At 27.7% G+C, this 53,866-nt stretch carries 51 protein-coding genes, 2 riboswitches and 1 other annotated feature; of the genes, 39 read left to right on the forward strand and 12 right to left on the reverse strand.

Features of this window, described 5'->3' with window-relative positions:
* Positions 1 to 424: 424 nt before the first annotated feature.
* From KGF42_RS09755 to KGF42_RS09770, 4 genes are all read left to right on the forward strand, one after another.
* Positions 425 to 1,504, forward strand: coding sequence for a M24 family metallopeptidase (locus tag KGF42_RS09755; protein WP_227826219.1), 1,080 nt, complete (start codon positions 425 to 427; stop codon positions 1,502 to 1,504).
* Positions 1,505 to 1,735: 231 nt separating this feature from the next.
* Positions 1,736 to 2,347: a hypothetical protein gene (locus KGF42_RS20455; RefSeq protein ID WP_413927006.1), complete on the forward strand. Its 612-nt coding sequence runs from the start codon at positions 1,736 to 1,738 to the stop codon at positions 2,345 to 2,347.
* Positions 2,348 to 2,631: 284 nt separating this feature from the next.
* Positions 2,632 to 3,552: a 5-bromo-4-chloroindolyl phosphate hydrolysis family protein gene (locus tag KGF42_RS09765; RefSeq protein WP_227822506.1), complete on the forward strand. Its 921-nt coding sequence runs from the start codon at positions 2,632 to 2,634 to the stop codon at positions 3,550 to 3,552.
* A 108-nt stretch (positions 3,553 to 3,660) separates the two neighbouring features.
* Positions 3,661 to 4,818 (forward strand): toxic anion resistance protein, encoded by a 1,158-nt coding sequence (locus KGF42_RS09770; protein ID WP_227822505.1) that lies wholly within the window; start codon positions 3,661 to 3,663, stop codon positions 4,816 to 4,818.
* A 60-nt stretch (positions 4,819 to 4,878) separates the two neighbouring features.
* Here KGF42_RS09770 and KGF42_RS09775 read toward each other — a convergent pair whose 3' ends face one another.
* Positions 4,879 to 6,378: an IMP dehydrogenase gene (locus tag KGF42_RS09775; RefSeq protein ID WP_227822504.1), complete on the reverse strand. Its 1,500-nt coding sequence runs from the start codon at positions 6,376 to 6,378 to the stop codon at positions 4,879 to 4,881.
* Positions 6,379 to 6,955: 577 nt separating this feature from the next.
* Here KGF42_RS09775 and KGF42_RS09780 point away from each other — a divergent pair.
* The 18 genes from KGF42_RS09780 (at position 6,956) to KGF42_RS09865 (ending at position 26,878) form a co-directional block, all read left to right on the forward strand.
* Complete coding sequence (locus KGF42_RS09780; RefSeq protein WP_227822503.1) at positions 6,956 to 8,377, forward strand: PTS mannitol transporter subunit IICBA; 1,422 nt, start codon at positions 6,956 to 6,958, stop codon at positions 8,375 to 8,377.
* A gap of 19 nt (positions 8,378 to 8,396) precedes the next feature.
* On the forward strand, positions 8,397 to 10,535 hold the full coding sequence (locus KGF42_RS09785; RefSeq protein ID WP_227822502.1) for a BglG family transcription antiterminator: 2,139 nt from the start codon (positions 8,397 to 8,399) through the stop codon (positions 10,533 to 10,535).
* A gap of 29 nt (positions 10,536 to 10,564) precedes the next feature.
* On the forward strand, positions 10,565 to 10,987 hold the full coding sequence (locus KGF42_RS09790) for a PTS sugar transporter subunit IIA (protein ID WP_227826220.1): 423 nt from the start codon (positions 10,565 to 10,567) through the stop codon (positions 10,985 to 10,987).
* A gap of 18 nt (positions 10,988 to 11,005) precedes the next feature.
* Positions 11,006 to 12,154, forward strand: coding sequence for a mannitol-1-phosphate 5-dehydrogenase (locus tag KGF42_RS09795; protein ID WP_227826221.1), 1,149 nt, complete (start codon positions 11,006 to 11,008; stop codon positions 12,152 to 12,154).
* A gap of 105 nt (positions 12,155 to 12,259) precedes the next feature.
* Positions 12,260 to 12,361, forward strand: a riboswitch (purine riboswitch).
* Between the two features lie 181 nt (positions 12,362 to 12,542).
* Positions 12,543 to 13,115: a xanthine phosphoribosyltransferase gene (locus KGF42_RS09800; RefSeq protein ID WP_054274336.1), complete on the forward strand. Its 573-nt coding sequence runs from the start codon at positions 12,543 to 12,545 to the stop codon at positions 13,113 to 13,115.
* Between the two features lie 63 nt (positions 13,116 to 13,178).
* Positions 13,179 to 13,829 carry a fructose-6-phosphate aldolase gene (gene fsa, locus KGF42_RS09805; RefSeq protein ID WP_054274335.1) on the forward strand — a complete coding sequence of 217 codons (651 nt, stop codon included), beginning with the start codon at positions 13,179 to 13,181 and terminating at the stop codon, positions 13,827 to 13,829.
* Between the two features lie 151 nt (positions 13,830 to 13,980).
* On the forward strand, positions 13,981 to 16,905 hold the full coding sequence (locus KGF42_RS09810; protein ID WP_227826222.1) for a sigma 54-interacting transcriptional regulator: 2,925 nt from the start codon (positions 13,981 to 13,983) through the stop codon (positions 16,903 to 16,905).
* 285 nt (positions 16,906 to 17,190) lie between these two features.
* Positions 17,191 to 17,442, forward strand: a complete 252-nt coding sequence (locus KGF42_RS09815; RefSeq protein ID WP_227826223.1) for a hypothetical protein — start codon at positions 17,191 to 17,193, stop codon at positions 17,440 to 17,442.
* Positions 17,443 to 17,783: 341 nt separating this feature from the next.
* Positions 17,784 to 18,242 carry a PTS sugar transporter subunit IIA gene (locus KGF42_RS09820; RefSeq protein WP_054274332.1) on the forward strand — a complete coding sequence of 153 codons (459 nt, stop codon included), beginning with the start codon at positions 17,784 to 17,786 and terminating at the stop codon, positions 18,240 to 18,242.
* Between the two features lie 58 nt (positions 18,243 to 18,300).
* Complete coding sequence (locus KGF42_RS09825) at positions 18,301 to 18,576, forward strand: PTS sugar transporter subunit IIB (RefSeq protein ID WP_003430711.1); 276 nt, start codon at positions 18,301 to 18,303, stop codon at positions 18,574 to 18,576.
* A 58-nt stretch (positions 18,577 to 18,634) separates the two neighbouring features.
* A complete protein-coding gene (locus KGF42_RS09830; protein WP_011861525.1) occupies positions 18,635 to 19,909 on the forward strand; it encodes a PTS galactitol transporter subunit IIC in 1,275 nt (424 codons plus the stop codon).
* Between the two features lie 129 nt (positions 19,910 to 20,038).
* Positions 20,039 to 21,091 carry a galactitol-1-phosphate 5-dehydrogenase gene (locus KGF42_RS09835; protein WP_054274331.1) on the forward strand — a complete coding sequence of 351 codons (1,053 nt, stop codon included), beginning with the start codon at positions 20,039 to 20,041 and terminating at the stop codon, positions 21,089 to 21,091.
* A complete protein-coding gene (locus tag KGF42_RS09840; RefSeq protein ID WP_054274330.1) occupies positions 21,091 to 22,122 on the forward strand; it encodes a zinc-binding dehydrogenase in 1,032 nt (343 codons plus the stop codon). The genes KGF42_RS09835 and KGF42_RS09840 overlap by 1 nt, the downstream gene beginning before the upstream one ends.
* Positions 22,123 to 22,212: 90 nt before the next feature.
* Positions 22,213 to 23,025 carry a transketolase gene (locus KGF42_RS09845; protein WP_227826224.1) on the forward strand — a complete coding sequence of 271 codons (813 nt, stop codon included), beginning with the start codon at positions 22,213 to 22,215 and terminating at the stop codon, positions 23,023 to 23,025.
* Positions 23,026 to 23,027: 2 nt separating this feature from the next.
* Positions 23,028 to 23,948 carry a transketolase family protein gene (locus KGF42_RS09850; RefSeq protein WP_054274328.1) on the forward strand — a complete coding sequence of 307 codons (921 nt, stop codon included), beginning with the start codon at positions 23,028 to 23,030 and terminating at the stop codon, positions 23,946 to 23,948.
* A gap of 173 nt (positions 23,949 to 24,121) precedes the next feature.
* A complete protein-coding gene (gene rpiB, locus KGF42_RS09855; protein WP_227822493.1) occupies positions 24,122 to 24,568 on the forward strand; it encodes a ribose 5-phosphate isomerase B in 447 nt (148 codons plus the stop codon).
* A 31-nt stretch (positions 24,569 to 24,599) separates the two neighbouring features.
* Positions 24,600 to 25,265, forward strand: coding sequence for a ribulose-phosphate 3-epimerase (locus KGF42_RS09860; RefSeq protein WP_227822492.1), 666 nt, complete (start codon positions 24,600 to 24,602; stop codon positions 25,263 to 25,265).
* Positions 25,266 to 25,375: 110 nt separating this feature from the next.
* On the forward strand, positions 25,376 to 26,878 hold the full coding sequence (locus tag KGF42_RS09865; RefSeq protein WP_227826225.1) for a phosphomannomutase/phosphoglucomutase: 1,503 nt from the start codon (positions 25,376 to 25,378) through the stop codon (positions 26,876 to 26,878).
* A gap of 686 nt (positions 26,879 to 27,564) precedes the next feature.
* Here the strand turns inward: KGF42_RS09865 and KGF42_RS09870 are convergent.
* From KGF42_RS09870 to KGF42_RS09875, 3 genes are all read right to left on the reverse strand, one after another.
* On the reverse strand, positions 27,565 to 28,365 hold the full coding sequence (locus KGF42_RS09870; RefSeq protein WP_227822490.1) for a PIG-L family deacetylase: 801 nt from the start codon (positions 28,363 to 28,365) through the stop codon (positions 27,565 to 27,567).
* Positions 28,366 to 28,859: 494 nt separating this feature from the next.
* Entirely contained in the window at positions 28,860 to 29,042 is a 183-nt protein-coding gene (locus tag KGF42_RS20460) for an ATP-binding cassette domain-containing protein (RefSeq protein ID WP_227822489.1), read from the reverse strand.
* A gap of 1 nt (position 29,043) precedes the next feature.
* Positions 29,044 to 29,469: a hypothetical protein gene (locus tag KGF42_RS09875; protein ID WP_227826226.1), complete on the reverse strand. Its 426-nt coding sequence runs from the start codon at positions 29,467 to 29,469 to the stop codon at positions 29,044 to 29,046.
* 526 nt (positions 29,470 to 29,995) lie between these two features.
* Positions 29,996 to 30,091: riboswitch (cyclic di-GMP riboswitch) on the reverse strand.
* 260 nt (positions 30,092 to 30,351) lie between these two features.
* Here KGF42_RS09875 and KGF42_RS09880 point away from each other — a divergent pair.
* The 9 genes from KGF42_RS09880 (at position 30,352) to KGF42_RS09920 (ending at position 39,061) form a co-directional block, all read left to right on the forward strand.
* Positions 30,352 to 30,531 carry an ArsR family transcriptional regulator gene (locus KGF42_RS09880; RefSeq protein ID WP_285891576.1) on the forward strand — a complete coding sequence of 60 codons (180 nt, stop codon included), beginning with the start codon at positions 30,352 to 30,354 and terminating at the stop codon, positions 30,529 to 30,531.
* 214 nt (positions 30,532 to 30,745) lie between these two features.
* Positions 30,746 to 31,651, forward strand: a complete 906-nt coding sequence (locus tag KGF42_RS09885) for a permease (protein ID WP_227826227.1) — start codon at positions 30,746 to 30,748, stop codon at positions 31,649 to 31,651.
* Between the two features lie 349 nt (positions 31,652 to 32,000).
* Positions 32,001 to 32,228: a GNAT family N-acetyltransferase gene (locus KGF42_RS09890; RefSeq protein ID WP_227826228.1), complete on the forward strand. Its 228-nt coding sequence runs from the start codon at positions 32,001 to 32,003 to the stop codon at positions 32,226 to 32,228.
* Between the two features lie 80 nt (positions 32,229 to 32,308).
* Positions 32,309 to 32,522: a binding site (T-box leader), on the forward strand.
* A gap of 256 nt (positions 32,523 to 32,778) precedes the next feature.
* Positions 32,779 to 33,810 carry an N-acetyl-gamma-glutamyl-phosphate reductase gene (argC, locus tag KGF42_RS09895; RefSeq protein WP_227826229.1) on the forward strand — a complete coding sequence of 344 codons (1,032 nt, stop codon included), beginning with the start codon at positions 32,779 to 32,781 and terminating at the stop codon, positions 33,808 to 33,810.
* A 41-nt stretch (positions 33,811 to 33,851) separates the two neighbouring features.
* The gene (gene argJ, locus KGF42_RS09900) at positions 33,852 to 35,069 is read left to right on the forward strand and encodes a bifunctional glutamate N-acetyltransferase/amino-acid acetyltransferase ArgJ (RefSeq protein ID WP_227826230.1); all 1,218 of its coding nucleotides are present in this window, start codon (positions 33,852 to 33,854) and stop codon (positions 35,067 to 35,069) included.
* Positions 35,070 to 35,083: 14 nt separating this feature from the next.
* Positions 35,084 to 35,935: an acetylglutamate kinase gene (argB, locus tag KGF42_RS09905; RefSeq protein ID WP_227826231.1), complete on the forward strand. Its 852-nt coding sequence runs from the start codon at positions 35,084 to 35,086 to the stop codon at positions 35,933 to 35,935.
* Positions 35,936 to 35,990: 55 nt separating this feature from the next.
* Positions 35,991 to 37,178: an aspartate aminotransferase family protein gene (locus tag KGF42_RS09910; RefSeq protein WP_227826232.1), complete on the forward strand. Its 1,188-nt coding sequence runs from the start codon at positions 35,991 to 35,993 to the stop codon at positions 37,176 to 37,178.
* A 106-nt stretch (positions 37,179 to 37,284) separates the two neighbouring features.
* The gene (argF, locus tag KGF42_RS09915; protein WP_054273990.1) at positions 37,285 to 38,307 is read left to right on the forward strand and encodes an ornithine carbamoyltransferase; all 1,023 of its coding nucleotides are present in this window, start codon (positions 37,285 to 37,287) and stop codon (positions 38,305 to 38,307) included.
* A gap of 136 nt (positions 38,308 to 38,443) precedes the next feature.
* Entirely contained in the window at positions 38,444 to 39,061 is a 618-nt protein-coding gene (locus KGF42_RS09920) for a DUF4878 domain-containing protein (RefSeq protein WP_227826233.1), read from the forward strand.
* A 218-nt stretch (positions 39,062 to 39,279) separates the two neighbouring features.
* Here the strand turns inward: KGF42_RS09920 and KGF42_RS09925 are convergent, their stop codons facing one another.
* The 6 genes from KGF42_RS09925 to KGF42_RS09950 form a co-directional block, all read right to left on the reverse strand.
* Positions 39,280 to 39,978 carry an aspartate/glutamate racemase family protein gene (locus KGF42_RS09925; RefSeq protein ID WP_054273988.1) on the reverse strand — a complete coding sequence of 233 codons (699 nt, stop codon included), beginning with the start codon at positions 39,976 to 39,978 and terminating at the stop codon, positions 39,280 to 39,282.
* 137 nt (positions 39,979 to 40,115) lie between these two features.
* Entirely contained in the window at positions 40,116 to 41,333 is a 1,218-nt protein-coding gene (locus KGF42_RS09930; protein ID WP_227826234.1) for a M20 family metallo-hydrolase, read from the reverse strand.
* Between the two features lie 191 nt (positions 41,334 to 41,524).
* Positions 41,525 to 41,938, reverse strand: coding sequence for a GNAT family N-acetyltransferase (locus KGF42_RS09935; RefSeq protein WP_054273986.1), 414 nt, complete (start codon positions 41,936 to 41,938; stop codon positions 41,525 to 41,527).
* A gap of 234 nt (positions 41,939 to 42,172) precedes the next feature.
* The gene (locus KGF42_RS09940; protein ID WP_227826235.1) at positions 42,173 to 42,811 is read right to left on the reverse strand and encodes an ABC-2 transporter permease; all 639 of its coding nucleotides are present in this window, start codon (positions 42,809 to 42,811) and stop codon (positions 42,173 to 42,175) included.
* Complete coding sequence (locus KGF42_RS09945) at positions 42,811 to 43,674, reverse strand: ABC transporter ATP-binding protein (RefSeq protein WP_413927007.1); 864 nt, start codon at positions 43,672 to 43,674, stop codon at positions 42,811 to 42,813. The genes KGF42_RS09940 and KGF42_RS09945 overlap by 1 nt, the downstream gene beginning before the upstream one ends.
* Positions 43,671 to 44,045: a GntR family transcriptional regulator gene (locus tag KGF42_RS09950; protein WP_227826237.1), complete on the reverse strand. Its 375-nt coding sequence runs from the start codon at positions 44,043 to 44,045 to the stop codon at positions 43,671 to 43,673. The genes KGF42_RS09945 and KGF42_RS09950 overlap by 4 nt, the downstream gene beginning before the upstream one ends.
* Positions 44,046 to 44,452: 407 nt before the next feature.
* On the opposite strand from KGF42_RS09950, the gene KGF42_RS09955 reads away from it, so the two are divergent.
* The 5 genes from KGF42_RS09955 to KGF42_RS09975 all read left to right on the forward strand — a co-directional run bounded on the left by KGF42_RS09955 (position 44,453) and on the right by KGF42_RS09975 (position 49,235).
* The gene (locus KGF42_RS09955; protein WP_227821414.1) at positions 44,453 to 44,797 is read left to right on the forward strand and encodes a replication/maintenance protein RepL; all 345 of its coding nucleotides are present in this window, start codon (positions 44,453 to 44,455) and stop codon (positions 44,795 to 44,797) included.
* A gap of 16 nt (positions 44,798 to 44,813) precedes the next feature.
* Positions 44,814 to 45,410: a hypothetical protein gene (locus KGF42_RS09960; protein WP_107594860.1), complete on the forward strand. Its 597-nt coding sequence runs from the start codon at positions 44,814 to 44,816 to the stop codon at positions 45,408 to 45,410.
* Positions 45,411 to 45,446: 36 nt separating this feature from the next.
* Positions 45,447 to 48,041 (forward strand): ATP-dependent chaperone ClpB, encoded by a 2,595-nt coding sequence (gene clpB / locus KGF42_RS09965; protein WP_227821416.1) that lies wholly within the window; start codon positions 45,447 to 45,449, stop codon positions 48,039 to 48,041.
* A gap of 192 nt (positions 48,042 to 48,233) precedes the next feature.
* The gene (locus tag KGF42_RS09970; RefSeq protein WP_227826238.1) at positions 48,234 to 48,704 is read left to right on the forward strand and encodes a methylated-DNA--[protein]-cysteine S-methyltransferase; all 471 of its coding nucleotides are present in this window, start codon (positions 48,234 to 48,236) and stop codon (positions 48,702 to 48,704) included.
* Between the two features lie 390 nt (positions 48,705 to 49,094).
* A complete protein-coding gene (locus KGF42_RS09975) occupies positions 49,095 to 49,235 on the forward strand; it encodes a hypothetical protein (protein ID WP_065388308.1) in 141 nt (46 codons plus the stop codon).
* Here KGF42_RS09975 and KGF42_RS09980 read toward each other — a convergent pair.
* Positions 49,232 to 49,603: a helix-turn-helix domain-containing protein gene (locus KGF42_RS09980; protein WP_227821418.1), complete on the reverse strand. Its 372-nt coding sequence runs from the start codon at positions 49,601 to 49,603 to the stop codon at positions 49,232 to 49,234. The genes KGF42_RS09975 and KGF42_RS09980 overlap by 4 nt on opposite strands.
* Before the next feature lie 544 nt (positions 49,604 to 50,147).
* Between KGF42_RS09980 and KGF42_RS09985 the strand changes: the two genes are divergently transcribed.
* Positions 50,148 to 50,405 (forward strand): hypothetical protein, encoded by a 258-nt coding sequence (locus tag KGF42_RS09985; protein WP_227821419.1) that lies wholly within the window; start codon positions 50,148 to 50,150, stop codon positions 50,403 to 50,405.
* 109 nt (positions 50,406 to 50,514) lie between these two features.
* Here the strand turns inward: KGF42_RS09985 and KGF42_RS09990 are convergent, their stop codons facing one another.
* On the reverse strand, positions 50,515 to 51,195 hold the full coding sequence (locus KGF42_RS09990) for a VanZ family protein (protein WP_227826239.1): 681 nt from the start codon (positions 51,193 to 51,195) through the stop codon (positions 50,515 to 50,517).
* A 238-nt stretch (positions 51,196 to 51,433) separates the two neighbouring features.
* Between KGF42_RS09990 and KGF42_RS09995 the strand changes: the two genes are divergently transcribed.
* Both KGF42_RS09995 and ilvD read left to right on the forward strand, forming a co-directional pair.
* Positions 51,434 to 51,733 (forward strand): hypothetical protein, encoded by a 300-nt coding sequence (locus KGF42_RS09995; protein ID WP_227821421.1) that lies wholly within the window; start codon positions 51,434 to 51,436, stop codon positions 51,731 to 51,733.
* 305 nt (positions 51,734 to 52,038) lie between these two features.
* Positions 52,039 to 53,694, forward strand: a complete 1,656-nt coding sequence (gene ilvD, locus KGF42_RS10000; RefSeq protein ID WP_227821422.1) for a dihydroxy-acid dehydratase — start codon at positions 52,039 to 52,041, stop codon at positions 53,692 to 53,694.
* Positions 53,695 to 53,866: the final 172 nt, after the last annotated feature.

Below are 53,866 nucleotides of genomic sequence, written 5' to 3' on the forward strand. Positions count from 1 at the left end.
ATAAGTTTTTTTAATATTTCGTTTTTGTTAAACATAAAAAGTGTGCACCTTCCTTTATATAGTGATATTTAATATTTTAATTATCACCACTTTTTAGAAGAATACACACTTTATTTTAAAGACCCGTTCTTTTTGTTACTCAATTTATATTATTTTTGTTACTCAAATAATTGTTATAAAGACAATTAGATATTTACAACTTATAATTAGTAAAATCGAAATGTAATGAATTTTTATGATAATAACGATATTTTTCTTATTTATTTTATGTTACTTACACTGAATAAAAAATTATTATAAATATTTAAATGAGATTAATAACATGTGAAAAAATTTTATAAATAAGGCATCTGATAAAATAAAAAATAATATTATTAATGATATAATATAATTAAAGTAAAATTTATTTTTTGGAGGCAAAATCATGAGCAAATTGGAAAAAGTAGTAGAATTGTTAGAAGCTAAGGGGCTTGATGCATTATACTTAACAAAAAAGACAAATGTAAATTACATAAGTGGATTTCCTGATGAAGAAGCATATGCAGTGATTTGTAAAGATGGAAATTTTTTAGTTACTGATAGTAGATATATGGAACTTGCAGAAAATGTTTGTGAAGGTTTTGAGATTATAAACTGGCATAATTTTGACAGAAGTGTGGCAAAGGCAGTTAAGAGTGTGTGTGACAAAATAGGTATAAAGAAACTTGGATTTGAAAGAACAAATATAGTATTTGATAAATATGAAGAACTTAAAAATCTAGTTGAAAAAAATGGAGGAGAATTAATACCTACAGAAAATATCATAGAGACACTTAGATATGTGAAGGATAAAGAAGAAATTAAAAATACAAGAAAAGCTTGTGAAATAGCAGATAAGTCACTAGAAGAATTGATTCCACATATAAAAGCTGGTGTTACTGAAATTGAATTAGCTACAAAATTAGAATACTTTATGAAAATGAATGGAGCTCAAAATATAGGATTTGAAACTATATTGATATCAGGAGCAAAAACTTCATTACTTCATGGTAAACCAAGTGATAAGGTTATAGAAAAAGGTGATTTTGTGCTTGTAGATTATGGAGCTATGTATAATGGATATATTTCTGATACAACTAGAACTTTTATAGTTGGAGAAGCATCTGAAAAACAATTAGAAATTTATAATTTAGTTAAGGAAGCACAAGATGTTGGAGTTGAAAACATGAAGATTGGTGTACATGCTACAATTCCAGATATAGAAATAAGAAAGATTGTTAAGAAATATGAAGATTACTATTATCAAGGTATAGGGCATGGTGTTGGTAGAGATGTTCATGAAGAGCCTTTCATTGGTAATTATGGAGATAAGATAATACAAGAAGGTTGTATAATAACAATGGAGCCAGGTATTTATTTTCCAGGATGGGGAGGCGTTAGAATAGAAGATACTGTTTTAATTACAAAAAATGGTCCTGAAAGACTAACTAAATTCCCTAAAAATTTGATGATTTTAGACAAATAATTTTATTTTACAATAATACTTTATATAAAATATTATTGTAATTTTACCATTAAGCCCTATTTACATACTTTGGTAAAAAGGGCTTAAATTTATCAATATTAAAATACCTCTAATACTGTATTTACAGAATATATATCAATATTAATTTTATGAGTACAGGTACAATGAAAAAGTCTGAAACTTTTAAAAGTGTATTATAAAAATATTTAATAAATTGGAGGTAGATTTAAAATGGAAAAAGCAATAGAAAACTTTGAAGATTTAAGTAAGGAATACATTAATGATTATATTGAAAGAGCTAGAAAAGCTCAAAGAGAGTTTGAATGTTATACTCAAGAACAAGTGGATAAAATAGTAAAAATAGTTGGAAAAGTAGTGTATTATAATGCTGAATACTTAGCTAAACTTGCTGTAGAAGAAACTGGAATAACAAAGGTAGCTAAACCAGTTGGAGTAGTAGCGGCAATAACTCCTTGTACAAATCCAATTGTTACGCCTATGAGTAATGCAATGTTTGCACTTAATGGTGAAGCAAATTATCAGTTCTTTACTGAAATATTTAAGATGTACTCTAGAAAAAATCCTAATGGAAAAATTACAAAGTGTACAAAAATTCTAGCAGATGCTCTTGAATGTGACCCTAATTGTGATGTTTATGGAGAATTAGAAAAGTTTTTAAATAAATTAATTTCTAAAAAAGCTTTAAGAGAGTATGTAATGGTAGAAAGTCAGATAGATGAATTTACAGATAGTAAAATAGCCAATCAACAAAGATTACTTGCTAATAATTATGTAGACCTTAGTAGAGAAGAAATAAGAGAGATATTTGCAAATCTTTATTAATACAATTTTTCATTTATATGTATAGCTAACATAAACAATGCTAATTATATTTATGTACAAATAAAAATGAGGGAACTTAAATTTAATTAAAGTTAAGTTCTCTTATTTTTATATGGAGTTAAATATAAGTATATTTTTGATTTAAAATATACTTATATTTAAGTCTATTACTTTATTTGAAATAATTTGTAGAATTTCAAATTCCTTGACAGTAATAAGTAAGTAATTGTATAATCAAACTGCAATATATTAATAATATTAGTGAAAATGAAAGGATATAAACTATGTATAAATCAGAAAATTTTTCCAAAAAATCTGTCTTAATAAATTCATTTTTAAGTAAATTTTTTAAAATAGTTGGATGGGGTTTGGTAGGCTTATTTACGTTATCAGCTCTAGTACTTTCAACTATTTCCATTATAATTGGATGGGCTGTAATACTTCCTATTCAAGTATGTGCAGTGTTTTTAATTATAGGTGGAGTTTGTATTTTTAAGGGTAAGAGATTAGGAGACCAAATTTCTCGTTATAAAAGATATTGTACAATCATAAATAATAGAAATATTATTCCAGTAGAGCTTATTGCAGAAAGTACATCTAAATCATTAAATTTTATAATAAAAGATGTACAAAAGATGATAGACAAAAATTACTTTATAAATACTTATATTGATAAAAGAAATAATCAGATTGTGTTGACAAATGAAGATTTCATTACACCAACATATGAAGATATAGCATACGAAGTTAAAGAAGAAGAGAAAAATGATGAAGCCAGTGAAGTTGATACGATTATAAATAAAGGAATGAATTATCTAGCACAAATAAAAGAAGCTAATAAAAATATTCAGTCAGAATCAATGTGCAATAAAATTGTACAAGTAGAAGATGTTACAAGTAAAATATTTGATGTTGTAAAACATGACCCATCAAAACTTACTCAAATACAAAAATTTATGGACTATTATCTTCCAACTACTTTGAAGCTCTTAAATTCATATCATACATTGGAAGGGCAAGGAATAGATAGAGAAAATATAACAACAACTATGGAAAGTATTGAAAATACAATGAGTACGATTGTAGTAGCTTTTGAAAATCAATTAGACTATTTGTTTGAAGATGAAGCAATTGACATATCTACAGATATTACTGTTTTAGAGAATATGTTAGTTCAAGAGGGATTAACGAGTGGTAAATTTTAACTTTAATAGAAAAAATATTCTGTTATTTTAAAAAAATTAATTAGTCATAAAGTATAAAACTTTGTATTATAATCAGTACTTTATGAATAAAGAGGAGAGAAATATATAATGAATAATCTAGATGATATACCAGTTATGCCAACTTTAACACTTGACCCATTTGGAGAAGAATCAAATACAAGTGATATAAATAATTCTGACTTATTAATGAAAAAGGCTGAAAAAGACCCAGAAGAAGAAAAGCTATCTGAATCTGAACGTAAGATGGTAAAGGAATTTGCAGAAAAGATAGATATTACAAACACAAATATGATTTTACAATATGGAGCTGGTGCCCAAAAAAAGGTAGCAGGTTTTTCTGAAACAGCTTTAAAGAGTGTTAAAACTAGAGATTTAGGAGAAGTTGGAGATATGCTTACAAATCTAGTTACTGATTTGAAAGCATTTTCAGCAGAGGAAAAAGAACAAAGTGGTTTTTTAGGAATTTTTAAAAAGGCAAATAATAAAATTTCAAATTTAAAAACTAAGTATGATAGTGCAGAAGTAAATGTAGACAAAGTGAGTAAAGAACTTCAAAAACATCAAGTTAAAATATTAAAAGATATAGCAATGCTTGATAAGATGTATGAGTTGAATTTAGCTTATTCAAAAGAACTTACTATGTATATTATAGCAGGAAAACAAAAATTAAAAGATATGAAAGAATATGAGATGCCAAAATTAAGAGAAAAAGCCAGTTTGTCTGGTTCAACAGAAGATGCTCAATCTGTAAATGATATGGTTTCACTTTGTGACCGATTTGAAAAGAAGATTCATGACCTAGAATTAACTAGAATGGTATCACTTCAAATGGCTCCACAGATAAGATTGGTTCAAAATAGTAATAATCTAATGGCAGAAAAGATTCAATCAACTATAGTAAATACCATTCCATTATGGAAAAATCAAATAGTACTTGCTCTTGGAATTTCTCACTTAAACCAAGCTATGAAAGCACAGCGTGAGGTTAGTAATATGACAAATGAGCTTTTATTAAAGAATGCAGAAACTTTAAAGATGGGAACAATAGAAACAGCAAAAGAATCAGAAAGAGGAATTGTAGATATAGATACAATTAAGAAAACTAATCAATCTTTAATATCTACTATTGATGAGGTCGTTAAGATACAACATGATGGTAGAATAAAGAGACAAGAGGCAGAAGTTGAATTATCAAAAATAGAAAATGAACTTAAAAGTAAGCTTCTTGAATTTACAGTTAAATAAAAAATTATATAAAATAAAAAAGTGTAGTTGATTTTAAAATCAGCTACACTTTTATTTATATTATAAATTTCTATTATCTTTTAACATTACATCATGAGCTCCACCTTCAACTATACTAGTAGAAGATACAAGTGTAAGCTTAGCATTTTTTTGAAGTTCGGGTATACTAAGTGCTCCACAGTTACACATAGTAGAACGAACTTTACTTAAAGAAAGAGTTACGTTGTCCTTTAAAGAACCAGCATAAGGGACATAAGAGTCAACACCTTCCTCAAAAGAAAGTTTCTTATCTCCACCAAGGTCATATCTTTGCCAGTTTCTAGCACGAGCAGAACCTTCTCCCCAATATTCTTTCATATAACTACCATTTATATTAACTTTGTTAGTTGGACTCTCATCAAAACGAGAGAAGTATCTACCAAGCATTATAAAATCTGCACCCATAGCTAAAGCTAAAGTTATATGATGGTCATAAACGATACCACCATCAGAACAAATTGGGACATAAATACCTGTTTTTTCAAAGTACTCATCTCTAGCTTGAGCAACTTCAATTATAGAAGTAGCTTGTCCACGTCCTATACCTTTTTGTTCACGAGTGATACATATAGAACCACCACCAATACCAACTTTAACGAAGTCAGCACCAGCTTCAGCTAGGTAAAGGAATCCTTCACGGTCAACTACATTTCCAGCTCCAACCTTAACTGTATCACCATATTTTTCACGAATGAAATCAAGAGTTATTTTTTGCCACTCAGAAAAACCTTCTGAAGAATCTATACATAAAACATCAGCACCAGCTTCAACTAAAGCAGGAACACGTTCAGCAAAGTCTCTAGTATTAATACCAGCTCCAACTACATATCTTTTAGAAGAATCTAAAAGTTCAAGTGGATTTTCTTTATGAGAAGAGTAATCTTTACGGAATACCATATACATAAGATTACCATTGTCATCAAGTACAGGAAGAGAATTAAGCTTGTGGTCCCATATAATGTTGTTTGCCTCTTTTAAAGTAACATCCTTGTTAGCATAAACTATGGATGACATAGGAGTCATAAATTCACTAACCTTAGTATCTAAATCCATACGACTTATACGATAATCACGACTTGCAACAATACCTAATAATTTTCCAGTTGAAGTTCCATCTTCAGTAACAGCAACTGTAGAATGTCCAGTTTTTTCTTTTAATTCAAGTATGTCTCTTAATGTGTTATCAGGTTTAATATTTGAATCACTTACAACAAAACCAGCCTTGTGAGATTTAACACGTGCTACCATAGCAGCTTCGTTTTCAATAGTTTGAGAACCATATATAAATGAAATACCACCTTCTTTAGCAAGTGCAATAGCCATCTTGTCATCGGAAACGGATTGCATAATAGCAGAAGTCAAAGGTATATTCATATAAATATCTGCTTCCTCGCCCTTTTTAAATTTAGTAACAGGTGTTTTTAAACTTACATTAGCAGGTATACAGTCAGTAGAAGAGAATCCTGGTACAAGAAGGTATTCACTGAAAGTATGTGATGGTGTATCAAAATAAAACGCCATTTTTTAATCACTCCTTATATTTTTATACTTTTTATAATTGATAGTATTAATTATAACTTATTCCTTAATTTTATTAAAGTATTTTGTCAAATATTGAGATTTTTGAAAAATTTAAACTATTTTAATTGAATTTGTTTAATATATATTGCCTTATAAGGTAAAATTGTATATTAAATAATGTTTAATATTGGATAGTAGCTAATTTGAAATTAATCTTTAAATATCTATTCATTATACATGTAAAACTTTATGTCGATAATATTGTCATAGAGTGTATAAATACCAAAAGTACAAGCAAATTAAGTCTATATTAGTATATCCAAAATTACATCTAATAAATTTATTTAATTGAATTATTGTTGGATTTTCTATTAAATTTAAATATTTTATAAAAATAGATACCTTAAAATACTACATAAATAAAATTAAACAAAAACTAAAGTGACAAATGTCATTATCTAAAGTGACATAGAAACGGTTTCTTAAAGTTGTTACTATAAAATATAAACTCTATAATAAAAGTATAACAAAAGGGAATCATATCGATATAGAATATAATTCAAATGGAGGTAAAATTATGAGCAGTTCTAATCAATCGACAATAAAGACATCTATACAGCGAATAGGAAAATTTTTAAGTGGTATGGTAATGCCAAATATAGGAGCTTTTATAGCATGGGGGCTTATAACAGCCTTATTTATACCAACAGGTTGGATGCCTAATGAAAAATTGAGTACTATAGGAGATCCAATGATAAAATACCTTTTACCACTATTAATAGCCTATACTGGTGGTAAAGCAATAGCAGGGCAACGAGGTGGAGTAATAGGAGCAGCAGCGGCTATGGGAGTAATCGTTGGAGCAGATATACCAATGTTTATTGGAGCAATGATAATGGGACCATTTGCAGGATGGGTAATCAAGAAATTTGATAAATTTGTAGATGGCAAAATACCAACAGGATTTGAAATGTTAGTAAATAACTTTTCAATAGGTATAATAGGTATGCTTCTTGCAATATTAGGATTCTATGCAATTGGACCAGCTATAGTAGCAGGTACAGCTCTTATAGAATCTGGAGTTCAGTTTATAGTTAGCAAAAGTTTATTACCTTTAGTTTCAGCATTTATAGAGCCTGGAAAAGTATTATTCTTAAACAATGCAATAAATCATGGTATATTAGGACCTATAGGTATAGCTGAAGCAAAAGAAGCAGGTAAATCTATAATGTTCTTATTAGAAAGTAATCCTGGACCAGGTTTAGGAGTTTTATTAGCATATTGGATGTTTAGTAGAGGAAGTGTGAAGCAATCAGCACCAGGAGCTGTGATAATACATTTCTTTGGTGGTATTCATGAAATCTACTTCCCATATATTTTAATGAATCCAGTTTTAATATTAGCTACAATGGCAGGTGGAGCAGCAGGAATATTAACTTTCTCAATATTAGGAGCTGGACTTGTAGCAGCACCATCACCAGGAAGTATATTTGCACTTATGGCACTAGCTCCAAAGGGAGGATTACTTCCAGTATTAGCGGGAGTTGCAGTGGCAACAGTTGTATCATTCTTAGTAGCAGCACCATTCGTTAAGAGAGCTTCTGTAAACCAAAGCGAAGAAGATAGTACTTTAGAGGAAGCTAAAGTAAAAATGAGTGATATGAAATCTGCTAGTAAAAATTCTGATAAAAATGTTGAGGAAAAGCAATTTGGAGTAAATGAAATTAAAAAGATTGTATTTGCATGTGATGCAGGAATGGGTTCTAGTGCAATGGGAGCTTCTAGATTTAAAAATAGAATAAAAAACTTAGACTTAAATATAGAAATTACAAATTCATCTGTTGATAATCTTCCAGATGATACGCAAATAGTAGTAACTCATAATACGCTAGTTGAAAGAGTTGCTAAGAATAATTCAAGTGTAGAGATAGTTTCAATAAACAACTTTTTAAATGACCCAAATTTAGATACATTGTTTAAAAGATTAGAATCTAAATAAAAAGTACCACTGATTAGGAGTGGATAATTTGAAAAAAAAGAAGATTACATCTAGACAAAAAAAGATAATATTGATGATAGTAGAAAATTCAAAGAAAAACGTCCCAATAACTATTTCTGAGATTGCAGGAGAGTTGGAGCTAAGTTCAAGAACTGTGCTTAGAGATATGTCTGGAATTGAAAAATGGTTTGATGAAAATGATTTTAATTTTGTAAAAAAACCAGGAGTGGGATTGATTTTAGAAGAAAATGTAGAGAATCAAAACTTTATAGTTGAGTTGTTAGAAGAAGAAAAAATAGAAAAAGAATATAGTAAAGAAGAAAGAAATTTAATTATATTATCAAAGTTACTAGTTTCTAATGAGCCAGTAAAATCTTATTATTTTGCAAAAATATTAAAGGTATCTGAAGGAGTACTGAATAATGATTTTGCTTTAGCAAGTAAATGGCTAGAAAGATTTGGTATTGAGCTTGTTAGAAAACCAGGACTTGGTGTGTACCTAAAAGGTCAAGAAAAAAGTTTTAGAGAGGCATATGTGAACCTTATATATGATTCATTCAATGAAAAAGAAATACTAGATATGGTCAGAAATATAAGTGAGAATATACAGACAGATAAAACAATAGAAATTTTAAGTGAAAATAGACTTTTAAATTTGATGGATAGGTGCATAATAAGAAAAGTTGAAAGTACACTAACAAAGAAGCTTTCAGATTTAGATGTAAATTTAGCTGATAGTGCATATATAGGGCTTGTAGTTCATATTTCATTGGCATTACAGAGGATAAAAAATGGTGAAAATATAACTATGGATAAAGAGTTTCTAAAAGAATTATCTATGACAGAAGAGTTTAAACTAGCCCAAGAAATCGTAAAAGGTATGGAAGTAGATTTTAGTATGGATATACCACTGGATGAGGTTGGATATATAACTATGCACATAAGAGGTGCAAAGCAAAGGTCATCTTCAAATCATAAGGCATTAAACTTAGATGATATAGAAGTAATGGACATTACAAATAAGATGATAGATTTAGCTGAAGATGAATTTAAAATAAGCCTAAAAAATGACGAGAGATTATTTAGAGACCTCGCAAATCACTTAGGACCTTCTATAAATAGGTTGAATATGGGTTTAGAAATAAGAAATCCTCTTTTAGATGAAATAAAAAGCAAGTATTTATATGCTTATGATGGCGTTGAAAAAATTTCTAGAATTATAAAAGATAAGCTAAATATAAATTCAATACCTGAATCTGAAATAGGATATATTGCAATGCACTTTGCATCAGCAATAGAAAAAAATTTAATGATGTATACTAATATAAATATTGTTGTAGCATGTCCCACTGGAATAGGTACTTCAAGATTTCTATCAACTAAGATTGAAAATAAATTTCCTAATCTAAATATACTTGAAACCATATCAGCTATAAATATAGATGAAGATTATTTAAAGGAAAAAGAGGTTGATTTAATTGTATCTACAGTGGAGTTAAATACAGACTTAGATTATATATGTGTAGGTCCATTTATGAGTTTAGATGATGAACAGATAATCAAAGAAAAAATAAAATCTATAGCTCAAAATAAATTAATCAATTTAAATGTAGAAACTGATACTAAAAGTAAAAATAAAGTGCATGAACAGATAACAGAAAGCATGAATATAGGAAAAGATATTCTTCAATTTTTAGAGGAAATTCAATTTGAACAATTTAAAAGTAAAGATTTAAGTGAGCTTATTATGGACTCATCAAAAATATTTGCAAAATCTAGTGAAGATATAATATCTATAAAAGAATCTTTAGAAGAAAGATTAAAAATTTCAATTCCATATGTAGAAGAATCCAAAATTCTATTGTTACATTGTATGAGTGAAAGAATAGATATTATGAAGTTAGCAATAATAAAACTAGATAATGGAATAATGCTAGATTCAAATGAAGAAATCGACAGTGTAGTTTTTATGTTACTTCCTAAAAATTCACCAAGTTATCAAAGACAAATAATGAGTGAAATAAGTGGTTCACTAATAGATAATATAATTTTTACTAAAAAAATAAATAAATTTTCTATAGAAGAGATGTCATTAGAAATAAAAGATATAGTTTTTAATTTTTATACAAACAAATTGAAAACATTTATAGATAAATAAAATTAATATTAAAAAGGAAGGTTGATATTATGAGTAAAGTGTTGAATGAGAATAATATATTTTTAGGATTAGATAGTGTTTCAAAGGAAGAAGCTATAACTTTAGCAGGAAGAAAATTGGTTGAAAATGGATATGTAAAAGAAGAATATATACCATCAATGTTAGAAAGAGAAAAAGTAATGACTACATATATGGGAATGGGTGTTGCTATTCCACATGGTGTAAATGAAGCAAAAAAAGAAATTTTATCTTCAGGAATAGTTATATTACAATTCCCTAATGGTATAGATTTTGATGGGGAAAAAGCATATTTATTAATAGGGATAGCTGGTGTTGGAGATGAACATTTGGAAATACTATCTAATATAGCAGTAGTTTTGGATGATAACTTAACAGAAAGACTAAAAAATTCAAATGACAAACAAGCTTTTATGGAAGCTTTTGCCAACTAATCTTAGGAGGAACTTAACATGAAAAAGGCAATTCAGTTTGGAGCAGGAAATATTGGAAGAGGATTTATTGGAGGTTTGTTAGTTAAATCAGGCTATCATGTAGTATTTGCTGATGTAAACGAAGAGATATTGAACTCAATAAACAAAGATAAAAAATATACTATACACATAAGAGATGTAGAATGTATAGATGAAGTAATTGATAATATAAGTGCAGTTTCATCTATAAAAGAAGAAATAATAGACGAGATTGTAGAGGCTGAAATAATAACTACAGCAGTTGGACCTTTAGTTTTGACTAAAATAGCTTCTACAATTGCAAAAGGTATAAAGACTAGAAGAGAAAAGGGATTAACAAGTAATTTAAATATAATAGCTTGTGAAAATGCAATATATGCAAGTTCTTCTTTAAAAGAAGAAGTAATTAAGTATTTAAATAAGGAAGAAGTAGAATATTTAGAGAATTATGTTGGTTTTCCGAACTGTTCAGTTGATAGAATAGTTCCTCCTGGCAAAAATGAAAATCCTCTTGATGTAACAGTTGAAAATTTTTATGAATGGAATGTTGAGAAGCAAGGATTTAAAGGAGAAATACCAAATATAGTTGGAATGAATTTAGCTGACAATCTTATGGCTTATATAGAACGTAAGTTGTTTACACTAAATACAGGTCATGCTATAACAGCTTATATAGGATATCTAAAAGGTTACAAGACTATAGAAGAAAGTATAAAGGATGAATATATTTGTAATATAGTTAAGAATGCAATGACAGAAAGTGGAGAAGGATTAATTAAAAAATATAATTTTGATTCAAAAGCACACTATAAGTATATTGATAAGATTTTAAATAGATTCAAAAATCCATATCTTAATGATGATGTAGTAAGAGTGGGAAGAGAGCCATTAAGAAAATTAAGTAATAAAGATAGATTGATTAAACCTCTAATGACAGCAAAATCATATGGGCTATCAGTTGACAATTTGATTCTTGGAATAGGTGGAGCACTTCATTATAACAATAGTGAAGATGTCCAAAGTGTAGAATTACAAGAATTAATAAAGTCTGATGGAGTAAAAAAAGCTATTGCTAAGATAGCTAATATAAACGATGATGAACTTTTAAATAATATCGAAAAAAGTTATATATTTATGGAAAATTTATAAATTTGCTTGAAAAAATTGAATTATGCTAAATTAGATATAATATATTACTCTACACAGTTTGAATTATTTGTTGAATAATAGAGAATTATAATATATAATTAAAAAGAATAAATTAATATATTTACCTGTATATTTTTGATAATATGGTTCAAATGTTTCTACTAAGCTACCATTAATAGCTTGACTACAGGAGTGAAGAAGATATAGTTTATACTTATTTTAAATTATATATTAAGTTAATTACTTTGAATTTTAAGCTCCTGTCTATGATATAGACAGGAGCTTTTTTAGTATTTTAATATAAAATGATAACAATATAGATAGCAAAGTTAGAGCAAATATAATTTTTTTATTAATATAATTTTAGAAAGGTTTAGGTGGAAGTTCAATGAAAGCTTTACAAGAAAAGATATTAAGAGAAGGCAGTGTTTCTGGAAATGATATACTAAAAGTTGATAGTTTTCTAAATCATCAAATTGATGTGGCTTTTTTAAACGAAATAGGAAGAGAGTTCAAAGAGAGATTCAAAGGAGAAAAGGTGGATAAAATATTTACAATAGAGGCTTCAGGAATAGCTATAGCATCAATTGTTTCACAGTATTTTGAAAATGCACCTGTAGTATTTGCAAAAAAATCGGAATCTAAAAATTTGGATAAAGATGTATATGAAACTAATGTATATTCATTTACTAAAGCAAAAGAATATTCAGTTAAAGTTTCTAAAAAGTACATAAACAAAGGTGAAAATATATTGATAGTAGATGATTTCTTAGCAAATGGGAGAGCTGCTCTTGGACTTAAAGATTTAATTGAGCAAGCAGAGGCAAACTTAGTTGGAGTAGGAATTGTAATTGAAAAAGGCTTCCAAGCTGGAGGAGCACTTTTAAAGGCTAATGATGTAAGATTAGAGTCTTTAGCAGTAGTCGAATCTATAGATAATGGAACTGTAAAATTTAGGTAATTTATGATATTATATACTTGTGTTTAGCACGTATTTTAATTATGTAATTATGGAGGATTTTTTATGAGATTTTTTATAGACACAGCTAATATTGAAGAAATAAAAGAAGCAAACGATTTAGGCGTAATATGTGGAGTGACTACCAATCCATCTCTAATAGCTAAAGAAGGTAGAGATTTTATAGAGGTAGTTAAAGAAATAAGTGAAATAGTAGATGGACCAATAAGTGCAGAAGTAATAAGTTTAGAGCATAAAGGAATGATAGAAGAAGCAGAAAAATTATCTAAGATACATAAAAATATAGTTATAAAGATACCTATGACAGCAGAAGGTCTAAAAGCAGTTAAAGTACTATCAAATAAAGGTATAAAGACTAATGTTACACTTATATTCTCTGCTGGACAAGCTCTTTTAGCTGCTAGAGCTGGGGCTACATATGTAAGTCCTTTTGTTGGAAGATTAGATGATATATCACAAAATGGTCTTGATTTAATTGAAGAAATCGTTGACATATTTAGTGTGAATAGTATTGAGGCTCAAATAATAGTTGCTAGTGTTAGAAATCCAATACATGTTTTACAAGCTGCTAGAATGGGAGCAGATATAGCAACAGTTCCTCTTAAGGTTATAAACCAAATGATTAAGCATCCTTTGACAGACAAAGGGATAGATAGCTTTATGAAGGATTGGGAAGGTGCTTCTTTAAAATTATAATTAAAAGATGCAATTATAAATATATTAAAGAGGTTATTATGGAAATTCTGAGTAATAAGGCTAGGCTATTTTGCCTAGTCTTATTTTGGTGTATAATATATTGAAACAAATATATTGAAGTAGATTAATTTTTTAAGTGAGGAGGCGAAAAATGGATAAAATATTAAGAGAGATACAAAGAGAAGATAAAAAAAATCCATATACTGACCAAGAACTTGCTGAAATGTTAAATGTAGCTAGGTCTGAAGTAATAGCAGTTAGAAAAAAAAATAATATTTTAGATTCGAGAGAAAGAAGAAAAAAAATATTAATAAAAGATATATCAAAAATTGTAAGTGAAAATCCTCAAATGTCTGAAAGAAAAATAACAGAGATACTAATAGAAAATGGATATAACATATCAAGAAGTGCAGTGTCCAAATTACTAAAAGAAGAGAATTTGAATCAGTCAAAGAGCGGGATTAAAGATAAAGACCTAGCATCATCAGGAAAGTATGTAAAGGTAAGTAAGGCTGTAGAAGAAGATGGGTTTGAGGAATTAATCGGTATAAAGGGAAGCTTAAAAGAAAAGGTAAACCTAGCTAAGTCAGCAATAATGTATCCCCCTAATGGTCTTCATACAATAATATATGGAGAGACAGGTGTAGGTAAAAGTGAACTAGCTACATGCATGTATAAATATGCTGTAAAAAACAATATTAAAGAAGAGAACAGTCCATTTATAGTATTTAACTGTGCAGATTATGCAGAAAATCCTAATCTATTGATAGCTCAACTATTTGGAGTAGTAAAGGGTGCATATACAGGAGCTGATGCAAATAGAGAAGGGCTTGTAGAACAAGCCAATAATGGAATTTTATTTTTGGATGAAATTCATAGATTGCCTGCTGCCGGGCAAGAGATTTTATTTTCATTAATAGATAGAGGCGAATTTAGAAGATTAGGAGAAAGTAGTTCTAATAGAAAGGCAAATGTTCTCATAATAAGTGCCACAACAGAAAATCCAGATTCTAATTTACTTCAAACGTTTAGAAGACGTATACCAATGGTAATAAATTTACCTAACATGAGCGAAAGACCAAAATCAGAAAGATATGAAATAATAATAAAATTTTTTGAAAGAGAAGCAAAAAGAGTAAACAAGAATTTTATAATAACTAAAGAAGTTATGTGTGCACTTATGAATTATAAGTGTACTGGAAATATAGGTCAGCTAAAGAGTGATATACAAGTAACTTGTGCTAGAGCTTTTAGTAAATCGATATTTTCTAGTGACAAGGTAATTATAGATTTAGATAGTTTAAGGGATTATATAAAAAGTGGATATTATGATTGTAATTGTAAAAGTGAAAAATATTCTGAGTTTTCAGTTGAAGATATATATATAGATATCAGTGAATTGGTGAGTGGGAAAAATAGAATTTTATCTGATAATGAGATAAGTGAGATATATAATTATGCAGAAAAAGAGCTTAAAGTTCTAGAAAGTAGATGTTTTTCAGAAGAAGAATTAAAAAATGCATTTATAGAAAAGTTAGATAAGAAGTTTAATGCTATTAAAAATAATAAAAATTTATCTGATAGAAGAAGTCGAATAGATTGGGGAGGACAGTTAAAAGAGTCTACATTGGAGATAATGGATAAGGTAATTGTATTTATTAAGGAGCAGTTTAAACATGTAAATCAAGGCTTGTATTTGGCTCTAGCAATTCACATTGAACATGCTATAGGTAGGATAAAAGATGGAAAAACTATAATAAATCCGAGCTTAGATAAAATAAAAGCGTCAATGCCAATGGAATATGAGCTATCAAGATATATAATGGGTATAGTGGAAGATTTAACACAAGTAACATTTCCAGAGGATGAACTTGGATATTTGGCTTACTATATAAATAAATTTTGTTATAATGAGGAAAGTATAAAAGATAAAGTAAAGGTAGTAATAGTCACACATGGTAAAGTTGGCATTGAAATGTCTAAAGTTGTAAATCATATTCTTGGTATAGAATGTACACTAGGTATAGAAATAGCGCTTACAGATTCACCATCAGAAGGCATAGAACATGTATTAGAGGAGCTTCAAAAGATAGAAGCTAGAAAAGGTATTCTAGTTCTAATTGATATGGGGTCTTTAGTAATTCTTGGTGATGAGGTTGAAAAAAGACTTGGCATTAGATGTAAAACTGTAAATAGAGTAGATACATTATTGGCAATGGAAGCAGGAAAACTTGCAACTATTGAAGGTAAAAGTTTGGATGGTATAATAGCAGATTTAAAGAAAAATAAAAATTATGCCATGATAAATACAAATAAATTTAGTTATAGAAAAAATGAGTATGGAAAGAAAAATGTAATCATTACTCTGTGTTTGAGTGGTGTAGGTACAGCTTTAAATCTAAAAGAGCATATAGAAAAACAAATTAAGGAATATGATACTTCAATTGAAGTAAAGCCAATTGCTTTTTTAAATAACAATTTGGAAGAAGAGTTAAATGATATTGAAGCTGAATACAATATTATTGCTATCTGTGGAACTATTGATATAGATTATAAAAACGTACCTTTTATTTCTTATAATGAGGTACTTGGAAAAAATGGTATCAATAAAGTATTAGAACATTTAAATAATAAACAACCAGCTTTAAATACTGAAAACCAGCTGAATAATTTAATACATGAAGATTTGATTTTATATAATTTCGAAGGAATTTCAAAGGAATATATAATTGATACCCTTGTCTCAAAGCTTGAAGAAGGTGGATATGTGGATTCAAAATATATATTAAGTGTATATAAAAGAGAGGCAATGGGAAGTGTCGTGATGGCTTCTAAGGTAGCTGTGCCACATGGACTTCCAGAAAACGTTATAAAGCCTGCAATAGCAATCGCAAGGTTGAATAAGCCTATAGTATGGGACAATAAATTTATGGTGGATTTGGTTGTACTATTGGCACTTAAAGAAAATAATAAGAAGGAAATACGAAGCTTGTTTTCAAAGATTAATGACCAGCAGACTCTAGAAGTTTTATTAAATACTGAAGATAAAAATGAAATAAAAGAAATTTTAAGCTAACTATTAGTATAGAAAAGAGAGATGTAAAAAATTTGATTTAGTATAAAATTTAAAACTACTTAATTGCTAAGTAGTTAATTACTTGGTATAAGGCTAATTCTATGAAATTTATTTATATGATTTTATAGGATTAGCTTTTTTATTGATAAATAGAATATATAAACTATTCTAAAATTAAAATATAGAAGATATAATAAGGGTAAGTTATTATATTAAAAAATTACAGAGTAGTTATCATAATGATTTAGAAAATAATAAATAAAGCATGATTTGGAGGGATAAGGCATGAGAAAAATATATAATCTTTTTTTTATATTGATTTTAGGTATTTTTCTGGTATCTTGTAAATACAGTGAATTTAATGGTAGTCGTACAGGAAGTGATAGCGAACTTGCAATGGAATATAGTATGTTCAATACTACAGATTCACAATTGTTAACTTTAGAAAAAGACGATGTAATAGATGTGGAAATAGTTAATGACTCTGGAAAATTAGATGTTGTAATACAAGAAGATGATAAAAATCCTGTTTTCTAAGGAAATAATCTTAAGACAAGTACATTTCAAGTAAAGGTTAATGAAAGTGGAACATATAAAATTAAACCATTTATAAAAAACAAAAAAATCATTTCTGTAACAAAAAAAACCACAAAAAATATAAAAAAATATGGCTAGTTAAGTGATTAACAAGTAAAAATTAAAATAAAAATTAAAAAAAATTTATCAATGAAAGTCAGCTAAAATCCTATAAGAGAGCATTGTTTCAGGGAAAATATTTTCTCGTATTTCACAAAAAGAGCCACTTTTTGGCACATGACATGCTTTATATAAAGACAAGAAAACCAGATGTAAGATAAGTGCAATTAGGAGGTGTAAATATGGAGTTTATAAATTTTGTAAGTGATAAAGTTATAAACCTTAAAATGGAGTGTAAAACAAAAGAAGATTTCTTTAAAGAAATACATAATAAAGTTTTTGAATTAGGCTTTGTAAAAGAAGAATTTGGAGAAAAAATATTAGGAAGAGAAAATGTATTTCCAACAGGTTTAAATCTAGGTGATTATGGAGTAGCCATACCACATACAGATGCAGAATATATTAAAGAACAATTTATAGCAGTCTGTACTTTTAATGAACCAGTAGTATTTAGTTCTATGGAAGACCAAGATGAAAAAGTACCTGTAAATTTGGCTTTCGTATTAGGACTTAATCAACCACATAGTCAATTATCTGTATTAACAGAATTAATGGGAATTATGCAAAATAAAGAGTTGGTTGATAAATTAATGAATTCTACTGATAAAGAAGAAGTTTTAAAGACAATAAAGTCTTTATAAAAATAAAAAAGTACTAAAATAAAAAATAGAAAAATAAAATTATTAGGAGGAAATAAAAATGAAAAAAATATTAGTAGCATGTGGAGCAGGAATAGCAACATCAACAGTGGTTTGTGACAAGGTAGAGAGATTAGTTAAGGAAAATAATATACAAGCAGAAGTTATACAATGCAAAATAGCTGAATGTGCAACAAAGCAAGAAGGAGCAGATTTAATAGTATCAACAACTATATTACCAACAACTTATAATATACCAGCAATAAAAGCAACAGCGTATATAACTGGAGTAAATACAGCAGCATTAGATAAAAAAATATTAGATGCTTTAAAATAATCCTATCATAAATACATTGAAATCATATTTTATAAAACAGAAAAAGGAGGATTTATAAATGGATAAATTATTAGCAGTAGTACAGTACATTTTAAATATGGGACCAACAGTAATACTACCAATAACAATTGTAGTATTAGGAATGATATTTAGAATTAAGTTTACAAAAGCTTTAAAGTCAGGTCTTACAATTGGTATAGGCTTTGTAGGTATAAACTTAGTTGTAAATCTATTAACATCAACATTAGGTCCAGCAGCTCAAGGAATGGTTGAAAGATTTGGACTTAATTTAACAGTAATAGATGTTGGGTGGCCAACAACAGCATCAGCAACATGGGCTTCACCAGTTGCACCAATATTAATACCAGTTTGTTTATTAGTAAACTTACTATTATTATACTTCAATAAAACAAAGATATTAAACGTTGATATATGGAATTATTGGCACTTTATAGTAGCAGGTGCAGTTGGATATATAGTAACAGGAAGTTATGTTTGGGCTATATTCTGTGCGATATTAATGGAATTATTAGTACTATTTATTGCAGAAAAGACAGCAAAAAATGTTCAGGAGTTTTATGATTTGGAAGGTATAGCATTACCAACTGGTTCAACAGCTTCATTTGCTCCACTTGGATATTTAGTAGGTAAATTTGTTGAAAAAATACCAGGAATAAATAAAATACAAGCAGACCCAGATTCTATACAAAAAAGATTTGGTATATTTGGAGAACCAATGATGATGGGGATTATACTAGGTATAATACTTGGAGCACTTGCTGGATATGATGTAGCAGGAATATTCAATGTAGGTATATCAATGGGTGCAGTAATGTTGCTTATGCCTAGAATGGTTAGAATATTAATGGAAGGTTTAATTCCAATTTCAGAATCAATAAGAGATTTCTTACAAGCAAAATATGGAGACAGAGAACTTTATATAGGTCTAGATGCAGCAGTAGCAACTGGACATCCAGCAGTTATATCAACAGCTCTGATACTTGTTCCTATAACTTTATTCCTAGCAGTTATACTACCAGGAAACAAAGTTTTACCATTTGGAGACTTAGCGACAATACCATTTTATATGGCATTTATAGTGTGCTTTAGAAAAGGTAATATAGTTCAATCAGTTATAACAGGAACAATAGTAATAGCTATATCACTTTATATGGCTACAAACTTTGCAGATGTTCATACACAATTATTACAGCAAGCAAATATGATGCCAAAAGGAACAACAATGGTTACAAGTATAGATACAGGTGGTAACTTGCTAAAATGGGGAATATTGAAATTATCTCAATTAGTTTCTTCATTTGGAATATTCTAATATGTAGTTAATAGAGATTACTCTTTTTTAGTAAAGTATGCGAAAATTTAACATTTAGCAGCTACTAGAAAAGAGTAATATTTTTTATAAATTTTTAAAAATACAAAATACAAGAGGAGGAAATTTATCGTGAAAGCAGCAGTATTACATGGCACAAATGATATGAGATTTGAAGATATAGAAATAAAACCATGTGAAAGTGATGAAGTAAAAATAAAAGTTATGGCAGCAGGAATATGTGGGTCAGATCCTCCAAGAGTATTAAAACATTGGAAATATCCAGTTCCAGCTATACCAGGACATGAATTTTCTGGAGTAATTGCTGAAGTTGGTAAGGATGTAAAAAATGTAAAGGTTGGAGATAGAGTAGTTGCAATTCCTTTTATACCTTGTAATGAATGTGAATATTGTAAAAGAGGATTATTTTCACTATGTGATGACCATGGAATGTTAGGAGCTAAAAGCTTTGGAGCCTTTGCAGAGTATGCAAATATAAAAGCTACAAATGTACTTCCAATAGGAGATATGGACTTTGAAGATGCCGCTATGATAGAGCCACTAGCAGTTGCTATGCATGGAGTACTTAATATAGGTGTTCAAGTTGGAGACACTGTAGCCGTAATGGGTAGTGGAACAATGGGACAGTTAGTAATACAAGGACTTAAAATAGCAGGAGCAGGAACAATTATAGCAGTTGATATATCTGATAATAAATTAAGAGAATCAAAGGAATTAGGAGCTGATATAATAATCAATGCTAAAGATGTTAACCCAGTAGAAAAAATAAAAGAACTTACTGGTGGTAAAGGTGTTGATATAGCTCTTGAATGTGCAGGCTCAAAAATAACTCAAGAACAATGTTTACTTATAACTAAAAAGAAAAGTAAAATAGGATTTTTAGGAATAGCATATTCAGATATAACTTTATCAGAAGAGGCATTTGAAAATATATTTAGAAAAGAACTAGAATTAAAAGGTTTCTGGAATTCTTATTCTGCACCATTCCCAGGGCAAGAGTGGACTAAGGGAATCAATCTAGTTAACGAAGGAAAAATAAAATTAAAGGAAATGGTATCTCATAGATTCTCACTTGAAGACACTTACAAAGCATTTGAAATGATAAGAGATAGAAAAGAAGAATTCAATAAAATATTAATTTTACCGCAAGGGGTTGAAAAATAATGAAGGCAGTAGTTAAAACTAAACCAGGCTATGATAATGTAGAAGTGTTAGAAGTAGAAGAACCAAAAGCTACAGGAGACAAGGTTAAAATAAAAGTAGAATATAGTGGTATATGTGGTTCAGACATACATTCATTTAAAGGTGAATATGCAAATATAAAAGCTCCAGTAACATTAGGTCATGAATTTTCTGGAATTGTTGTAGAAGTAGGAGAAGATGTTAAAAATATAAAGGTAGGAGATAGAGTTACATCAGAAACTACTTTTGCAACTTGTGAGAAATGTATATACTGTGCAACTAAAGATTATAACTTATGCCCAACTAGAAAAGGTATTGGTACTCAAGTAAATGGAAGTTTTGCTGAGTATGTATTATCAAGAGAGGAAAGTATACATGTACTTCCTGAAAATGTATCTTTATTATCAGCAGCCCTTACAGAGCCACTAGCTTGTTGTGTTCATGCAGCTCTTGAAAAGACTACTATAGAAAGCACTGATACAGTTTTAATAATAGGACCAGGACCAATTGGTTTATTATTAGCTCAAGTTGTTAAATCTCAAGGTGCTACAGTTATAATGTCTGGTGTTACAAAAGATAAAGAGAGATTAGAAATAGCTAAGAATCTTGGAGTAGATAGAACAGTAAATGTAATGGAAGAAAGTTTAGCAGATGTAGTAAATGAAATGACTGATGGAAATGGAGTAAATAAAGGATTTGATTGTTCTGGATTTATGCCAGCAGTTAATGAAGCTTTAAGACTACTTAGAAAAAAAGGTACTTTCGTACAAGTTGGAATATTTGCTAAAAAATTAAATGAAATGGACCAAGAAGCAATAATACAAAGAGAGTTACAATATATAGGAAGTAGATCACAAAAGCCAAGTTCTTGGGTTATAGCACTAGATTTAATGGCAAGTGGAAAAGTAAATACAGAAGCTTTGGTTACTAGAACTGTTGATTTAGACGAATTTAAAGAGGGTATTACAGCTTTAATGAATGGAGAAGAAATAAAAGTAGCAGTAAAATCTTAAAAAAACATTTGTATTATTTAAAAAAAAATTGTAAAATCTACTGTAGGATAAAAAATGTAAGGTCTTAAAAAATAACAGGAGGAAAAAAGTATGAGCACTCTTAGAGATCATTCTAATAATATTAGAAAAAACATAATAAAAATGGTTGCAGAAGCTAAAAGCGGACATCCAGGTGGTTCATTATCAATAGCTGATATGTTAACAGTATTATATTTTGATAAGATGAATGTATGTGTAGAAAATCCAAAAATGGATGACAGAGATAGATTTGTTTTATCAAAAGGTCATGCAGCACCAGCGCTATATGCTACATTGGCAGAAAAAGGATTTTTCCCAGAAGAAGAGTTACTAGCACTAAGAAAATTTGGTTCTAAGTTACAAGGTCATCCAGACATGAAAAAAGTAGCAGGAATCGATATGTCTACTGGTTCTCTTGGTCAAGGGCTATCTGCAGCAAATGGTATGGCACTTGCAGGGAAATTAGATAATAAAGACTATACAGTGTATACTATATTAGGTGATGGAGAAATCCAAGAAGGTCAAATATGGGAAGCTGCAATGACAGCATCACATTACAAATTAGATAATTTAATTGCATTTGTTGACTTAAACGGATTACAAATAGATGGTTCTAATGAAGAAGTAATGAATGTAAATCCAGTAGATGACAAATTCAAATCTTTTGGATGGAATGTAATGGTAATAAATGGACATTCTTTTGAAGAAATAGGAAATGCAATTGATGAAGCTAAAAAAGTTACAGGAAAACCAACTGTAATAATAGCTAAGACAGTAAAAGGTAAAGGTGTTTCATTTATGGAAAATAATGCTGCATGGCATGGAACAGCTCCAAATGCAGAACAAGCAGAGCAAGCATTGAAAGATTTAGAAGGAGGTCTATAGGAATGGGAATAGCAACTAGAGAAGCTTACGGACAAGTGTTAAAAGAACTTGCAGAAAATAAAGATATAGTAGTATTAGATGCAGATTTAGGAAAAGCTACAAAAAGTATATCATTTAAAGAAGTTGCCCCAGATAGATTTTTTGATATGGGGATAGCAGAAGGTGACATGATTGGTACAGCAGCAGGTCTTGCTACTTGTGGGAAAATACCTTTTGCAAGTACTTTTGCAATATTTGCAGCAGGAAGAGGCTATGAGCAAATAAGAAACTCTGTAGCATATCCAAATTTAAATGTTAAAATAGCAGCTACTCATGCAGGTGTAACAGTAGGTGAAGATGGTGGTAGCCATCAAGCTATAGAAGATATATCTCTAATGAGAGGTATACCAAATATGGTTGTATTAAATCCAGCAGATGCTTTAGAAGCAAGACAAGCTATACTTGCATCTATTGATTATAATGGACCTGTATATATAAGATTAGGTAGAGCTGCAACTCCTGATGTAAACAGTGAAAACTATAAATTTGAAATAGGAAAAGGAACTGTTTTAAGAGAAGGTTCTGACATAACAGTAATAGCTACAGGAATAATGGTAGCAAAAGCTTTAGAAGCAGCAGAAGAACTTGCTAAAGAAGGTATAAGTGTAGAAGTTGTTAATATTTCTACAATAAAACCATTAGATGAAGCTTTAATAAAAGAAACTGCTAAGAAAACTGGAAAAGTAGTTACAGCAGAGGAACACAGTATAATAGGTGGTTTAGGTTCAGCTGTATGTGAAGCTTTAGCAGAAACTAAAGATGTAGTAGTTAGAAGAATTGGTGTTAAGGATGTATTTGGTCAATCAGGTACACCAGCTGATTTATTAAAACATTATGGATTAACTACAGAAGATATAGTAAAAAATATAAAAGAGTTGTTATAGATATAAATATGTCTAAATAACAAATTGATTTGACATAAATCAATTAAAGCTGTCTTAAAAATAGAAAGAAATTTCTACAATGGGACAGCTTTATTTTTACAATACTTTATTTTTATGATAATTATAAATTAATATAAAGATAAGAAAAAAATTATAAAAAGAGGTGTTATTTAATGAAAATATCTATTGGATGTGACCATGGTGGTTATGAATTAAAGGAATATATAAAGGAAAATTTAATAAATAAAGGTATAGAAGTTGAAGATGTGGGTACAAATTCAAAAGAAAGTGTAGATTTCCCAATATATGCAAAAAAGGTAAGTCAAAACGTCCAAAGTAAAAAATCAGATTTAGGCATACTTTGTTGTGGAACAGGAATAGGTATGTCTATTGCAGCAAATAAGTTTAAAGGAATCAGAGCTGCTGTTGTTTCTGACTGTTTTTCAGCTCAAGCTACTAGAGAACATAATAATACAAATGTACTTTGTTTAGGTGAAAGAGTTATTGGGAAAGGATTGGCAATGAGAATTGTTGAAGAATGGTTAAATTCAAGTTATAATGGAGAAAGACATGCAAGAAGATTACAAATGATTGATAATATAGAAAAAGAAAATTTATAAATATCTAAAATTTATAACAAGGGGGAACGTTATGTCTATTATTTGTGCTTCAATAATGTGTGCAGACCAAATGAAGTTAAAAAAGGAATTAGAAGCTCTTGAAGAAGCAGATGTAAAATTACTTCATTGTGATGTTATGGATGGAATATTTGTCAAAAACTTAGCTATGGGACCGGAGCTATTAAAATCAATAAGTGAAAATACAACAATACCCTTAGACATTCATTTAGCCACAGAAACTCCAGATAAATATATTGATATGATGTCTTATATAAAGCCAAAATATATTTCTTTTCATGTAGAATCGAGTACAGATGTAAAAGCTGATATACAAAAATTAAGAAATTATGGTATAGCTCCAGTGTTAGCAATAAGTCCTCAAACAAGTGTGGATAAAATAGAAGAATATATAGGTTTGGTTGAGGGTATCTTAGTAATGACAGTAAATCCAGGATTTGCAGGTCAAAAGTTTAATCTTCCTGTGTTGGATAAGTTAGATAAACTTACAGAGATACTAAAAGATTATGATAATCCTCCATTTATAGAGGTTGATGGAAACATAAATAAGGATACTATTAAACTTATGAATGGTAAAAAAGTAGATATATATGTTGTTGGTACTTCAGCTTTATTTAATGACAAGCCTCCAACTTCATATAAATATAAAATAGAAGAACTAAAAGAAAGTATAAAGTAACTATGTAATAAAAGTATAAGATGTTTCTGTTTAATTGTGAAAAGTTTAGATAGAAACAAGAAATTTTATAATATTTAATAAAAATTTTAGTTGAGTAAGGAGAATTTTTTATGGGAGACCTATATAAACTGCAAAATGGTACTGATGTTAGAGGAATAGCGTATGAAAATGATTCTAAAGAAGTTAACCTAACTGTAGAAGAAGTAAGAAAAATAGCTAAAGCATTTCATATTTGGCTAAAAGAAAAGACTAAGAAAGATAAAGTAACTGTTGCTATAGGAACTGATTCTAGGATAACAGGAAGTAAGTTTAGAAGTATTGTTATTGAAATTTTAACTAACAATAATTGCAATGTAATTGATTGTGAGATTGCTACAACTCCAGCAATGTTTATGACAACTATTATGGATGGATACAATTCTGATGGTTCGATTATGATTACAGCTAGTCACTTACCTTATTATTATAATGGTTTAAAGTTTTTTACAGAAAATGGTGGTTTAGAAAAAACTGATATAAAAGAAATGTTGGATATAGCTGTTAAAAATGATAGTATGGATTATGAAGAAGTAGATAAAAAAGGTGAAGTTATAGTAAAAAATTTAATTGAAGATTATTCTAATTTATTGATAGATAAAATTAGAAAAGGTGTAAATTCAAGTAAAAATTATGAAAAGCCTTTTTCTGGGCTTAAGATATTAGTTGATGCAGGAAATGGAGCTGGTGGATTCTTTGCTGAAAAAGTTTTACACATACTGGGAGCAGATACAACAGGGAGTCAGTTTTTGGACCCAGATGGTATGTTCCCAAATCATATACCAAATCCTGAAAATAAAGAAGCAATGGAAAGCATATGTAAAGCTGTGTTGGATAATAAGAGCGATTTAGGAATAATATTTGATACAGATGTAGATAGAGCTGCCATTGTAGGTAAAAATGGTAAACCAATAAATAAAAATGCTCTTATAGCTGTTATATCATCAATAATATTGGAAGAACATCCAAAAACAGCTATAGTAACTGATTCTATTACTTCTGAAGGACTTGCTAAATTCATAAGTGAATTGGGAGGAAGACATCATAGATTTAAAAGAGGATATAAAAATGTAATAAATGAAGCCATAAGATTAAATAGTGAAGGTGAAGAGTGTCATTTAGCTATAGAAACATCTGGACATGCTGCTTTAAAAGAAAATTACTTTTTGGATGATGGAGCATACTTAATAGCTAAAATTTTAATAAAAGTAGCAAAACTATCTTTAGAAGGAAAGACTATAGAAGAATTGATAGAAAACCTTGAAGAAGCAAAGGAAGAAAAAGAGGTTAGAATAGGCATTAATAAAGAAGACTTTAGACCATATGCAGAAGATATATTAAAGGATTTAGATTCTCATGTTAGAAGTTTGAATGGATGGTCTGTAGCACCAAATAATTTTGAAGGTATAAGAGTTAATTGTAATGAATCAAATGGAGATGGATGGTTTTTACTTAGAGTATCACTACATGAACCACTATTAGCTTTGAATATTGAATCAAATAAAATTGGTGGAGCAGAACAGATTTATTCTCAGTTAAAACTTTTCTTAGAAAAATATGAGTTAAAAGGTCTTTAGGGTAAATAAAAAGCATATATTTATATTGGAGAATGAATGTAAATTTATACCTAGGATTACAAATATTACAAAATTGTAATCTTAGGTAACAGAGATGTAACTGATTATGGAAACACTATGTGATATTATAAATACAGAAAGATGAAATACATGATGAATTATAGAGAAATATAATTTAAAATGTATTAATATCACACCAAAAAGGTATAATCAAAAAAATATGTAAATATAAACCCCAACATTTAGAAAGAGACCTCCAAGGAGGTTTTTTTCTTGTTTAAATAACTTAAAAATATATTATTTGTAGATGTATTTTCATTTTTTAAAACAAATATACGATATCACGATATATATGTATGTACATTAGTAGAGAATGACGTCATAAGTGCAGTAGGTTATATAGTTCAATCATTTAAATCTCATTATTAAGAATTTACAACAAATATTTATTTTAATATAGTTCATTATAAATATGTACACAGAATAAATTATAAAAGCTATTTTTGAGACTTTGTAAAGGGTAGAAAATCCACCCTTTATTTATTAACTGTCAACTTGAAAACATATAACCATTTTATAAAGGTAATAATTAGATTAGAAAAAGTAGAATAATACAATAAAGTGACATATTACAAAATCTCAAATAAATTTCCTTATTGCGCAATTTAAGTTAAAATAAATATTTATTATAAATTAGGTGTATGGAGTATAGCAGGAACATCTTTATTGCTTAATAATTCATCAAACGATTTATGGTCAGATTTATAGCCAATTCCTTCTCTATATTCTAACTCATCAACAAGTTTGTATTGCTCACAGGCATTTTTTACTTTTTCATAATCTTCAGTAGAATTAGCTTTATAAACTATCTTATTATTAAAGGTTATTTTATCAGCAAATTTAGGTTTTACAAAATATTTAGCATCTTTTATTTTACCAGCATTATATAAATTTTGGATAACTGAACCATTTTTTAAATGTTGTAAATGGTCATCCAACTTATAGGTATGTGCTATATGAGTCACACTTTTAAGCTTTTCTTCAAAAATAAGAGCAACTTTTTCCATGTAATTGAAGTCAGTATTACCATTTACATTTTTTTTTGGTAATAGTATTATATTCTCTTTTTTTACGCCAAGATTATCAAGAGAAGCTAAAAATTCTCTGTTCCTGTATTCTGATTTTTGCATATCTGTAAGATTTTCATATTTTTTATATTTATTAAAAACATATATACCACGTCCAGTAGATACTAGAACCACAAATACATGATTTTTTCCTCTTTCTTTTATAGCATTTAAAATAGCACTACCAGCCCACAACACTTCATCATCTTGATGCTGAACATAGAAGACAACATAATCTTTAAATTTTTTATGACTATAATTTATATAACTATTAAAACCTGTTAAAACTAAGCATAAAACTAGAATGATAGATAAAATTCCATATTTATTTATGGTAAATTTCTTGTTTTTGAGTGTCATTTAATCATCTCCTGAAAAGTTGTCTTAGTCATATTATCAAACAAAGCACTAAAAATTATTTCTTAAATACTAAAAAATATAGAGTAGATTAATGGAATAAAATTTTTTATTAATTTAAAATCAAAAAATATTTATGTATATAGCTAATCAAAAAATAGTTATAAGGAGTATACATTGATATTTGTATACTCCTTACTAAGGAATTGCTTATTTACTACAAAAACAGAGTCTGTTGAGACCTAAAATACTTGATGCACCAGCTATCGTAGTTCCATAATAGTAAACTGGCTTATTCAGTGATAGAAAATTTACAATTGAGTTGTTACATAATGCTATTGACTTGTTCTAATAAGTAATCTTTCAAAGTATCAAATATATTCATAGAAAAAAGACTCTCCCTTCTGTTTTATTTCTTCATTCAACTCAAAAATATAATTTATTTTCCATTGTTCATTATTCCTATCTTATGAGCAAAAAACATTGCTTCAGAAATATCATGAGTAACATGAATTACTGTTAGCAGAGGGGTATTTCCCTGCTAATGTTTCTAGAAATAGAGTTTTTCCTGAGCCACTAGAACCTAATAAAACAAAATATTCATGGTTATTAATATCTAAACTATTTTCTTGTAATTTAAAATTAGGTAAATCAAGAGATAAGTTTTTTATTTTTAACATATTAATTTTTATCAACCTCTCTATTAAAAAATATCTCAAAAAACATCAAGCATGTAAGTGATATAAATATCAAAATTACAGCTATTCCAATTGCAATATCTATATCACCAGTAGACATATTTAAATATATTGATGTAGGAACAATTTCAGTTTTCATACATGTAGAGTCTGCTATCATAGCTACTGCACCAAATTCACTACATCCAAGAGTGCGTGCAACAAATACCATTTTTTCATTACTTTCGTTTAATGAAGTGTGAAGTATTTTAATAGTAAGTGGTAGGTTTACAAATACTTGTGCTAAAACTACACCTTGTTTTGTAAATACAAAATCAAGCTTAAGAATCTTGTAAATGAAATCTCCAAGACCCATTCTTCCAAATAAAAGCAAAAGAGCAATTCCTGATACTAGGTGAGGAAGAGACATGGGGAGATTAATTATCTGTATAAGATGTCTAAGTTTTTGTTATGTTTTATAATATTTTATCATATTTTGCCATGTAGAGTTAAGAAAAAAAGATTTATTTGAAAGGGAATATAAATTTTTCAGTTTTTCAACTAACATTTCAATATTTCTCTTAGAGAGGCCTTTGATGTCATTATTTGATTCTGATATGTAGGTGTTCGTTGTTGATATTTTCCTATTATTTAAATTTTTTATATGGTATTTTGTAAACTATTTTAAACAGAGGAGCGTTCTTTTTAAAGAATGATATAGTGTATAAATCATATAAATTATAAACAGAATAATATCCTTATAATTGTGATTTTCTAATCTAGGAATATATTTTATTTTAGTAAATTTCAAGAATAGAATAAAAAGGAGAGAATAAATAAAGGTACTTATGTTTGTAATTGTCAATATATTATTGTTATAATAAATTTATTGTGTTAAAGGTAGATACTATCATATCCCCCTAAAAAACTTTTATAAAAACAAAAAGAATATATCTTTTGGTAGCTGGCTAACATAACTTATAAAAATTTTACAAGATTTAGTCCCTATAGCTTTGCGTCACTAAATTTCTCTAGTTTTGCCGATTTAGTTTTACTCTACAGTTATATAATACAATAAAATTAACTATCATTCAATATAATTGTTTGAAAATTTAAAAAATTTGAATAAATATAATTGAATTTTTAAATAATTTTAAAGAAATTTTATACTATGTTATAATTATTATAATTAAATTTTTTATTGGTTGTTATATGTTTATGCACAATAAAATTATAATAAATGATGATGTATTTACAATTTATCAGTTGTTAAATAAAGTTTATATTTATATTTTAAAAGAGGTGAAATAAAATGAAGAATCATAATGACATAGAGAAATGTGAATTAGTCTTTAAATCATTGTCAGATAGTATAAGATTAAATATTTTATTAGAATTAAATAAAAAAGAAAGTATATGTGTTTGTGAACTAGTTGAATATTTTGATATGCCACAATCAAAATTATCATATCATTATGTTACTAGATGCTAATTTAGTACTAAAAGAGAGGCAAGGTAAATGAAATTATTATAGTATTAACATGAGTGAATTAGAAAACTTTTTATCAAAAGAACTAATTCTTAAAATTTTTTAAAAAATATACTTGAACACATCAATTTTTTTTGATACAATTCTAATCAACATATCAAAAAAAATTGATGTGTTGTAGTAATTTTATTATTTTTTAGAATAGGAAGGTGAATCTATGATAGAGATTTTTAATAAGTTTATATATTTGTTTACAGAATTAACTATTTTATTTTTAGGAATAAGTTTTTTAATTGGGATTATACAACAAACTATTTCAGAAGAAAAGATAAGAAGTATGTTGAGTACAAAAAATAAATTTTTAGGTTATGTAAATGCATTGATATTAGGGACATTTACACCCTTTTGCTCATGTTCTACAGTACCAGTATTAGTTGGACTGACAAAAGTAAAAGCTCCATTTGGTCCAACTATGACATTTTTATTTACATCACCATTTTTAGACCCAGCTGTAGTAGTTCTTATGTTAGCTCTGTTTGGAGTAAAAATAACAGTCGTATATTCGGCTATAGTATTAATGTTACCATTGATAATAGGAATTTTGCTTGAAAAACTAGGTTTTGAAAAGTATGTAAAAAATGTAGATGTAAAAAAGAGTCAAGAAATAAATTTATATGATGTAAGTTTAAATCTTTCAAGAAAAGAACTAATAAAAAAGTATCTAATTGATTCAGCAAAAGATGCTTTGAAGCTGTATATATCAGTATTACCTTATTTAATAATAGGAGTACTGATTGGTTCTTTAATGTATAATGTTGTGCCACAGGATGTCATAGCTAAATATGTAGGAGACGATAATTTATGGGCTGTTCCAATAGCTGCTATATTAGGTATTCCTCTATATTTAAACTCAACAACAATTTTACCAATAGGAGTAGCACTTTCAAGTACAGGTATAGGGTTAGGTCCTATAATAGCTTTAATTATAGGAGGAACAGGTGCTAGCATACCAGAAATAATTTTATTAAATAAGTTATTCAAAAAACAACTTATAATAACATTTATAGTAGCTACATTTGTAATAGCTATTAGTGCAGGATATTTAGTTCAATTTATTATGTAGTTTAACTAAAAAAGATATTTGTAGGTTTTACTATATACTTTACAAATATCTTTTTTAGGCGTATCATACGATTAAAAGTGAATATGATTATATATAGAAAATAAAAAATAAAATTTTTTGGTTTATATGTTCCTTAATACTTGGTTGTGAATTTGATTTTTATTTTACTATTAAAGATACAAATGAAAAAGTATAATAGGAGGAAATTATTATATGAAAGTAACTTTGTATACAGGAGAGATTAATTTTTTTAAGAGATTTTTAAGATGATGAGCTTGCAAAAAATTATATAGGAGATTTATACTATCTTATATAGGTTTAGTTGATTTTAAAAATGTACTAAATTTTTATGGTGAAATTGAGATTGCTATATGGTTTAGGTGATAATTATAAAAGGCAAGGATATATGACAGAAGCTGTTGAAAAAACATGTGATTGGGGATTAAGTCAACCAAATGTTTCTTCTGTAATAGCTGAAACAGATATTGAAAATATTGCTTCACAAAATGTTTTATTGAGATGTGGATTTAAATTATATCGCAATTTGAATACAAAATGGTGGAAATTAACTATATAGAAAATATTTCCAAAAATTTATAAATTATATTGACAAAGTAAAAAAAATAAACTATTATATAATACAACAAGAAAAGAAATCAAAATCCTGTGAAAAAGAGAGTAGCATAAAAGTAATTGATAGAGAGCTGGGGATGGTGGAAGCCTAGCAATGAACTTTATTGTGAATAGAGCTTTGGAGGAGATTACCAGAATTAATAGTATGGTAATTGGTGAATCTCGCCTTAAGAGATTAGAGTGGGTAAGATTATCTTATCAATTAGAGTGGTAACGCGGGTGTATATTCGTCTCTTGGTCTTTGACCAAGAGGCTTTTTTAATTTTAAATATGCATTTGTAGATACTTTTTAATTTGATTTGCAAGGATTATTATAATTTTGCCAATAAGAGTGGTACCGCGGAAATTCGCCTCTTAGCATTTATAATGCTAAGGGGCTTTTTGTTTTAGTTAGAAGATTTTAATCTATGTATTATCAAATGATTATTATATGAAAAAAAGAGTGAAAAAATATAATTTTGATATTATTTGAATATAAAAATGGAGGGAATAAAATGAGTAAAATAAAAGCTGGGATTATTGGAGCAACTGGATATGTGGGAGTAGAATTGCTGAGATTATTAATAAATCATGATAAAGTCGAAGTGACAGCAATAGGGTCGAATTCATATGTGGGAAAAGATATAGTTGATATATACCCGAGTATAGGCTATAAAAATAGCATGATATGTATAGAAAATGAAAAAGTTATTGATATGTGTGATGTTGTGTTTACTGCTCTTCCACATGGAGTTAGCGAAAAGCTTGCAATAAAAGCAATTGAATCAAAAAAGAAAGTTATAGATTTAGGTGCTGATTTTAGAATAAAAGATGAAGAAACATATAATAAATGGTATGGAGTATCTTTTATAGATGAAATCTTACACAAAAAAGCTGTATATGGATTAAGTGAAATATACAAAGATGATATAAAAGATGCAGATATAATTGCAAATCCTGGGTGTTATCCTACTAGTATTTCTTTACCATTGATACCATTATTAAGTTCTAAATTAATAAAAAATAATATAATAATTGACTCTAAATCAGGGCTTACAGGAGCTGGTAGAGAATTATCAATTAGTAGTCACTTTACTGAAGTTAATGAAAATATAACTGCATATAAGATAGGAAAACATAGACATACTCCAGAAATAGAACAAAATTTAAGTGAAGCCTATAAAGAAAAAGTAAAGGTAGTTTTTACACCAAATCTAATTCCAGTAAATAGAGGAATATTATCAACTATATATTGTATGAAAGAAGATAATATTTCTATAGATTGTATACATAAAAAATTAACTGATTATTATGAAAATAAAGAATTTATAGAAGTTCTTCCATTAGACAAAGTAGCTTCTTTAAAGAATGTTAAGTTCTCAAATAAATGTGTAATATCATTGCATGAGAATGAAGATACATTAATAATCTGTTCAGCTATAGATAATATGATTAAGGGAGCAGCAGGACAAGCTATACAAAACATGAATATAATGTTTGGTATTGATGAAACTACAGGTTTAAAAAATATTGCACCGTCATTTTAGGAATGAAAAAATACTAAACTCATATAAGTAGGAGGAGAAAGATGGAAATTATAAAGGGTGGAGTTACAGTTTCAGAAGGATTTTTTGCCTCAGGAATTCACTGTGGCTTGAGAAAAAATAAAGAAAAAAGAGATTTAGCTTTGGTTTATTCGGATGTTTTGTGTGATGCAGCAGCAGTAGTTACTCAAAATAAAGTAAAAGGAAATCCTGTTTATGTAACACAAGAACATATTAAAAATGGAAAAGCACAAGCTATCATAGTAAATAGTGCTAATGCTAATACCTTTAATGGAAAAGAAGGGCTTATAAATGCTTATAAAATGGCTAAATTCACCAGTGAGAAATTAAATATCAAAGAAAATGATGTTTTAGTTGCATCTACAGGTGTTATAGGAAAGCCACTAAATATAGGTTTAATAGAAGAAAATATGGATGAGTTGGTAAATAATTTAAGTAAACAAGGTCATATTGGGGCAAGAGAAGCGATTATGACAACTGATATTATAAAAAAAGAAATAGCAGTAGCAATAATGTATGGAGATAAAAAAATAACTATCGGAGGTATGGCAAAAGGTTCGGGTATGATACATCCTAACATGGCAACAACTTTAGGATTTATAACTACAGATGCAAATATTGATGGAACTTTGTTAAAAGAGTCTTTAAAGATTGCTGTAGATAAAAGTTTTAATAGAGTTAGTGTAGATGGAGACACAAGTACTAATGATATGGTCATGATTCTAGCAAATGGAAAAGCAAAAAATGAAAGAATTAACAAAAAAGATGAACATTATCAAGTATTCTTAAGTGCACTTACATATGTTTGCATAGAACTTGCTAAACTTGTTGCTAAAGATGGAGAAGGATGTACAAAACTAATTGAATGCTATATAAATGGAGCATTAAGTGAAGAACATGCAGTAAAATTGGCAAAAACAGTTATATCGTCTTCGTTAGTAAAGACAGCTGTATTTGGAGCTGATGCAAACTGGGGAAGAATACTGTGTGCTTTAGGTTATGCAGGTGAAGAAATAGATATGGAAAAAGTGGATATTATTTTTGAGAGCATGAAGGGATATATTGAAGTATGTAAAAATGGAAATGGATTAGACTTTAATGAAGAAAAAGCAAAAAAAATTCTTGAAGGTGATGAAATAAGTATATTAGTAGATTTAAATATGGGAAATGCTCGAGGAAATGCATGGGGATGTGATTTAAGCTATGATTATGTAAGAATAAATGGAAGTTATAGAAATTAGGAGGAAATACTTTAATGATTAATATAGAAAAAGCAAATACACTTATAGAGGCTTTACCATATATAGAAAAGCATCAAGGTAAGACTATTGTAGTTAAATATGGTGGAAGTGCAATGAAAAAAGATGGTTTAAAAGAGTCTGTTATGGAAGACCTTGTACTAATGAGTTATGTTGGAATTAATATAGTTTTAGTACATGGTGGAGGCGCAGAGATTAATAAAATGCTTGCTAAAGTAGACATAGAAAGTAAATTTGTAAATGGTCTTAGATATACAGATGAGGAGACCATGGAAATTGTAAAAATGGTACTTGCTGGAAAAATGAATAAAGACTTGGTGAATAAAATAAATACAAAAGGTGGGAAAGCAGTAGGGCTTTGTGGAATAGATAACAACATGCTTTTATGTGACCCATATAAAAATTATGAACTAGGATTTGTTGGAGAAATAAAAAAAGTAAATGTTGAACTTATAGAATCTTGCCTAAAGTCAGGGTATATTTCAGTAATTGCGACTATAGGTGTTGGAGACGATGGAGAAACTTATAATATAAATGGAGATACAGCTGCTTCTGCTATAGCTAAAGAGTTAAATGCAGATAAATTGATACTTCTTACAGATGTGCCAGGTTTATTAAGAGAACCAGATGAAGAAAAATCATTAATAACAGAAGTTATATTAGAAGATGTCGACAAATTATTTGAGGAAGGGATAATTACTGGAGGTATGATACCTAAAATACAGGGGTGTGTAGATGCTTTAAATAATGGAGTAAATAGGGTACACATTTTGGATGGAAGAGTTCCACATTCCATAATAACAGAGTTATTTACTGATAGTGGAATAGGTACATTGATAAGAAAATAAAATTAATAATAAGCAAAATACAATAAAATCATAAGTTTAAGAGGGGATAATAAAAATGAATAATAATAGTACAAGTTCAAAGTGGGATGAATATTTTATAGATACATATAACCAGCCTAATTTTGTTATAGATTATGGTGAAGGAAGTTGTTTTTTTGATACTGATGGCAATAAATATATAGATTTTACGAGTGGATATGGGGTATCTTCTCTTGGATATAGCAATAATATTCTAAAAAATACTCTAAAGGAGCAAGTGGATAAGTTACTGCATACTTCAAATCTATATTTTAATGAGCCAGTATTGTATGCAGGAGAGAAAATAATTAATGCAAGTGGGATGGATAAAGTATATTTTTGTAATTCTGGAACAGAAGCAAATGAAACAGCATTCAAAATAGCAAGAAAGTATAGTAGTGATAAATATGGTGAAGATAGAGGAACAATCATAAGTTTGAAAGATTCTTTTCATGGTAGAACAATGATGTCTTTGATGGCAACTGGTATGGATAAATATCATAAGTATTTTTATCCACTTCCCAAAGGTTTTAAATACATAGAAAGAAATAATATTGAAGATTTTAAAAATAATATTGATTCAACAGTTTGTGCGATAATTCTTGAAGCAATTCAAGGTGAAGGTGGAGTTAATGTTCTTGAAAAGGATTATGTTTTGGAACTAGTAAAAATATGTAAAGAAAAAGACATAGTAGTAATTTTTGATGAAGTTCAATGCGGTATAGGAAGAATTGGTAAACTTTTTGGATATGAATATTTTGATGTAAAACCAGATATAGTTACCATAGCAAAAGGACTGGGAGCAGGAATACCAGTAGGCGGAGTATTAGTAAATAAAAAACTTTCAAAAGTACTAGGAAAAGGAGACCAAGGTACAACTTTTGGTGGTAATTTATTAGCTATGGTGGCAGCTTCAGTTGTATTAGATGAGATATCTAAAGACGGTTTTTATAATGAAGTATTAGAAAAAGGAAATTATATAAGAAAATCTATTGAAGACTTTAATAGTAAAGTTGTACTAAAGACAAAAGGTATTGGTTTAATGATAGGAATTGAAACTAATATCGAATCTAGTATTATAGAAGAGAAAGCTAGAAAAAAAGGATTGCTTATTTTGACTGCTGGTAAAAATGTATTGAGATTTTTACCACCATTAACAATCAGTTATAAAGAAATAGATGAGGCTCTTGAAATCCTAAAAGATATATTACTAGAAATTAATTAAATATTCAAAAAATAATCGATTAAAGATAAGAATCAAAGTAAATAAAAAGTAAAGTGACAACAAATTTAATTGAATTTAAAAAGTTTATAAAAAGGGGCGAATTAATATGAATAATATAAGTTTAAAAGGAAAGAGTTTTTTGACATTAAAGGATTTTACAAAAGAGGAGATTAGATATTTATTAACTTTATCTAGTTATTTAAAAACTAAGAAAAAGGTGGGGATAAAGGGCGATTTGTTACAAGGTAAAAATATAGCTTTATTATTTGAGAAAACATCAACAAGAACTAGATGTTCATTTGAAGTAGCTGCTCATGATGAAGGGGCACACGTAACTTATCTAGGTCCTAATGATTGTCATATGGGCAAAAAAGAGTCTGTATCAGATACAGCAAAAGTTCTAGGAAGATTCTATGATGGGATAGAATTTAGAGGATTTAAACAAGAAACAGTTGAAAGTTTGGCAAAATATTCTGGTGTACCTGTTTGGAATGGGCTAACAGATGAATATCATCCAACACAAATACTTGCAGACTTTTTAACAGTAATTGAAAATGTAGATAAAGATTTGAATAAAGTTAAATTTGTATATGTTGGTGATGCTAGAAACAACATGGGAAACTCATTGATGATAGGATGTGCTAAAATGGGAATTCATTTTATAGCTCTTGCACCTAAGGAGCTTTGGCCAAATGAAAAATTAGTTAAAGAAATGAAAGAAATAGCTAAGAAGTCTAAGGGAGATATAATGCTGACTGAAAATATTGATGATGTTAAAGGTGCAGATGTTATATATACAGATGTATGGGTTTCTATGGGAGAAGAAGAGCAATATGAAACAAGAATAAATCAACTTAAGGATTATCAAGTAAATATGGATATGATAAAGAAAACTGAAAATGAAAATGTTATATTTTTACACTGTCTTCCAGCATTTCACGATTTAGAAACTAAAGTTGCTCAGGAGATTTATGAAAAATTTGGATTATCAGAATTAGAGGTTACAGATGAAGTATTTAATTCAAAACATTCAAAGGTATTTGAAGAAGCTGAAAATAGAATGCATACTATAAAAGCTGTTATGGTTTCTACAATGACTGATGTAAATATGAACAATAATTTAGTATAAATATTCATAGATATTTCTTAGTTTAGGTTTTTCTTTAATAAAAATTCATAAAATATTTTAAATAGATCATTCAAAAACTCTTATTATATGTTAAAATAACTTATGTATCAACAAATTAAGAGGGAGGATTTGAGATATGAAAAAAATTATATTAGCTTTAACAACTTTTTTCTTAGTAATATCTTTAACAGCATGTTCAAGTGCAAAGCCAGAAGATACAATTGATAGTTTTTTTAACAGTGCAAAGAAGTTTGATTTTGAAGGCATGAATAAGGTGATGGAAAATAATGATGAAAAATATAAAGATATATTAAAAGAATTAGAGACAGAAGACCCAAATACACAATATGCTTTAGATTATCTAAAACAGAATGCATCTAAAATCACATATACAATAAAAGACAGTGAGGTTAAAGGTGATAAGGCAACAATCAAAGTAGAATGTAAATTTATAGATTCAACGCCATTACTTCAAGAGATAGTAGCTGAGGCATTTACAAAGATGATTGGTATGAGTTTTTCAGGACAAGACCTAACTGATGAGAAAACAACTGAAATGCTAGTATCTATTATGAAAGAAAAACAAAAAAGTGTTAAAGAGACTTATGTAACAAAAACTGTGGAGTTTGAATGTTCTAAAAAAGATAATAAATGGATAATAAGTTCAGTAAATGATGCAGTAGCTGATGTATTGTTATCTAATCTTGTTACAGCAGGACAAGAATTTTCTAACTCTATGAATGCCCTTGAATAATATTAGCTTAGGTGTAGTAAAGCAATAAATATATGACTATTTTTATAAATAAACATATAAATATTTACGAAGGATACTATTTCTGGTATCCTTTTTATTAATATACTGAAATACATGGTTAATTTCTATATTATTAAGAAACTATGATATATGTTATAAGCTTATACTATTTGATATAAACTTATAACATATATTTTTTATAATATAGTACATGAAATTTATTTAACTAATTTTAGATATTTATTGATAACTGATTCAGCTAAACATTTTGATGAATCAACAATATTTATTGAAGAATATGATTTTTCTAAAACTACATTTAAATCAGTACAAGCTATTACTATATTTTCTATAGATTCGCTTTTAACATCTTCGATAAGTTTATTCCAAATATCGATATTATGTGGATTTTCTTTATCTATTTTTATATTTTGAATAAGAGTGTTTAATTGTGTTTGCCATTCATCTTTAAATATAAATTCATGCCCATTATATATTATACCATTTTGGTAAATTGTAGATTCAAAGGTTGAACTAGTCGAAAAAAGAGTTACTTTTTGCGAGATAGTAGGTAATTTCTTAACTGTTTCTTCTACAATATTTAACAGTGGTATATTAATTGATTCTTTTAATTCTTTAAAATATATGTGTGCTGAATTGCATGGCATTGCAATAAAATTTACACCAGTTGCTTCAAGTTTTTGTAATCCATCAATTATAGTTTCTTTCATAAGTTCATGGTTTATTGGACGGTCAAGATAAAATGGAGTAGGTAATGAATATATCATCATCTTTGGAAATTCATCATCATATTTTGCTCCATATTGAGATTGACATTCATCGATAACTAAATCAATAAAGGGTGCTGTTGACCTTGGACCCATTCCAGCTAAAATACCGATTAATTTTTCATTCATAAAAATTATCCCCTTATATATAAATATATTTATATATAAAATTACGTTTTATAATAGATTATATTATACAATTATATAATATAAATATAAAGTAAATCTTTAGATTATATATTTTAGTATACTTTCTTATATAAAAATTATTTTAAATCAAGATTATCTAGTATTTTTAAAAATATTTTTACAGCAATATCTAAATCCTCTACAGAAACACTTTCATTAGGATTATGACTCACGCCTCCAGCACATCTTATAAATACCATACCAATATCAGTTATATTATCCATTTCCTGAGCATCATGGCCAGCACCACTATAAATATAAAAAGGATTAAGATTTAAATCTATAAAACTTTTTTCTATGATTTTTGTGATTTTATTGGAACATGGTACAGGGATATTTTCAAAAGCAAGTTCACTTGTATAATTAAGTTTTCTATTTTCACATATATGAGATATTTCATTAAATATCTTTTCTACTGAATTATCAAGAATTTCTTGAGAACAAGAACGTACATCAAGAGTAAATTCAGCTCTTTCAGGTACTACATTTGATGAAGACGGATAGAAATTCATCTTTCCGACAGTAGCAACCAAATCATTAGTCGTTTTAGCTAGATTTTCAATTGATAATACACATTCACAAGCACCACATCCAGCATCAAATCTCATATTCATTGGCAGTGTACCAGCATGTCCAGATTTACCATTTACTGATATCTTAAAACTTTTAAATCCTGTAATACTTGATACAATTCCAGCAGGAAGAGCTTCATTTTCTAAGACAGGTCCTTGTTCAATATGAAATTCTAAATATGCATCTATATCTTTTCTAGGATGTAAATTTATTAAGTTTTTAGTATTAAATCCAAATTTTGTTACAGCCTCTTCAAGTGTAATCCCATTTTCATCAACAGATTTAAGCAGTTTTTCTTTAAAAGTACCAGCAAAAACTTTGCTTCCCATTAAAGAAGTTTCAAATCGAGTTCCTTCCTCCTCAGCGAAAGCAACCAGCTTAATATTGAAAGGGTAAGACTTATTATTGTGTTTTGCTTCCTCAAGTCCAATTAGAGGAACTATTATTCCTAGCATACCATCAAATATACCTCCACATTTTACACTATCTTGATGAGATGCAACTACTAATGTAGGAGCATTTGGAAAACTTGATTTATATGTACCTATAACATTTCCAATGTCATCAATTTCAATATCAAGATTCAAATCTCTCATCCATGAACTAATTAAATCAATAGATTTTTTATGTTCTTCAGTTAAGATGAGTCTTGTAAGACCATTTGTTGTTGAACTTATTTTTCCTAATGTTTGTAGATATTCCATACATTTTTTTCCTAGCATATTTACCTCCTAAAGATATAATTTTTTATTTGAGTTAATATTAGCTTTTAAACTTATAATTTATAAACTTTCAAATAGTTTTGTATTTATAATAAAACACTATTTTAGCATTAACAATAATATAAGAATATAAAAGATGTAGAAGAAGAACAGAAGTTTTAAGTTAAAAATATTAAATATGATTTTTATTACTATAGTGTTTTTTTAAAGTAATATCTCTTTCCAGTTATAGGATAATTTTCAAGTGAAAATACCTTATGGTATCCAAATTTCTCATAAAATTTAGGTGCTTGAAAACTGAATGTATCTAAAAAAGCATATTTACAACCTCGTTCTTTAGCAATTTTTTCCGCATTATATAAAAGTTGACTTCCAGTGCCTTTATATCTAAGCTTCTCACTAACCCATAAGTATTTTATAGAAAGCCAATTACCATGAGTAACACCTATAAAACCCGCAATAATTTGGCCTGTTTTATCTCGAATATATATTCCTAAATCCACTGGATTTTTATCTTCAAGTCTAGCAAGATTATATTTTAATAATCCTTGAAAAATAGTATCTTCATCTTGTTTTTCTATTTTTTCTGTAATTTCTAATTCCATATTTGAATTGTCTCCTTGTATAATCTTTTGTATATTGGTATTTTTAACAAAATCAGTTGAAAGAATATAGTTTAACATTATTCTAATAGGCATTTATGCTGATGTCAAACTAAGAATAGTAATAAAATTATAAATACCTAGTAGAGATTAACAACAAAAAATAAAATACTACCAAAATAAATTCGATAATATTTCACTTAAACCACTCAAATACAGAAACATATGTAGCATATTTTATACTTCTTTTTTACTATAGATTTTTGATGATATAAAATATGAAACCACAAATAGAAAAGTAGCAATAAATGGAAGAGAATATGTTAGTGTATTAAATATAATTTCTATAGAAATAGGTGAACTAATATTTTCTAAAATACTTTTAAAAACCAATAAAGCTAGTGTTGGAACTAAAAAGCATAAAATCATTAACAAACGAGCTCTTTCTGTACCAAATTTATAAATAAGTGGTAAAATAAGGCTACCAAAACATATAGAAACTGATAAGGTTAATGCATTGATAAGTAGTGTTTCACTTAATACAAGTGTATTTTTAAAATAACCGATAATGATACTAACTATAAGTGAAACAAGGACACCTATAAAGCTAAATATTAACATAGTTAAATATTTACTTAATACAATATCATTACGTTTAATAGGCATTGTAAGTACATAACTATCCCATTTATTTAAATCATCATATGAAAATGTTGAAACAATCATTGTAGTACATAAAACTATAATAACACCTATAAAGTTATTAACATTTCCATCTCCCAAAGAAGACATAAAGCCAAACATAATGATGAATAAAAGTATAAACTTTACATTTCCTTTCAAATTAAGTAAATCTTTTAAAATTAGACCTTTCATTATTTATCACCTCTCACATAAAATAACATAATTTCTTCTATAGACGTATTATCAACAATACAGTTTGGATGTTTTGATATAAATCTATGTTTATCTTTAAGAAGTACATCATATCCAAATTGACTTTTACGATAATATGAATAATCTTCTTTTGTAAGGTTACCAAAGTCACTAGGTTTACATTTTAAAATTCCCATAGTATCAATTAATTCATCCTTATTTTCACTAAATACAATTTTTCCTTTATGTATAAATGTAATATAGTCTGCTATTTTATCTAAATCGCTTGTAATATGTGAAGATAAAATAATAGAGTGTTCTTCATCTTGTATAAAATCTAAAAATATATCTAGTATTTCTTCACGAACGATAGGGTCAAGTGAACTAGTTGCTTCATCTAGTATTAATAGTTTTGGTTTATGTGATAGGGCTACAGCAATACTAAGTTTCATCTTATTACCCTTTGAAAACTCCTTAATTAGTTTATTGTCTGGTACTCTCAGCTTTTTTAAGTAGTCTTTGAATAATGTGTGACTCCAATTTTTATAGATTTTACTCATGATTTTTGAAACATGGTCAGTATTTAAGTTTTCATGAAAGTTACTTCCCTCAAATACAACACCAATTTGTTCCTTAATTTCTTTTTCATTTTTTTTATTATCAAGACCAAAGATTTCTATATTTCCACTATCATAAGAAATTAAATTTAAAATTGCTTTTAATGTAGTTGTTTTTCCTGCACCATTTTCACCTACAAATCCCATTACACTCCCTTTTGGTACTGAAAAAGATATATCTTGTAGGCTAAAATCCTTATAAGTTTTGTTTAAATTTTTTATAGTTATTGCGTCCATATTTATCATTCTCCTTTATATAATAAAAATAAAATATCTTTTAATTCGTCATATGTAATATCACTACTTTTTGCTGTATCAACTGCTTTTTGTAGGTACTCTTCAATTAAACGAAATTGTTCTTCTTTGACAAAATCCATGTTTTTACTAGATACAAAACTGCCTTTACCAGTAACTGTCTCAATAAATCCGTCTTGTTCTAAATCGCTATATGCTCGTTTTGTAGTAATTACACTTATTCTAAGTTCCTTTGCCAATAGTCTCATACTTGGAAGAGCTGATCCTTCTGATAACTCTCCACCTATAATCATACTTTTAATTTGTGTAGTAATCTGTTCATATATTGGCTTTCCACTCGAATTACTAATAACTATATTCAACAAAGCACCTCCTTAAAGCGTATATATAGTATATATACATTATATAAATATATATATACTATGTCAATTAGTTTTAGAAAAAAAGTAATTGGAAACTTTATACATTTGATAAAAGACTAATTTATTAAATAGATTGAAGTTTTAAAAAAAATTTATAAATATTATTCAAAATACTACCAATAAATTGGAAATGCTAACTTAAAAAAGTATTAAAGTTTAGTTTATAGCTAAATAAAAGTTTAGTTCAATGGTAAACTTTCTGTATTTTCAGTTTTGACATACATATTTTTTTGTAATATATTTATATTATCAATTAGAGATAAGGAGAGTGAGAAGAGATATTTAATTTAGATAAGACATTAAAAAAAGATTTAAATCAGGAATACACAGAAAGTAAAAGTTTAGTTATGAATAAAAGTAAATACATGAATGTTTGCTTTAAGAATTATATTAAAGTAGTAGAAGGAATGTATACTAAGAGAGACTTAATTCCATTAAAATTAATAAACTCTATGGATAAAAATAATAAGATTAGAAAGACGTTACATGAATTATCTTGTGAATTTGAATATCCAAAAACTTCTTTATCTTCATTGTTTACAGAACTTAAAAAAATGGATTTTCTACAAAGAGTGAAAAATGGTGAATATATGATAAATCCACATATAGCATATAAAGGTAGTAGAGCTGATAAAGAAAGTTTATTAGAAGAATATAATCAGATAAAAAGACCTAGTAAGGTTAGTAAATAAGGAAGAAGGTTTTTATATGAGTTTAAAACTTGATAGAAATGTTCTACAGTGGTTTGATTATGTATTTGAGAATGAAAAAACTAGTTTGAGACACTACAATTTTAACTGTACACTAAAAGAAATTAGTTCTGCTAGTTTAAATAAAGTAGCTTTTATATTAGAAAAAAATAACTCTAGGTATTGGAAGCTTTATTTTGAAATACCAGCTGAAGTTACTTTAAAACTTAAACAAAACATTCATCCTTTATTTAGGGAGTATATATACGAACAAGTATCACTGTATAATAATAATCAAATTTACAATTTTGTAAATTCAAGCATATTAAAAGTGTTTAATAATATTGCTATTTATCAATATAATGTTTTAGAAAATATATATACTATTGATTTTAGAAAGAACTTTATAGATAAATGCCAGTATTTATTAATAGGTGAAAAAAGACTTATAGATGAGGATTTATATTTAAGAGCAAAATCAAAAGAAGTATTCGATTTTTTTAACTCAGATGGAACATTTAATTTAACACTGAGTTTCGATATACAAAAAAATGAAAATTTACTTGATAGTCTTTTAGAGCTTAGAAAATCAATAATTATAAATGAGAGAATTTAATTTATTTGGATATAATATTAAAATGGAGGGATTTATATGGACGTAGAAAAAATGACTTTAAGAGTTCAAAAAAGTTTAAATGAGGCTTATAATGAAGCAGTAAAAAATCATAACCAACAAGTAGATGTAATTCATCTTTTCTCAGCACTTATTAATCAAGAGGATGGATTAATACCAAATATAATCGAAAAAATGAATATATCAATTGATTCTTTGAGAAATACTGTAAACTTTGAAATTGATAAGCTACCAAAAGTGTATGGAGAAGGTGCTGACTCACAAGGCGTATCAGCTACTAGAAAAATAAATGAGGTGCTTATAAAGGCAGAGAGCATTTCTAAAGAATTTAAAGATTCATATATAAGTGTAGAGCATGTTATGCTTGCAATGATGGAAACAGAATCAAAATCAGTTGTTGGTAAAATATTAAAGCAATATAATATAAATAAAAATGATTTTTTAAGTGTTTTATCACAAGTGAGAGGTAGTCAAAGAGTAGAAACACAAGACCCAGAAGGAACATATGATGCACTTGCTAGATATGGAACAAACTTAGTAGATTTGGCTAAGAAAAATAAATTAGACCCTGTAATTGGAAGAGATGAAGAAATAAGAAGAATTATAAGAATTTTATCAAGAAGAACTAAAAATAACCCTGTATTAATTGGGGAGCCAGGTGTAGGTAAAACTGCAATTGTTGAAGGATTAGCAGAGAGAATCGTAAGAGGAGACGTACCAGAAGGATTAAAAGATAAAATTGTATTCTCACTTGATATGGGTGCTTTAATTGCTGGTGCAAAATATAGAGGTGAATTTGAAGAAAGATTAAAGGCAGTATTAAAAGAAGTTCAAAGCTCTGATGGAAAAATAATACTATTTATAGATGAGATTCATACTATAGTTGGAGCTGGTAAAACAGAAGGTTCAATGGATGCAGGTAATCTTATCAAGCCTATGCTTGCAAGAGGCGAATTAAACTGTATTGGTGCAACTACTTTTGATGAATACAGAAAGTATATCGAAAAAGATAAAGCACTTGAAAGACGTTTTCAACCTGTAATTGCAGAGGAACCTACTGTTGAAGATACAATATCTATACTTAGAGGTTTGAAAGAAAGATTTGAGATACATCATGGAGTAAGGATTCATGATAATGCTATTGTAGCAGCAGCAAAGCTTTCTCATAGATATATACAAGATAGATTTTTACCAGATAAAGCAATTGATTTAATTGATGAAGCTGGATCTATGATTCGTAGTGAAATAGATTCATTGCCAACAGAACTAGATGTTGTCAGAAGAAAGTTATTTACATTAGAAACTGAAAGAGAAGCTTTACTTAAAGAAAATGATGATAAAAGTAAATCAAGATTGGATGATATTCAAAAAGAAATAGCAGAGTTAAAATCTAAAAATGATGAAATGACAGCAAAATATGAAAAAGAAAAGAGTCAAATATTAGATATTAAAAACTTAAAAGCTCAATTAGATGAAGCTAAAGGTAAAGCTGAAAAGTATGAGAGAGAATATGATTTTAACAAAGCAGCAGAGGTTAAATATGGTGAAATACCTAAATTAGAAGAACAAATAAAACAATACGAAGAAAATATGAAAGATGGTTCTGAAAATTCGCTTTTAAAAGAAGAAGTTACTGAAGAAGAAATATCTAGTATTGTATCAAAGTGGACAGGTATACCAGTAACTAAACTAGTTGAAGGAGAAAGAGAAAAATTACTTAAACTAGAAGATGAACTTCATAAAAGAGTTATTGGACAAGATGAAGCAGTTACAGCTGTTTCAAATGCAGTAATACGTGCAAGAGCAGGGTTAAAAGATGAAAGAAAACCAATTGGTTCATTCATTTTCCTAGGACCTACAGGTGTTGGTAAAACTGAACTTGCAAAAACTCTTGCTAGAAATTTATTTGATAGTGAAGATAATATAATTAGAATTGATATGTCTGAATATATGGAAAAACATGCTGTATCAAGATTGGTTGGACCTCCTCCAGGATATGTGGGATATGAAGAAGGTGGTCAACTTACAGAAGCAGTTAGACGTGCTCCTTATTCTGTAATATTATTTGATGAGATAGAAAAAGCACATGAGGATGTATTTAATATGTTCTTACAGATATTGGATGATGGTAGACTTACTGATAATAAAGGTAAGACTGTAGATTTCAAAAATACTCTTATAATAATGACTTCTAATATAGGAAGTAATTATCTATTAGATGCAGGAGGTAATATAACAGAGACTACTAACAATTTAGTAATGAATGAAATGAAGCATAGATTTAAACCTGAGTTTTTAAATAGAGTAGATGATATTATAATGTTTAAGCCTCTAGACCAAGAAGATATCAAGAAAATTATAGACATATTTATGAAAGATTTAAAAAATAGGTTAAAAGAAAAAGATATTACTATTGAAGTTACAGATTCAGCTAAAGATGTTATGGTTAGAGAAGGTTATGACCCTGTATATGGAGCAAGACCGCTTAAGAGATATATAGGAAATACATTAGAAACTGTAATTGCAAAGAAACTTATTGCTGGAGATGTGTATAATGGATGTACAATAATTATAGATGGAAAAGATGAAAATATTGAAGTTTTAGTTAAATAATAAAAAAATCAGTAGGACAAAATATTTGGTATATTGTGTCCTACTGATTTTTTATTTATAATATCTTTATCATATTTATAGAAATATGTATTTTTAAATATTTGAATTTTTTAATAAATATTAATAAAGTATAGGATATAAAAAAGTAAAATTACTTATATAATTAATGAGTATGAAAGGATATAGTGTCTAATGAAAAACATATTTTACTATGAAACTAAAATTGGAAAAATAGGAATAGCAGAAAAAAATAATTATATTACAAATCTGTTTTTTGGAACATCTAGTTTAGATTATGAAAAATATTTACTCAAAGAAACAAAAGTTATAAAAGAAGCAAGTAAACAGCTAAAAGAATATTTAGATGGAGATAGAAAAGAATTTGATTTACCATTACAGTTGTCAGGTGGTGAGTTTAGTAAAAAGGTCTGGAATGAACTCCGTAAAATTCCATATGGTGAAACAAAAACTTATGTAGAACTAGCAAACATAATTAATAATCCTAAAGCATGTAGGGCAGTGGGAATGGCTAATAGCAAAAATCCTATTTCTATTTTTATACCTTGCCATAGACTTGTTGGTTCCAATGGTAGTTTAAGAGGATATTTAGGAGGAATAAAGGTAAAAGAATATTTATTAAAACTTGAACAAGAAAATAAATAATATGAACATATGGTAAATAAAAGTTTAAAAATAGTAATTTATATATAAAATTTAAATCAATTCTAAAGAATTAAAAGAAAGTTAAATGAATATAAAAAAATTATATGTTTATAAAAAATTTTATAATAAAAATCATCCTAAAAAATATATAAAAATAGAAAAAATATACAAGATTCTACAATAATAGATTTTTTTGTTATTATTACGAGTTTTTTATTGCAACTGTAGAATAAAAGTATTATTATATAATTAAGATAATTATCTAGGAAAATTTTGGATAATCAAAATATATTTTATAAAATAAAAATATAATTATATAAACTTTATTGAAAATTTGTTGGGAATTTCTGACTAACATTAAGAACGTAAGTTTGTTGGGGGATGGTATATGTGGAAAAGTCAAATACTACTGTTACAAAAAAAGAAAAAATTGAAGATATAGGAATGAAATTAGACTATTTATTGAGTGAAGATATTGCTTTTTATGAATTATTACTTGAGATTTTGTATAAAGAGAAAGAAGAGAATTAATTCTCTTCTTTAATGAATCTTTTTAGATAGGCATTATCAATCATTTTTTCTATAGCTTCTCTATCTTCTTTTTCAAGAGAATATATTTTTTCTAAAAGTTTTTTTGTTTTTTCACTTACTGATAAGTTCTCTATGATTAATTTATCTTCTTCGCTTATTTTTGTATTCTCATTTACACCTAATAAATAATCTGTTGATGTTTTCAATGCTTTTGCTAATCTTACTATTATTTCACTTTTAGGTTCTCTTAAATTATTTTCATAACGTGACAAGCTAGCTTCAGTTATACCAACTTTAGTAGCAAGTTCTTTTTGATTTATATCTAATTCTTTTCTCAGATTTGCTATTCTATCTCCTAAACTTTCCATATGTACATCACTCCTTACCGAAATTATAAGTTATTTTGATAAAAAGTAAAATAAAATTACCAAAAATATAAAAAAAAAAGATTAAAATAAGAAAATATATTGAAAATTACCATTTGTATATGTATAATATGAATTATACAAATGGTAATTAATTGAGAGGTGATGTATTGAAAATAAAAACTGAATTAATTCGTAAATATATAAATTGTTGAATGTTTTAACTTAAATATAAACAATATAAAAATATATAAATTTTTGATAATAAAATTACCAAATGTATAAAATAAATCAATAGTATTGATAATTTAATGCTTTAATAAAGATATAATTTAGTTATAATAGATAAAAATACAATTTACTAATAAAGCAAAGTATTATTAAAATAATGTTCTTTAAGATAAGCTTTTATTAGATATACAATTGATAGAGATAATCATATTAAAAAATCGAAATAATAAGTTTAAATATTTAAATAATCTAAAAATCAATCGTAAAATATTATTTCTTAGAAATTAAAATGGATTAAGTAAATGGAGGAATTGATATGGTAATAATTAGGAGTCAAGATAAAACTAATTTAATGCAGGCAAACCGAATTAAAATAGATGATAGGCAAATTTATGTGATATTTGAAAATAGTATTGATACTATAAAAATAGGTGATTATGAAAGTAACACAAGAGCTATGCAAGTGGTGGATAATATACAAAATTTTATTGAAAATGGAACAAAATATGATTATATAACATCTAATAAAATTAGATACAATATCAATAAAATATTTCAAATGCCAACTAAATAGTGAGTGTGTATTTTTATGTTTAAGAACTAAAGCCCTCTTTTATACAGTATGAAAGAGGGCTTTACATATTTATAAGTATGGAAGTATATGTGTTTTATCAGTAGATTATTTAATAAGGTATGATGGACCAATTAAATAATAAGAATTCTCCTAAAACAGCAAGTATTAAATATATAATAGCTTCATTTTTATAAAGAAAGGTAATTTTTTTGCTTATATCATCATCGATTGTAATAGCAATCTCATCTTGAGTAATATTTTTACATATAGATGAAAACATAGAATTTTTCTTTATAAGATTAAATAAATTACTTACACATATCCATAGGAAATATCCTAAAACAGTACCTAATGTATTCATCATTAAATCATCAATATCTGTAGCTCTGAAATTAAATAATTGACAAAATTCAATTGATAATGAAAAACCTAATCCAGTTAATGACACATTGACAATATTTCTAAAATTTTTCCAAATTAAAGGTAGTAAGAATCCCAAAGGCATAAACATAATTATATTTAAAATATAAGTTAAAATACCATTTGAGTTAAATGGTATTAAATTTATTTCATTAATCCTAAAAAGGTTACTATACTTTCCTATATCCCATATGCTCCCAATACCAGCTTTACTAAGTGCTAAGTAAATATATAATAAAAAAATATATACCCATACTAAATATATCACTAAGTTCTTTTGACCTTTCAAATCTTTTCTTTTTATAACTACTATTTGGTATATTAAACATGGTAATATAACACAAAGAAATGAATAAAATGTCCATATCATTTTATTTTTTCTCCTTTCAAAATTTGTATTTTTAGTTCTATAAGTACTATCTTTATATTAAACTTTAAGTTTAAAAAATCTTTTAATAAAATCTTAAAAATTTATTAACTTATAAAAAATATATATAATCAAATTTTCTACAATTATATTTAGATGGATAAAAATTTTATCGTATGTATAAATATTATAAATATATGGAAATAATAATAGTATATTTTGGTAAAGTAGGAGGAATTCTATGAAATGGATTAAATGGTATAGTATTACGTGTATATGTATTTTTACAGTAGTAGCTTTTTATATGTTTATATTTCCTAGTAAAATAGAAACAATTGATACTTCATCTGCTTATAGCCTTATTGAAAAGAAAGTGCCAAATAGTGCTGTATATCAAGGGTATAAAAAGAATCCAGTTAATGGTACTACTACAATTTATTATAACTATAATAATTCAACTCATATAGTTAAATTATCACATCCCGAAGACTATTCAAGGGAGATTAACTGGAATAAAGTTTCAAATATTAGATTTGATTAATTCATAATCTTTATAGACATTTATGTTTTTATGTCAAATATTTTGTAACTTTATTTGTAGTCGAGCACTTTCTATTATAGAAGTGCTTTTTCTGCTTTATATCATAAAAAATATTAATCTATAATTTGTAAAATACACTAAAAAGATAATTACATAATATGATTGTGTAATATATTGATAAAAAATCGTAATAATTTTTTATTAGTATATGCTAATATTTTTTTAGATTTTTCGTAATTAATCAATAGAAAAATATATTATAATAATATTATGAAAATTTTAAAAAGTAAGAGAGAGGTAATATTATGAGAAGTGATATAAAAAAAGGAATAGAAGGAGCTCCAAAGAGAGCGTTAATGTATGGAATGGGTCTTACTAAAGAAGAAATTGAAAGGCCATTAATAGGGATAGTAAATGCACAGAATGAGGTGATTCCTGGACATCTTCATCTTGATGAAATAGCAGAAGCTGTAAAAAATGGAGTGAGAATGAGTGGTGGTTTGCCATTAGAATTTCCTGCTATAGGAGTATGTGATGGTATAGCTATGGGACATGTAGGAATGAATTATTCACTTGCTTCAAGAGAATTAATAGCAGATTCAATAGAAGCTATGGCTATGGCACATGGTTTTGATGCTTTAGTACTTATACCTAATTGTGATAAGATAGTGCCAGGGATGTTAATGGCAGCTGCAAGACTTAATATACCAAGTGTTGTTGTGAGTGGTGGACCTATGCTTCCAGGTAAAAAAAATGGAAAAGTATATGATTTTAATTCTGCAATGGAAGGTGTTGGAGCATGTAAAGATGGAACAATGAGTGAAGAAAAATTAGAAGAATTAGCTATGAACTCTTGTCCTGGATGTGGTTCATGTTCTGGACTTTTTACAGCAAACAGTATGAATTGTTTAACAGAAGCCTTAGGGATGGGTATACCATATAATGGTACTGCTGCATCACATTCTGGAGAAAGAAAAAGAATAGCAAAATATGCAGGTATGTATGTTATGGAGCTACTTAAGAATAACATAAAACCTAGAGATATTTTAACAATAGATGCTTTTAAAAATGCTATAACTGTAGATATGGCAATGGCTGGTTCTACAAATACAGTACTTCATTTACCTGCGATAGCTTATGAATCAGGAATAGAGCTTAACTTAGATTTTTTTGATGAGATAAGTGAAAAAACTCCTTGTTTAACAAAATTAAGTCCAAGTGGAAAACATCATATTGAAGATTTACATATGGCAGGAGGAATACCAGCTATAATGAATGAACTTTCAAAGATAAAAGGAATAAATTTAGACTGTAAAACTGTAACAGGTCATACTATAGGAGAAAATATAAGAAATTGTGAAATAGAAAATGAAGAGGTAATACATACATTAAAAAATCCATATAGTAACCAAGGTGGGCTTGCAATATTGAGGGGAAATCTTGCTATAAATGGAGCTGTTGTAAAAAAGTCAGCAGTTGCAGAAGAAATGTTAGTTCATGAAGGACCAGCAAGAGTTTTTAATTCAGAAGAAGAAGCTGTGAGTGCTATATTTGGTAAAAAAATAAACAAAGGTGATGTTATAGTCATAAGATATGAAGGACCAAAAGGTGGTCCAGGAATGAAAGAAATGTTATCTCCTACATCAGCAGTTGCAGGGATGGGACTTGATAAGCATGTGGCACTTCTTACTGATGGTCGTTTTTCAGGAGCAACTAGAGGAGCATCTATAGGTCATATTTCTCCAGAAGCTATGGAAGGTGGTTTAATTGGAGTAGTTGAAGAAGGAGATGTGATTTCTATAAATATACCAGAAAAAAAATTAGAGTTAAAAGTAAATGAAGTTGAAATAGAAAATAGAAAATTAAAATTTAAACCTTTAGAACCCAAAATAAAACATGGATATTTAAGTAGATATGCTAAACTGGTAACATCAGCAAATACAGGAGCAGTTTTAAAATAGTAGACTATATTTACGAAAATTAGAAAAAGTTAAGTAAATATTAATTGGATACCTTAAGTGTTATAGCACTAATGAGGTATCCTTTTTGTTTTACATAAAAAATATAAATGTTTATATGCAAAATTATTAAAGATATTCTATGTCAGTTTTGTATATGTAAGTAAACATGTAT

Origin of the sequence: Clostridioides sp. ZZV15-6383 (assembly GCF_020657735.1) — a bacterium.
GTDB classification, from domain to species: domain Bacteria; phylum Bacillota; class Clostridia; order Peptostreptococcales; family Peptostreptococcaceae; genus Clostridioides; species Clostridioides difficile_D.

What these genes read in the sequence shown, in the direction of transcription:
- KGF42_RS09755 (WP_227826219.1), top strand. Translation starts at nt 425, where the DNA reads ATGAGCAAATTGGAAAAAGTAGTAGAATTGTTAGAAGCTAAGGGGCTT.
- KGF42_RS20455 (WP_413927006.1), top strand. Translation starts at nt 1,736, where the DNA reads ATGGAAAAAGCAATAGAAAACTTTGAAGATTTAAGTAAGGAATACATT.
- KGF42_RS09765 (WP_227822506.1), top strand. Translation starts at nt 2,632, where the DNA reads ATGTATAAATCAGAAAATTTTTCCAAAAAATCTGTCTTAATAAATTCA.
- KGF42_RS09770 (WP_227822505.1), top strand. Translation starts at nt 3,661, where the DNA reads ATGAATAATCTAGATGATATACCAGTTATGCCAACTTTAACACTTGAC.
- KGF42_RS09775 (WP_227822504.1), bottom strand. Translation starts at nt 6,378, where the DNA reads ATGGCGTTTTATTTTGATACACCATCACATACTTTCAGTGAATACCTT.
- KGF42_RS09780 (WP_227822503.1), top strand. Translation starts at nt 6,956, where the DNA reads ATGAGCAGTTCTAATCAATCGACAATAAAGACATCTATACAGCGAATA.
- KGF42_RS09790 (WP_227826220.1), top strand. Translation starts at nt 10,565, where the DNA reads ATGAGTAAAGTGTTGAATGAGAATAATATATTTTTAGGATTAGATAGT.
- KGF42_RS09795 (WP_227826221.1), top strand. Translation starts at nt 11,006, where the DNA reads ATGAAAAAGGCAATTCAGTTTGGAGCAGGAAATATTGGAAGAGGATTT.
- KGF42_RS09800 (WP_054274336.1), top strand. Translation starts at nt 12,543, where the DNA reads ATGAAAGCTTTACAAGAAAAGATATTAAGAGAAGGCAGTGTTTCTGGA.
- fsa (WP_054274335.1), top strand. Translation starts at nt 13,179, where the DNA reads ATGAGATTTTTTATAGACACAGCTAATATTGAAGAAATAAAAGAAGCA.
- KGF42_RS09810 (WP_227826222.1), top strand. Translation starts at nt 13,981, where the DNA reads ATGGATAAAATATTAAGAGAGATACAAAGAGAAGATAAAAAAAATCCA.
- KGF42_RS09815 (WP_227826223.1), top strand. Translation starts at nt 17,191, where the DNA reads ATGAGAAAAATATATAATCTTTTTTTTATATTGATTTTAGGTATTTTT.
- KGF42_RS09820 (WP_054274332.1), top strand. Translation starts at nt 17,784, where the DNA reads ATGGAGTTTATAAATTTTGTAAGTGATAAAGTTATAAACCTTAAAATG.
- KGF42_RS09825 (WP_003430711.1), top strand. Translation starts at nt 18,301, where the DNA reads ATGAAAAAAATATTAGTAGCATGTGGAGCAGGAATAGCAACATCAACA.
- KGF42_RS09830 (WP_011861525.1), top strand. Translation starts at nt 18,635, where the DNA reads ATGGATAAATTATTAGCAGTAGTACAGTACATTTTAAATATGGGACCA.
- KGF42_RS09840 (WP_054274330.1), top strand. Translation starts at nt 21,091, where the DNA reads ATGAAGGCAGTAGTTAAAACTAAACCAGGCTATGATAATGTAGAAGTG.
- KGF42_RS09845 (WP_227826224.1), top strand. Translation starts at nt 22,213, where the DNA reads ATGAGCACTCTTAGAGATCATTCTAATAATATTAGAAAAAACATAATA.
- KGF42_RS09850 (WP_054274328.1), top strand. Translation starts at nt 23,028, where the DNA reads ATGGGAATAGCAACTAGAGAAGCTTACGGACAAGTGTTAAAAGAACTT.
- rpiB (WP_227822493.1), top strand. Translation starts at nt 24,122, where the DNA reads ATGAAAATATCTATTGGATGTGACCATGGTGGTTATGAATTAAAGGAA.
- KGF42_RS09860 (WP_227822492.1), top strand. Translation starts at nt 24,600, where the DNA reads ATGTCTATTATTTGTGCTTCAATAATGTGTGCAGACCAAATGAAGTTA.
- KGF42_RS09865 (WP_227826225.1), top strand. Translation starts at nt 25,376, where the DNA reads ATGGGAGACCTATATAAACTGCAAAATGGTACTGATGTTAGAGGAATA.
- KGF42_RS09870 (WP_227822490.1), bottom strand. Translation starts at nt 28,365, where the DNA reads ATGACACTCAAAAACAAGAAATTTACCATAAATAAATATGGAATTTTA.
- KGF42_RS20460 (WP_227822489.1), bottom strand. Translation starts at nt 29,042, where the DNA reads ATGTTAAAAATAAAAAACTTATCTCTTGATTTACCTAATTTTAAATTA.
- KGF42_RS09875 (WP_227826226.1), bottom strand. Translation starts at nt 29,469, where the DNA reads ATGTCTCTTCCTCACCTAGTATCAGGAATTGCTCTTTTGCTTTTATTT.
- KGF42_RS09880 (WP_285891576.1), top strand. Translation starts at nt 30,352, where the DNA reads ATGAAGAATCATAATGACATAGAGAAATGTGAATTAGTCTTTAAATCA.
- KGF42_RS09885 (WP_227826227.1), top strand. Translation starts at nt 30,746, where the DNA reads ATGATAGAGATTTTTAATAAGTTTATATATTTGTTTACAGAATTAACT.
- KGF42_RS09890 (WP_227826228.1), top strand. Translation starts at nt 32,001, where the DNA reads ATGGTGAAATTGAGATTGCTATATGGTTTAGGTGATAATTATAAAAGG.
- argC (WP_227826229.1), top strand. Translation starts at nt 32,779, where the DNA reads ATGAGTAAAATAAAAGCTGGGATTATTGGAGCAACTGGATATGTGGGA.
- argJ (WP_227826230.1), top strand. Translation starts at nt 33,852, where the DNA reads ATGGAAATTATAAAGGGTGGAGTTACAGTTTCAGAAGGATTTTTTGCC.
- argB (WP_227826231.1), top strand. Translation starts at nt 35,084, where the DNA reads ATGATTAATATAGAAAAAGCAAATACACTTATAGAGGCTTTACCATAT.
- KGF42_RS09910 (WP_227826232.1), top strand. Translation starts at nt 35,991, where the DNA reads ATGAATAATAATAGTACAAGTTCAAAGTGGGATGAATATTTTATAGAT.
- argF (WP_054273990.1), top strand. Translation starts at nt 37,285, where the DNA reads ATGAATAATATAAGTTTAAAAGGAAAGAGTTTTTTGACATTAAAGGAT.
- KGF42_RS09920 (WP_227826233.1), top strand. Translation starts at nt 38,444, where the DNA reads ATGAAAAAAATTATATTAGCTTTAACAACTTTTTTCTTAGTAATATCT.
- KGF42_RS09925 (WP_054273988.1), bottom strand. Translation starts at nt 39,978, where the DNA reads ATGAATGAAAAATTAATCGGTATTTTAGCTGGAATGGGTCCAAGGTCA.
- KGF42_RS09930 (WP_227826234.1), bottom strand. Translation starts at nt 41,333, where the DNA reads ATGCTAGGAAAAAAATGTATGGAATATCTACAAACATTAGGAAAAATA.
- KGF42_RS09935 (WP_054273986.1), bottom strand. Translation starts at nt 41,938, where the DNA reads ATGGAATTAGAAATTACAGAAAAAATAGAAAAACAAGATGAAGATACT.
- KGF42_RS09940 (WP_227826235.1), bottom strand. Translation starts at nt 42,811, where the DNA reads ATGAAAGGTCTAATTTTAAAAGATTTACTTAATTTGAAAGGAAATGTA.
- KGF42_RS09945 (WP_413927007.1), bottom strand. Translation starts at nt 43,674, where the DNA reads ATGATAAATATGGACGCAATAACTATAAAAAATTTAAACAAAACTTAT.
- KGF42_RS09955 (WP_227821414.1), top strand. Translation starts at nt 44,453, where the DNA reads ATGAATAAAAGTAAATACATGAATGTTTGCTTTAAGAATTATATTAAA.
- KGF42_RS09960 (WP_107594860.1), top strand. Translation starts at nt 44,814, where the DNA reads ATGAGTTTAAAACTTGATAGAAATGTTCTACAGTGGTTTGATTATGTA.
- clpB (WP_227821416.1), top strand. Translation starts at nt 45,447, where the DNA reads ATGGACGTAGAAAAAATGACTTTAAGAGTTCAAAAAAGTTTAAATGAG.
- KGF42_RS09970 (WP_227826238.1), top strand. Translation starts at nt 48,234, where the DNA reads ATGAAAAACATATTTTACTATGAAACTAAAATTGGAAAAATAGGAATA.
- KGF42_RS09980 (WP_227821418.1), bottom strand. Translation starts at nt 49,603, where the DNA reads ATGGAAAGTTTAGGAGATAGAATAGCAAATCTGAGAAAAGAATTAGAT.
- KGF42_RS09985 (WP_227821419.1), top strand. Translation starts at nt 50,148, where the DNA reads ATGGTAATAATTAGGAGTCAAGATAAAACTAATTTAATGCAGGCAAAC.
- KGF42_RS09990 (WP_227826239.1), bottom strand. Translation starts at nt 51,195, where the DNA reads ATGATATGGACATTTTATTCATTTCTTTGTGTTATATTACCATGTTTA.
- KGF42_RS09995 (WP_227821421.1), top strand. Translation starts at nt 51,434, where the DNA reads ATGAAATGGATTAAATGGTATAGTATTACGTGTATATGTATTTTTACA.
- ilvD (WP_227821422.1), top strand. Translation starts at nt 52,039, where the DNA reads ATGAGAAGTGATATAAAAAAAGGAATAGAAGGAGCTCCAAAGAGAGCG.